Raw genomic sequence first — 57,671 nt, 5'->3', positions numbered from 1 at the left:
TTACGGTTAAACGAAGTGATGATAGAGTTTTTGCGTTTAGGATCATCGGTGTGACGAGCCCACTGCCCGATGCACGGACCACAGGCATTCGCCAATACCACGCCACCAATTTCAGAGAAAGTACCTAAGATACCATCGCGCTCTGCGGTGTAACGCACTACCTCAGATCCTGGGGTAATGGTGTATTCTGCGTTTACCACCAAACCTTTTTCAACGGCTTGTTTAGCCAAAGAAGCCGCACGGGTTAAGTCTTCGTAAGAAGAGTTGGTACAAGACCCGATCAAACCTACTTCCAGTTTAGCTGGCCAGTTGTGCTCACGCACAGCCGCTGCAAACTGAGAGATTGGCCAGGCCGCATCTGGCGTAAACGGTCCGTTCACGTGTGGCTCCAACTCGCTCAGGTTAATTTCAATCAGTTGATCGTAGAACGCTTCTGGGTTGGCGTATACCTCCTCGTCGGCACGCAGGTGCTCTGCCACCTGGCTAGCCAAGTCAGCGATTTCACCACGCTCAGTATGTCTCAGGTAATCGGCCATAGTCTCATCATAGGCGAAAACAGAGGTAGTAGCCCCAATCTCGGCACCCATGTTACAGATGGTAGATTTACCAGAGCAAGAGATGTTTGCGGCACCCTCACCAAAGTATTCTACAATGGCACCGGTACCACCTTTTACGGTCAAGATACCTGCCACTTTCAGGATAATGTCTTTTGGTGCAGCCCAACCGCTTAATCTACCGGTTAGTTTTACCCCAATGATTCTTGGGAATTTCAATTCCCAAGCCATACCGGCCATTACGTCAACGGCATCGGCACCACCCACACCAATCGCGATCATACCCAAACCACCCGCGTTAGGCGTGTGAGAGTCGGTACCGATCATCATTCCGCCCGGGAAGGCATAGTTCTCAAATACCACGGTGTGGATAATACCCGCACCTGGTTTCCAGAACCCAATACCATATTTATTGGATACAGAGGCTAGGAAATCATACACCTCTTTGTTTTCTGTATAAGCCTCGGCCAAATCCTGGTCAGCACCCACACGGGCCTGGATCAAGTGGTCGCAGTGTACTGATGAAGGTACCGCTACAGTTGGACGACCAGCTTGCATGAACTGAAGCAAAGCCATCTGAGCGGTTGCATCCTGCATGGCAACGCGGTCTGGCGCGAAGTCAACGTAGGACTTACCCCGCTCATACGCCTCCGTAGCGGAACCATTATATAAGTGGGCGTAAAGAATTTTCTCAGTTTGTGTTAAAGGCCGGCCAACTGCCGTACGTGCTGCCGCAATCCGGTCACCCAGATTCGCATACACCGCCTTGATCATGTCTACATCAAATGCCATAGATCTGCTTTGTATTTTTTAAGTTCAGTGCTACTAACGTCGCGCACAAATGTCGCAAACAGAACACTTTTACACAAGTGTTTAAAACACCCTATCTGCAAAGGTTCTTAGTTGCCTGTTGCAAATTCAAGGGTGTACCGTACTTTTACAGGATGAACAAGATTTCCCTTTCCAGATTCTCCTTTTTTGCCCTTTTCACGGCATCTCTGGGTTTTCAGGCCTGCTCCTCTTCTTCGTCAGATGAGTTAAGCAGTGGTTCCTGGCGTGGTATCATTAAGGTAAGTGGCCAGGAAATGCCGTTCAACTTCACCGTTTCTGAACAGGACGGGAAACAAGTTGCCCATCTCATTAACGGAGATGAGAAAATTTTGATCAATGAAATTTCACATCAGCAGGACAGTGTACGCCTTCAGATGCACATTTTTGATGCTGCCCTCATTGCCAAACTGGAGGGAAGCCAATTGAAAGGGCGTTGGGAACGGAAAGACCAAGCCCAGCCTTACAGCCTTCCTTTCACCGCCGAGCACGGGAAAACAACCCGTTTTTCTGAAAACCCTGCCAAACCAGCCATAGACGTGTCTGGTAAGTGGGAAGTGGCTTTCACTGAGGAAGGCGGCAAGACCTACCCGGCCATTGGGGAGTTTGTACAGAAAGGCAATGCCCTGACCGGTACCTTCTTGACAACCACCGGTGATTACCGGTACCTACAAGGCGAAGTGGACGGAGACAAACTGAAACTGTCAGCTTTTGACGGAGCACACGCGTTCCTTTTCACCGCCACAGGCAACCAAGACGGCACCTTAAAAGGTGATTTTTACGCCGGCCAATCAGGCCATGAGGCATGGGTTGCCAAACGGAACGCTGACTTCAAACTGGCTTCCGCTGATACCCTCACCTACCTGAAACCCGGTTATGACCGCCTGGACTTCAGCTTCCCTGACTTGAATGGCAAGAAAGTCTCCCTTTCCGATCCGCAGTTCAAAGGTAAGGTGGTGGTCGCTCAGATTTTCGGGTCCTGGTGCCCCAACTGCATGGACGAGACCAAGTTCCTGGCTCCCTGGTATGAGAAGAATAAAAGCCGCGGGGTTGAGGTCGTAGGCCTGGGTTACGAGGTAAGCCCTGAGTTTGACAAAGCCAAAGCACGCGTGGAGAAGATGCGCGATCGCCTGAACGTGCCTTATACTCTATTGATTGGCGGCACCAAAGACAAAGAACTGGTAGCCAAATCGCTTCCGGCCCTTAACCATGTACTCTCCTTCCCTACCACTATCTTCATTGACAAACAAGGTAAGGTACGGAAGATCCACACGGGCTTTTCCGGCCCCGGGACCGGCAAATACTATGATGAGTTTGTGCAGGAGTTCAACAAGACCATTGATGAACTATTAGCGGAGAAATAAACCACATATAGGTTTTAAAACAGAAGCGGCGCCGATTTCTAAATCGGCGCCGCTTCTGTTTTAAAGGTGTTTTGGGGAAATAGGCAAAAAACGGAAAAGCCCTACTTCTCCCGCTCAATAGTATAGCGGATGAGTTGTTCCAGCGAGTCGCGTGATGGGGAGGCCGGAAAGGTGTGCAGAATCTGGAGGGCATCGGCGTGCAAGCTATTCATGCACTGGATGGAGTACTCCAACCCACCTGATTTTTTGACGAAGTCAATAACGGCGTTGATTTTATCGGCTTTGCCGTTGTTGTTTTTGACGTTGTAGATGACCCGGCGTTTGGTGAGCCAATCGGCTTGCTGCAGGGCATAGATCAGCGGCAATGTCATCTTCTTTTCCTTGATGTCGATGCCCACCGGCTTCCCAATCTCGGCGGTGCCATAGTCAAACAAATCGTCTTTGATTTGGAAAGCCAACCCTACTTTCTCCCCAAACAGGCGGGCGCGTTCCACCGTTTCCGCATCAGCCCCTACGGAGGCCACACCTACGGCGCAGCAAGAAGCAATAAGCGACGCGGTTTTCTGCCGGATGATGTCAAAGTACACATCTTCGGTGATGTCCAGGCGGCGGGCTTTCTCCATCTGCAGCAACTCTCCTTCGCTCATTTCGCGCACGGCGTTGCTCACGATCTTCAGCAAGCCAAAATCATCGTTATTCAGGGAAAGCAGCAGTCCTTTGGAGAGCAGGTAATCGCCCACCAGCACGGCAATCTTGTTTTTCCAGAGAGCGTTGACCGAGAAAAAGCCCCGGCGGTAGTTGGAGTCGTCTACCACGTCATCGTGCACTAGGGTGGCAGTGTGTAGCAGTTCAATCAGGGCGGCACCCCGGTAAGTGGCATCGGGGATCTGTTCCTGAATGAGCTTGGCCATAAAGAAAACGAACATGGGGCGCATCTGCTTTCCCTTGCGTTTCACAATGTAGCCCATGATCTTATCCAGGAGCAAAACGTTTGATTGCATAGACTGGCGGAATTTCTTTTCGAACTCCTGCATCTCAATTGCAATCGGGGCCTGTATCTGGTTTAAGGGGCTGCTCATCTTGGACCGCAATATTACGAGGCGCTGCCCTCAGAAGCAAACGCCGGGTTTGGATTTGCCGTTATTCGGGTGTTACTTCGTCGCCTTTTTCAGATATTCTTTTCCATGATACAGCGCGCAGACTTTCTTCTCTCCTCTCCGCACGGCCGGGACTTTGCCGTTGACGCCCGATGGCTCCAGGATAGTAACCCAAAACCGGTGATAGTGTTTGTGCACGGTTTCAAGGGATTCAAAGATTGGGGGCATTTCAACCTGCTCGCCGACTACTTTGCCCGGCACGGCTTTGTATTTGTGAAGCTCAACCTTTCGCACAACGGCGTAGAACCAGACGGCGCTGATCTGACCAACATGGAAGCCTTCGGGAACAACAATTTCTGCATTGAGCTAGACGATGTGGGCACGCTGCTGGAGCACCTGAAAGACAACCCTGCCCAGATTCCTGCCGAGGAAATGAACCCCGATTTCATCTTTCTGATTGGCCACAGCCGCGGGGGCGGATTGGTGCTTTTGAAAGCCACCGAGGCCGCGCATGTTACCGGGGTGGCCACTTGGTCTGCCATCAGTGACATAGACCAACGATGGTCACCGGAGGTCATGGATCGCTGGAAAAATGACGGGGTGCAGTACATCCACAACGTCCGGACGGGGCAGCAAATGCCTTTGTACTACCAACTGGTGGAGAACTTCCATGCCAACCGGAACCGGTTGAATATTCCAAAAGCAGTGGAGAAATTGAGCATGCCCTTACTCATCCTGCACGGTGAACAAGACGAGACCTTACCAGTGCAGATGGCGCATGACCTGCATGCCTTGAACCCTTTTGCCGAGCTGTACTTGCTGCCCAATGGGGATCACTCCTTTGGAGGACGTCACCCGTATGCGCAACCAGAGCTCCCTGCCCTTGCCAAAGCCGCCGCCGATAAAACCATCACGTTCTTCCAGGAAGCCCTAAACCGCCTATAATGACTTCTTTGTACTTGTTATTGGGCAGCAACTTGGGCGACCGCGTGTTTTACCTTACAGAAGCCACCACCCGTTTAGAAGCCCTTTTCGGGAAAGCAGCGCAAAAATCAAAGTTCTATGAAACTGCGGCCTGGGGCCTCACTGATCAGCCCTCGTTTTTAAACCAGGTGTTGGTTTTCAGGACGGGGTTCTCTCCCAGAGTGGTGCTGGCTCTCACCCAACGGACAGAACAGGAACTAGGTAGAATTAGGAAGGAACGCTGGGGTGCCCGGGTCATTGACATAGACCTTCTTTTTTACGGGCAAGCGGTTATGGAAACGGCGGAACTCCACCTGCCCCACCCCCAACTTCACCTCCGCCGGTTCACGTTAACTCCCTTAGCAGAAGTTTGCCCAGACTTTATGCACCCCGTTCTTCAAAAGACAATCACTGAGTTACTGAAAGAGTGCCCAGATCAGTTAGAAGTAAAACCTATTACTTGATGTGTTAATGATGGGATGATTGGAAGTAAGGAGTTCTATTAGAAACCCCAGAAGATTAGGTAAAATCCTTAAATAGAACTTTTGGGTTTACTTTCCGGAAAACAGGAAAAAAAGGAAGAAGAGGTTTGCTTTACCAGCTAATGGCTCATTAGCAAATTACCTTCTGGTATCAAACTTCTGGTAAACGGAGTTCTGGCTCACGTATTCAGGAACCATCTCCTTCATCTTCTTGATGACCGCTACATTGTTTTGAGAGGTAAACAAATCAATGAGTACCTGAATCTCCTGGATAACTTTCTCGCTGTGCGGAGCAGGAAGGTTAGCCAGACTAATTTTAGGATGATCGGTGGCTTGAACGGATTCATTTTCGTGGAAGAGTTCTTCCTCCAGCTTCTCCCCAGGACGAAGGCCTGTATAAACTAATTGGATGTCCTTCCCCAAGGTAAGCCCAGAGAGTTTGATCATCTTTTTGGCCAAGTCTACAATCTTGATGGAATCACCCATATCAAAAATGTAGATCTCTCCTCCTTTGCCCATTGCCGCCGCCTCCAACACCAACTGGCAGGCTTCCCTGATAGACATAAAAAATCTAGAGATATCGGGGTGGGTTACTGTTACGGGGCCTCCCTCTTCAATCTGCTTCCGGAACCGGGGAATTACGGAACCCGTGCTGCCTAATACGTTCCCAAAGCGAGTGGTGATGAAGCGGGTTTGCTTGTTACCAGAATCGCGGAGATAATGGTCCATGGCCTGCACATACATCTCGCAGAGCCGTTTTGAGGCGCCCATCACACTGGTTGGGTTTACGGCTTTATCGGTGGAGAGAAGCACGAATTTCTGTACCTGGTACTTCACCGCCAAATCGGCCAGCACCTTCGTTCCTAGAATATTGGTATTAAGAGACTCAGTAGGGTTTTCCTCAATGACAGGAACGTGCTTGTACGCGGCGCAATGAAAGACAATCTCCGGCCTGAAACTCCGGAACATCGCTTCCATACGGGCTTTGTTGCAGATATCGCCTAAGACCACCTCAAAGTTCAGCTTCACGTACAGCTCGGTCAGCTCCAGTTCCAAATCATACAGGGCAGATTCTGCCTGGTCTAAGAGGATGAGTTGCTTTGGTTTAAACTTGATCAGTTGCCGCACCAGTTCGCTCCCAATGGAGCCCGCTGCCCCGGTCACCAGAATGGTGCGGTTCTGTAATTCATTATGCAGAAGGGGCGAATCGATCTCAATGGTAGGGCGTCCCAGTACATCCTCAATACGTACCTCCCTTATTTGCTTGAAACTGAGTTCCCCGTTGATCCATTTATACACGGGAGGCACCACCAACACCTGAACGCCCGCATTCAAACAAGCCTCCACTAATTGCCTTCTTCGGGCAATAGGCAGTTGCTGAACCGCTACTATAAGCAAGTCAATCTGCAGGGAGGAAAGCTGATGCGCCAAATCCTGGGCTGGGCTCTGAATCGGAACCCCGTTTATGATCAGGCTTTGCTTTTGGGCATCATCATCCAGGAAAGAAACAAAATGGTAGTAGGTGCCCATGTCCTGTTGCAGGGTCCTCAAGGTGATGGTTCCTACTTCGCCTGCGCCAAAAATGGCAACATTTACCTTATGGGTATTGGCATGGGTCCACTCATAATGCACAATCTTGGCCCATCCCCTGAACAACGACAACGCCAGAATGCAGCCTAAATAGTCAATCAGGAGAACCGAGATGGGAATGAAATTCTGGTATCCCAGAACCTTGTTGTAAACCAATTGGGCAACCACCAACAGAAAGGAACTGGTGGTTAACGAAAGGAATAGCTTACGTAGGTCATCCAAGCTGGTGTAGCGAAGAATACCCGCAAACGTTTTGCCATAGTAAAATGCCACCGCCCGTACCGCCAGTACAATGGGCAGCATCTGGGCAACGGAGAGCTCGGTGTACTTCTTTAAATCAAAGTTAAACCGCAGCAGGTAGGCTATGAAAAAAGAGAGGGCACACAAACAGATATCAATTCCAAAGACGAGCTGTTTTGGTAATTTCTGCTTGAAAATCTGCTGCATGTGCCCCATCTGATTACGTGTGCCTAAAACCGAAGAAGAAAAGGATAAGTTTAGCTTACCTGCCCTACTTCTGCGTTCTTATCAATCTTCTTAACCAACCCTTGCAATACCTTACCAGGTCCGCACTCAATGAACTGGGTAGCCCCATCAGCAATCATTTGCTGCACCGACTGGGTCCAGCGAACCGGAGCGGTCAATTGCTTGATTAGGTTCTGCTGGATCTCCTGTGGGTCTTGGTGTGGTTTAGCATCTACGTTTTGATACACTGGGCAGATTCCTTGGTTGAATTGAGTCTGCATAATAGCTTGCTCTAGTTCCGCCTCGGCAGATTTCATTAACGGAGAGTGGAAGGCCCCTCCTACCGGAAGAATCAACGCACGCTTAGCACCGGCGGCTTTCATGCGCTCGCAAGCTTCTTCTACCCCGGCAATGGTACCAGAGATTACCAACTGGCCTGGGCAGTTATAGTTAGCAGCTACGACCACATCGTTCACCTCTGCGCAGATTTGCTCTACTTTTTCATCTTCCAGGCCTAAAATGGCCGCCATGGTAGAAGGCTGCTCCTCGCAGGCCGCCTGCATAGCCAAGGCTCTTTTAGAAACCAACCGCAACGCATCTTCAAAGGCCAGTACTTTATTGGCTACCAAGGCAGAAAACTCACCCAGAGAGTGACCAGCCACCATCTCAGGGGCGAAATCCTGGGCCACCGCAGCCTGAATTACTGAATGCAGGAAAATGGCTGGCTGGGTTACTTTCGTTTCTTTCAGTTCTTCCTCGGTGCCGGAGAACATGATATCGGTGATCCGGAAACCCAGGATCTCGTTGGCTCTTTCAAAAAGGTCCTTGGCGGCTTGGTGTTGCTCATACAAGTCTTTTCCCATTCCTACAAACTGAGCACCCTGGCCCGGAAAAACATATGCTTTCATGCGTTGCGTGTTAGAGTTGTTTTTAGGTTCCTTTCGCTTAAAAGGCTTAAAAACGGATGGTTTAGATTTTTGGTAATCGCAAAGATATAAAAATGGTGCCCATTGTAAGACAACAGGCACCATTGCTAATTTTCAATTAAGAATTACGGTTTTCTACCGGACTATCTCTACCCACCCTTTATAGGTTCTCACATCTGGTGTTCTTCCATAGAACTCCACTTCCACTTGGTAGAAATAGGTGGCATCTGAAAGGGCTTTGCCGCTGTTGTCCACCCCGCGCCAGTTCAAGCCTGGATCTCCGCTACCTTCAAAAACTTTGTTACCCCAACGGTTAAACACCCGCAGCGTAGCTCTTCTGATGAAGGTTGCTCCTTGTTTAGGGGTAAAGGTATCGTTTCTACCGTCTCCGTTTGGCGTGAAGATGTTAGGCAGCGAGAAGACAATACAGTTGTCTTTGCAAACTATGTTGCTTTGCTCTCCTTCCAAACCGTTCATATCAGTGGCTGTCACTACGTAACAACCCGCGTAAGAAAGCAAGTTTTGGTGAATGAACTGGTAAACCGCTGACCCGGTATTATCCACGGTGGCAATTTTCACAAACTGACCCTCGTCGGTCTCTCGGTAGTACAGCGTGTAGAAATCAATGGCTGTGGCATCGCAGCCCGGTGGCAACCTCCAGGTAAGTGTATTGGAGAATGGAGGTCCGTTTGGCACAAAGTTCTCATCACACACCAGTGGGTCAATCTCCAGCACCGGAACACATAACCTGGTCAGACACAAAATCTGGCTGTTGTTCAGGATAGGGTCTGGCAAGAAGGGATTATCGAAAGTACCCTTGGTTTGCACATAGGCGCAATACTGCCGACCCGGCAGCAAAGGAATTTCCTTGGTGTAGGTACCCGAGGTAGCGGTTGCCTGCACGCTATCATATTTCACAAAATTCCCGTTCCCTTGTGTATCCAGGTAGATGACATGGTATAGCGCTCGCGCAGGGGTGCTGGCGTTGTTCCAAGGCACATTATAGGTCCAGGTGAGTTCCATGGTGGGTCCGTTGGCTCGTCCACTCAGTCGAACGCTGGATGCCGATGAAGAATCCACTAAAACCGTAGGGCTACCGGTGGTACCAGAATGGTAGAACTCCACCCGATACGTGTATGAGGTATCTTCTGTATTCAGGTTATTATCGGTGAATACCGTGTCATTCAGGCTAGTAAAATTGTACCCAGGTACCGGCGTAAAAGCAGCGGTGGCACTCCGGTTCTGGCCTTGCACCCGCAACAAACGGTAAGAGAAAGGCGCCGTAAGTTGGGCAACATTCGCCGGCCGGGGCTTGCTCCATTCTACCCGTATTTTACCAGTGGTGGTGCTGGTTTCCGTAACGCTTACTTTGGTGATGGAGATAGACTCCAGCGTGGCGCACACCTCGTTAGAAGCAAGGCTTTCCCCTCCGGCAGGTTCCGGGAATCCGGCGTAAATACGGTAGCAATAAGTTTTATTACGCTCCAGCCCTTGACCATTGTTATTGTCCAGGAAGGTAACTACACCGGCGCTCACCTGCCCTACTAAGGTATAACCCGCCGATGCCGGGATACCAGTGGTACAGGTATCGGGCCTGAAGTCTGAGGGTCCCTCCCTCCGGTAGATGTACATGATGGTGGCATTCGGACAGACGTAGTTATTCCAGTTAAGCCGGATACTACTGCTAGACTGTGGCACCGCCGATACCAAGACCGGCGGCGGCCCGACAATGGTGATGCGCCACGGCTGCAGGTCTACCAGGGAGATTTTACAGGTGGTGGGCCTATCCTCTGCCCTGAACACTACCTGATAAGGCTCCCTACGCACATCCTGGCAGCTGGTCTGCCAGTTGAACACATGGGTGGTATCATTAAGCTTGGGAAAAGACGCCATGTTAGAAGCGGGAGGAAGCATACTCCCGATGGCAGAGATCACCACTGGGTCCTTGTCCGGATCTCTGGCCCGTATGGTGTCACGCAGGAAGGATCCAGCCACTATACAGGTGTCCTTAGGAATAAGAAGCCGGGGCGGTTGGTTTGTATCTTCCCGCACAAAAATTTGCATATCCCTGATTACTTGTCCAATCAATCGGCCATTACGCCACTCCTCTACCGCAAACGCAATGTTGAATTCCCCAAGTACGCTGGGGGTGTTCCAAGTCAACTGGCCTGTCCGGTTATTGAAACTGAAACCCGCCGGCGGACGAGTGTCATCCACTCGGCCCAAAAAATTGTCTAATCCCCGATATCCTGGAGCAGTTCTGCCTACAGGATTACCGCAAGCATCGGTACCATTGGAGATTCGGGGCTCCAACATTCTATAAGCGACACTATCCCCGTCAGGGTCATAGGCGCCTGGGTTATGCACGAAAACCTGGTTCCGGCCAGCCACATCAATTGGAATGGTTTGCAGAATAGGAGAACGGTTTATCCCTAAGAACGGGTCAACGGTGAGGGTACTCTGTAAGAAGAAGGTTTGCTGAACAGAAGAAGAGAGGTTTACAATACCCCCATTCCGGTTCTCCCCAACAAAAGTCGCCGTAAAGGTACCAGGGCCAGAGTAAATGTGCTCAAACCGGTAAATGTTCACAAAGGTGTTGTTCTGGCTAGGGCAACCCGGAGGAGAAATCAAGGTTCTGGACTCACGGGGCACGCGCTGGCTGGTGCAATCCCCAAAGTACAAGGTGGCTTCCAGATCCTCAAAAGGGGGCGGGGCCACACTGTACGTTATCAAGGTAAAAAAGAACCTGAGCGGGTTCCGGGCGGCAGTTGTATCACTTTTGATGTAAATGTTACCTGCGCGTAAGTGGGTGGCCTGTGCCTTGGGCGAGGCAACTATGGAGAAAAGGAACAGCCCAAACAGCACAAACAGGAAGGCTCTCAATTTGGGTAAAATTAGAGGCATATGGTAGCGTTTTGCATGCAGAAACAAAGATAGAAGAATCTCTAGACTGACCATGGACGATTACAACAAATTCATTGTACCATGGTTATATATGTACAGGTTTATGGCTATAACGAAAACTTGGTTCTACTGTTGTAATTCATATAATCAAATCCTGTTTTTAGGTTTTTTTTCCAAAAACAGTTCTAAAACAGGTACTACCCGTATGAAAGGCAATCCCTAGTAGCAAATAATTTAGATTCATTTAAAATAGAAGGTACAATTGCTTGAGAAAGCCGCGGCATGTACCTTTGAAAAGATTTAACCAATCCTTTACACACCTTATTTATCAACCTTAACACAACAAAATGAGTTGGTTTTCTAAAACGTTTTCCAGTAGCATTGGCCGCAAACTCTTGGTAGCCGTCACTGGTCTGTTTCTCTGCTCTTTTTTGGTGGTGCACCTGGTGGGCAACCTGCAATTGTTCAAAGGTGATGGAGGAGCTTCCTTCAACATCTACTCCCATTTCATGGCCACAAACCCCATCATCCGGACCATGGAGATTGTGCTGGTATTAGGCTTCGTGTTTCACATCTATGAGGCATTAGTGCTTACCCGCCGCAACAAGAGTGTAAGACCTGTGCAGTATGCCTACAACAGACCTCAGGACAACAGCAACTGGTCTTCCCGCAATATGGGTTTACTGGGTACCGTTATTCTCGTTTTCCTGATCATTCACTTGTACAACTTTTTCTGGCGCGCCCGCTTTGGCGAGCCTAACATGATTCCAATTGAGGGCACTGATTATGATGACTTGTACTCAGTGGTAGTGCAATCGTTTCATATCTGGTGGTATGTGTTAATCTATGTGCTAGGACAGATCGCTTTGGGATACCACTTGTATCATGGTTTCTCCAGTTCTTTCCACACCCTGGGATTAAACCACAAGAAGTACACGCCAGCTATCCAAAAGTTTGGTACTTTCTTTTCAATTGTGGTTCCGGCTGGTTTTGCCGCCATGCCACTTTACTTTTTCATCAAAGACGTTGTTTTGAGTTAAGTAGATCATTATGATTTTAGATTCAAAGATTCCTGACGGTCCATTGGCCGAGAAATGGGAAAAGCATAAATTCAATGTAAAGCTGGTAAACCCGGCTAACAAACGTAAATACGATGTGATTGTGGTAGGAACCGGTCTAGCCGGAGCTTCTGCCGCAGCCACCCTCGCTGAGTTAGGCTACAACGTAAAGGCATTCTGCTATCAGGATAGCCCACGTCGTGCGCACTCTATCGCTGCCCAGGGTGGTATCAACGCCGCTAAAAACTACCAGAATGACGGTGACAGTGTGTACCGTCTGTTCTATGACACCATCAAAGGAGGTGACTACCGCGCCCGCGAAGCCAACGTGTACCGCCTGGCGCAGGTAAGCGTGAACATTATTGACCAGTGTGTGGCGCAAGGGGTTCCTTTCGCGCGTGAGTACGGCGGGTTGCTGGCGAACCGATCCTTCGGGGGTGCGCAGGTAAGCCGGACCTTCTATGCCCGGGGCCAAACCGGACAGCAGTTATTATTGGGTGCCTATTCTGCCCTGAACCGTCAGATTGCTTACGGTAAAGTGAAGATGTACCCACGTACCGAGATGCTGGACCTGGTGATGGTAGACGGCAAAGCCCGTGGTATCGTGACCCGTCACCTGATCACAGGTAAAATTGAATCGCACAGCGCTCATGCCGTGATTCTGGCTACTGGTGGTTACGGAAACGTGTTCTTCCTTTCCACCAATGCCATGGGTTCTAATACCACGGCTATCTGGAGAGCCCATAAAAAAGGTGCTTTGTTCGCCAATCCTTGCTTCACCCAGATTCACCCAACCTGTATCCCGGTATCGGGCGGGTACCAGTCTAAGCTGACGCTGATGTCTGAGTCCCTCCGGAACGACGGTCGTGTTTGGGTACCTAAAGCAGTAGGTGATAACCGCCCGGCAGACCAAATACCGGAAGACGAGCGTGACTACTTCTTAGAGCGTAAATACCCATCTTTCGGTAACCTGGTACCACGTGACGTGGCTTCCCGTAACGCCAAACTGGCCTGCGACGAAGGACGTGGCGTAGGAACCACCAAACTGGCCGTTTACCTTGATTTCGCGGATGCCATCAAACGCGATGGATTGAACGCCATCAGCCAAAAGTATGGTAACCTCTTCGAGATGTATGCTAAAATCACTGGTGAGAACCCGTATGAGCAACCAATGCGCATTTACCCGGCGGTGCACTACACCATGGGTGGCCTTTGGGTAGACTACAACTTGATGACTACCATCCCTGGTTTGTATGCGACTGGTGAGTGTAACTTCTCTGACCACGGTGCGAACCGCTTAGGAGCTTCGGCCCTGATGCAAGGCCTGGCCGATGGTTACTTCGTGATCCCTTACACTATTGGTGACTACCTGGCGCAAAACCCAACCACTCGTATTGAAACAAGCCACCCGGCGTTCAAAGAAGCAGAGGCGAAAGTACAGTCAGATGTGAACCGCCTTTTAAGCATCAACGGAACCAGAACGGTAGATGATTTCCACAAAGCCTTAGGTCTTCTGATGTGGGATTACTGCGGTATGGCCCGTAATGCCGAAGGTCTTCAGTATGCCAAGCAGGAAATCAGAAAACTCCGTGATGAGTTCTGGAGAGATGTGAAAATCCTGGGTGTAAACGAAGAACTGAACATCACCTTAGAGAAAGCTGGCCGTGTGGCTGACTTCTTAGAACTTGGTGAACTGATGGTGGATGATGCCTTGAACCGCAATGAGTCTTGTGGTGGTCACTTCCGTGAGGAGTACCAGACTCCGGAAAACGAGGCCCTTCGTGACGATGAGAACTACACCTACGTAGCTGCGTGGGAGTACACCGGTCCTAACCAACCGTCTGTGCTACACAAAGAGGAGCTGAAGTTCGAGAACGTGAAATTGACACAGCGTAGCTACAAATAATGGATAATTAAGGATTAGGAATAAGAATTAAGAGGCGACAACCTTTGTTCTATACATAAGAACTCCTCTTCTTCTGATTCCTAATTCAACATTCTTAATTCTTAATTAGAAAGAAATGGCTGGTAATAATCCAAACAGCAAACCAATGAACCTGACGCTGAAAGTTTGGAGACAAAAGAACTTTCAATCAGCGGGTAAGCTGGAAACATATCAAATTAAAGATATCTCCCCAGAAATGTCTTTCCTGGAGATGATGGACGTACTGAACGAGGACTTGCTCCTGAAGGGCATTGATCCGGTTGCCTTTGACCATGACTGCCGCGAAGGTATCTGCGGGATGTGCAGCTTGTACATCAACGGTCGGGCGCACGGTCCTGAGCGTGGCACTACCACGTGTCAGTTGCACATGCGCAAGTTCTCTGACGGTGACACCATCACCATTGAGCCTTGGAGAGCAGGTCCGTTCCCAGTATTGAAAGACCTTTGCACCGACCGTTCTGCCCTTGATAGAATTCAGCAGGCGGGTGGATACATTTCTGTGAACACAGGTGGTGTGCCAGATGCAAACGAAATTCCGATTCCAAAATCAATTGCCGACAAAGCATTTGATGCGGCAACCTGTATCCAGTGCGGTGCGTGTGTAGCCGCCTGTAAGAACGGTTCTGCCATGCTCTTTACTTCAGCCAAGGTATCTCAGTTGGCGTTATTGCCACAAGGTAAGGTAGAGCGTAAAACACGCGTGGAGAACATGGTAGCCCAAATGGATAAGGAAGGCTTCGGAGCTTGTACCAACATTGGTTCTTGCGCGGCTGAGTGTCCAGTAGGTATCTCTTTAGAGAACATTGCCATGCTGAACCGCGAGTACATCAACGCTTCTTTCACGTCTGAGAACGTTTAAGAGCAACTGATTCAATAAACAAAGGCGAAGCTTCGATAAAGGAGCTTCGCCTTTTCTTTTTGGCCTTGTTCCTGAAAATTGGCCTAAAATCACAGCCAGATGGTTCCTCATCTGGCGGAGAAGCGACCAAAAGCAAAAAGCAGTAACTTTAGCCCTGCATATGCTGTTATCTAAGCTAAACCTATATCTTAATGATACTAATTATATCCGGCACCAACCGGCCTAATTCCATCACCCTGAAGGTTGCCAAATTGTACCAGGAGCTCCTCTCGACGAGAGGGCAAGTTTCGGAGATACTTGATTTGCAAGACCTACCGCTTGATTTTGCCTCCCCTACCTTATACAAAAGCGAATTATACTCTCAGGAATTTATCACCCTGAGAGAGCGCGTGGCCGCGGTTCAGAAGATCGTATTCATTGTGCCGGAATACAATTGCTCATACCCAGGGGTTTTAAAAGCGTTTATTGATGGCTTGGAATACCCAGATGCATTGCGCTGGAAGAAAGGAGCATTGGTAGGCTTATCTACCGGTAGCCAGGGCGGAAACATTGCCCTCAGTCACCTCACAGATGTGTTGCATTACTGCGGATTGCATGTTCTGGCCCAGAAACCCCGGTTCCCTTATATCCATAAACACATGCAGGAAGGCCAATTTACCAACGCTTTATACCGTCAGCTTCTAGAAGAGCAGATTGAAGAATTCCTTTCCTTCTGAGGCGGAGTTTTTTCCTTTCTAAGGGGAAATGAGGTTTAGTCTGTGATTAGACAGCCTTCAACAACTAACACCGTTTGCCGAAATAAAGAAAACGAACCATAAAAAAGAAGCCCTGAAACGCAATCCGTTTCAGGGCTTCTTTTTTGAAAACAGGGCTAAAGGCCTAGTCTACATTATCGTGTAGGAAACGGTTGTCTCCTAAAAGCTCATTGTCATCATTCAGGTTGAAGCGAGAGATTTTCTGCTCAGCCGAAGGAATTACATTTTCCAATTGCACATTTCTGCGCAGGTAAGCAGGCACCTCCAGTTTTTCTTTGATAGAAGCATCTGAATAAGCATCAGCGCTCAATCTACGAAGACGCTCACGGCGCTCATCCATTCTGTTCTGCTGCGGATCTCTTATCTCCTGAACCGGCTCTGGCGTGATGATGGTTTCCTCTTCATACGAAGGAGAGATCATGCCGCTGTCAGAATCCAGGTCAAAAACGATCCGGTTGGTGTTCTCTGCTACGGGGGCTGGTTTACGCACCGGCTCATTGGCTACCAACTGGGTAGCAGAAGCTGGAGGGGTTACCGAATACGTGGCAGAAACCACAGGAGCTACTGGCTCTACAACTTCCTCAGTTAAGGCCTGAGGCGCAGTTGCTCCGGTTGGTGCTGCTGCCTCAATAGACTTTTTTGGGGCTGGCAGGCTTTCGATTTCGCGTGCAAAACCTGTAGCAATTACCGTTACCCGGATGCTGGTACCCAAAGAAGAATCAATACCATGACCGAAAATCACTTCAGAGTCATCGCCTGCTTTCTCCTGGATGTAATCCGTAATCTCGGTTAATTCATCCATTTCCAATTCAGCCTGGTCACCAGACATGATGGAAAGAAGAATTTTCTGGGCCCCGTGGATATCTGTGTTGTTAAGCAACGGAGAAGACAATGATTCTTCGGCAGCACGTAAGGCTCTGTTTTCGCCTTCTGTAATGGCAGAACCCATTACCGCGGCACCAGAATCTTTCATGACCGTTTTCACGTCTTCAAAGTCTACGTTCACCTCAGAAGTCACCGTGATGATCTCGGCAATACTTTTGGCGGCAGTAGTTAAGACGTTATCTGCTTTAGCAAACGCCGCCCTGATAGGCAGGTTCCCAAACATTTCACGTAATTTATCATTAAGGATAACCAGAACGGTGTCACAGTTCTCACTGAGTTCTTTTATCCCGTTATCGGCAGCGGTGCGTTTTTTACGCCCTTCAAAAGCGAAAGGAGCAGTTACAATACCCACTGTCAGGATGTCCATCTCCTTCGCCACTTTGGCAATCACCGGAGCGGCACCAGTACCTGTTCCACCACCCATACCCGCGGTAATGAAAACCATTTTGGTATGGGCCCCCAACAACTCTCTGATCTCTTCTTTGCTTTCTAAGGCAGCTTGCTTGCCACGCTCCGGGTTAGCCCCGGCTCCCAGACCTTCGGTAAGAGTGGTACCAATCTGGAGTTTGTTAGGCACACTGCTGCTTTTTAACGCCTGTTCATCGGTATTGCACACCACAAACTCCACGTCCTTAATGCCTTGGTTGAACATGTGGTTCACGGCATTGCTTCCTCCCCCGCCAACACCAATTACCTTGATGATGGATTTGGAGTGTGATGGCACATCAAACTTATACGATGAAAAACTCATGTTATCTCTCCTGAAATTACGCGTTAATAGTTCTGTTGCTTATCGTCAAAATCATCGATCAGCATGCTTTTGGTACGCTCCACAATTTTACTGAAGAAACCTACCCCACCTCCACTGTTGCTAGACTTCTGAACTGGTTTTACTTCATTTGTGCTCCGGACAACCGGAGTGTTAGCCATCTCTGTGTAGCGGTTCACCCGCTCATCCAGTGCCTGGTAACCTGCCAAAACTAAACCAACGGTAGTTGCAAACATGGGGCTTTTAACAGAGTCTATCTTGCTCTTTCCCAAATGCTCATTCGGATAACCGATACGGGCATCAAGGCCTGTCAAGTACTCTACTAACTGCACCAGGTTCTGCAGTTGTGCACCGCCTCCGGTAATCACAACACCTGCCGCTAATTGGTTGGCATACCCGCTTCTAACAATTTCTGAGTAAACGAGTTCAACAATTTCCTCCATTCTTGCTTCAATAATGAAAGCAAGGTTTTTCAAGGAGATTTCTTTTGGTGTCCGGTCACGCAAGCCAGGGATGGAAACGATCTCATTATCAGAGGCTTCGTCAGCAATCGCTTTCCCAAAACGCACCTTCAACTGCTCTGCCTGGTTTTGCATGACCATGCATCCCTGCTTAATATCAGAGGTGATGATATTGCCTCCGAAAGGAAGAACTGCCGTATGGCGAATAATATTGTCTTTGAAAATAGCCAGGTCTGTGGTACCACCTCCAATGTCAATCAGAGCCACACCGGCTTCGCGCTCTTCTTCGCTCAGCACAGACATGCAAGAGGCCAAGGGCTCCAGGATCAATTGGTCAATCTCCAATCCGGCACGGGTAATGCACTTGGTGATGTTATTCACCGCGTTAGACTGAGCCGTGATGATGTGGAAATTGCCCTCCAGACGCACGCCAGACATACCCACTGGGTCCATGATGCCATCTTCGTAATCCACTTTGTAGTCTTGTGGCATTACGTGAATGATCTCACTTCCGGGAGGAGTTACCAAACGGTACATGTCATTGGTAAGACGGTTCACGTCCTCAACGGTGATCTCGCTGTCTAAAGACGTGCGGGTGATGCTCCCATTGTGTTGCAAGCTCTTGATATGCTGCCCGGCAATACCCACATTCACTACCTTGATGTCAATGCCAGATTGCTCCTCTGCCTGTCTTATCGCTTTCCGGATGGCTTCAACAGTTTTGTCAATGTTGCTCACCATGCCCCGCACTACCCCCTCAGATACTGCTTTGCCCAAGCCAAGGATCTCTAGCTTCCCATACTCATTCTTTCTACCTACCAGCGCGCAAATTTTGGTTGTTCCAATGTCTAAGCCTACAACTATTTTGTCGTTCTGCGTCATGTTGTTATCTATTCACAAATAATCTGATCCTTGTATTCTACATTCAAGCGGCTGTACTTGTCCCAGCCCACCACTGGCATCACTTCCTTATAGAAGATGAAAAGCTTTTTAAACTTCTCCTGCACATGAACCGGTTTCCCAAATTCTATGCGCTGATCTCCCACTTGCGTCAGGAAGCTCACTTTGCCTTTCTGGTCAATGTCCATATGGGCTAGTTGGGCGTTCCAAAACGGGTCATTTTCAATGTACCGTAGCAGAGACAAATATGCGATGCCCACAGAGTCCTGAAAAAAAGAACTAGCCTTAGATGTCTCCACTGAAGCTGTCACAGGAATGACATGGGCTGTGTACAGGGAAGACAAAGGCAGTTGATTTCCTTCTTCGTCCAGATACACGTCCTTTTCAGTGCTTAGCAACCTGGCAATAGGCCGGTTTTGCTGTATGGAGACATTTATATTTCCCTCCAGATCACGAGAGACCTCCGCCTGCCTCACAAATTTATGCGATTTAATTCGCATTTCCAGTCGCTTGAGGTCAATCTCCTCTTTTTTCATTCCCGTGAGCGGCTGACTTCCATTTCGGGTCAGCAGCGCCATTACTTCCGATTCACTAAGAAAGTAATTGTTATACTCATTATCAATTTTAATATTAACTTTTTTACATATTTTTCCCTCCTGTCTTGCCTTAGAAAAACCTGCTAAAAAAACAAATCCCCCCATGCAAAATACCGCAAATAGAAGCGCTTTTACCTTTCTATTCCAATACATGGTCCATTTCCTCCAGTAAACTTTTTATCTCTGGCACCAAGGTGTCAATATCGCCTGCCCCTACAGTAGCCAACACATTATAATCCAAGTTTTTAGCCAATAACTTCAGAACCTCTTTTTTGGTCAAAAGAAGCCTGTCTGTTGTTAATTGGTCAAGCAGCAGAGCCGATGTTATACCGGGAATAGGCAATTCCCGGGCGGGATAAATGTCCAAGAGCCATACCTCATCCGCGAGGCTAAGGCTTCGGGCAAATCCATCTAAAAAATCGCGGGTGCGAGTAAATAAGTGCGGTTGAAAAATTACTCTCAGCCTCTGCCCCGGATACAGCGCCCTTACCGATTGAAGGAACGCCTCTATCTCTCTGGGGTGGTGAGCATAATCGTCTAAATATACTCTTTTTTCAGACGAAAATACTTTTTCAAACCTTCTTTTTACACCGGTATATCTAGAAATTCCCTCCTGTATTTTTTCAGTGGGAACCCCCAACAAAGAGACCGCCTGAGCGGCCGCTAAAGCGTTCTCCACGTTATGAAAACCGGGCACCTGCAAAGCAGTCTGAGGCAGCAGTAAGTTCCATCCCTTCGCTGAAAATTTCATGGCTCCCTCGGCAATTTCCACATCCAGGGCAGCTAACTCCTCATTTTCAAGCCCATAGCGAATTACCGTCACTGATGCATCCACCGCCTCTGCCAGACTTTGGTCAGCGGTATGGTTGAGCAACAAATAGCCATTTGGTTTTATCTGCCGCACAAACTGCCGGAAAGACTCCACCAGGGCTTCTTTCTCCCCATAGATGTCCAGGTGATCTGGGTCAGTGGAGGTAACAATGGCAATGTCGGGGTGCAAGGTCAGGAACGAACGGTCGTACTCATCGGCCTCTACCACCGCCAGTGCACGCTCTTCCTGGGCATGAGGCAACAACAAGTTTGAGCCTAGATCGGTGGAAATGCCCCCTAAAAAGGCAGACGTGGAAACCTGGGCGTGATGCAACAGATGGGCCACCATGGACGAGGTGGTAGTTTTGCCGTGCGTGCCCGCCACAGCTACCAGGTATTGGTCCTGGGTTAAAAGGCCGAGCACCTGAGAGCGCTTCATAATGGTAAAGTTTTCCTGCTCCAGGTACTGACGCTCTGTATGGTTTTTGGGAACCGCTGGGGTCAAAATCACCAGCGTTTCTGCCTTGTTTTCGCGAAAGGAAGTTGGAATCAGTTCCACCTCATCCTCAAAATGGATGGTTGCTCCCTCCTCTCCCAGTTTTTGGGTCAACGGAGTGGGGGTTTTATCATACCCTGCCACAGCAAACCCTTTGGCCAGAAACCACCGGGCCAGGGCACTCATGCCAATGCCCCCGATTCCAAGGAAATAGATATGGCGGTATTGGTGCAGGTTCATCAGATTAGTTTCAAAAGTTCTTGAACAATGGCCTCCGTCGCGTGGGGCTTTCCTAACTGAGCAATATTCTGCCGCAAGGTTTGCTGCCTGGCGGTATCTTTTGCCAGGTCAAAGGCGGTGTTCCACAGGTTCTGCGAAGCTTCAACGTCTCTCACCAATACTGCGGCATCTTTCTGCACCAGGGCCATGGCATTTTTGGTCTGATGGTCTTCGGCTACGTTAGGCGAAGGCACCAGAATGGATGGCTTTTTGGCAAGGCACAACTCAGAAATGGAAAGCGCCCCGGCGCGGGAGATTACCACATCGGCGGCGGCATACGCCAAATCCATCCGCTTGATGAAATCAGAAGCCTTGATCTGATCGGCGGGAAAGTCCCTGACCGAGGTCTCAGCAGTTGGGAAGTAGGTTTTGCCGGTTTGCCAAAGGAGGTTATACCCCGCTTGCTGAATCTTCTGCAGGGCTTGCTCGGTGCTTTGGTTTAGGGTACGCGCCCCCAAACTGCCGCCAATCACCAAGAAAGTCAACCGCTCTGGGTTGAGCCCGAAGAACTGCATGGCTTCGGTCCGCTTGCCTTCCAACTCGGTGATGTCGCGCCGTACCGGATTGCCCGTCAGCACGATTTTAGCGCTGGGGAAATACTTGTACATGCTGTCATAGGCCACACAGACTTTGTCTACCTTGTTGGCCAACAGCTTATTGGTGATGCCCGCGTGGGAATTCTGTTCCTGAATAAGAGATGGAATCCCCATTTTGGTAGCCGCGTACAGCAAAGGGCCACTGGCGTAACCGCCTACCCCCACCACTGCATCTGGCTTGAAGTCTTTTATAATTTTGTTCGATTTGCGAACGCTGGAAATCACCTTCAGCGGGAACGACAGGTTATCTACCGTCAGGCGGCGCTGCAACCCACTGATCCAGAGACCAATAATCTTATAACCCGCTTCCGGCACCCGCGTCATTTCCATGCGGCCTTTCGCGCCCACAAACAGGATCTCCGCCGTGGGGTGAAGACGTTTGATCTCGTTGGCAATAGCCACTGCCGGATAAATGTGCCCGCCCGTGCCCCCGCCGCTGATGATGAATCTATACTGTCTTTCAGGCATGAGTCAACACATTAACAGGTTTGTTCGCGGAGGGCGTGGCGGCAATCTTCGCTTCGTGCTCGCTGCGGCTCACACTCAGGATAATACCAATGGAGATACCAGTGAAGATCAGTGAGGTTCCTCCCATACTCAGCAGCGGTAAGGGCAAACCGGTAATCGGGCCAAGACCAACGGCCACGCCCATGTTCACCATGGCCTGGATCACCAGACTGAAACTGATGCCGGCGGAAAGCAATCCGCCGAAGGCTCCCAAGCTGTTGGTCACCGCCATCATGCCCCGGTATAGGAAAGCCAGGTATAGGAAGAGAATGACCGCGCCGCCCACCATGCCGTATTCCTCAATGATGATGGCGTAAATAAAGTCAGAGTACGGGTGGGGCAGCACGTTACGCTGGTCTGAGTTTCCAGGGCCTTTCCCCAGAACCCCTCCCGTAGCAATGGCTATGTAGGACTGCTCTAACTGGAAGACGGTCTGGTCTTCGTCCATGAAGTTTTCAATCCGGCTGATGGCAGTCTGCGCCCGTTGCCCCAGGGCCAAAGCGATGGTTCCGAACAAAGCTCCCACGGCAATCATGATCATGATGGACTTCATAGGAATTCGGCCGATGAACATCAGTAGAAGGCAAGTCAGGAATAAAAGCAAACCGGTAGAGATGTTACTCATGGCAATGAGCCCGCAAATCAAACCGCTCCACAAGAACAGCGGAATCAAAGTCTGCTTAGATTCAATGTTCATCTGCCGCTTGCTCAGGATACTGGCCAGATAAGAGATCAAGGCCAGTTTGGCCAAATCTGAAGGCTGAAACGTTTGGTTGATGACCGGAATGGTCAACCAACGAGAGGCCTCGTTGATGTTGGAGCCCTTCAGGTAGGTATAAATCAGCAAGGGCACGGAGAAAATCAGGGCCAGCAAGCTCAGTTTGGCATAGTAGCGGTAGTTGATTTTATGGGCCAACCACACAAACGCCAACCCGATAAAGATCAAGCTGGAATGTTTGAAGAGGTAGTACTCAGTGTTACCTCCCATTTTTTTGTACGCCAGGGTACCCGTAGCCGAGTACACCACGGCAATACTGATGAGCCCGAAAGACAAGACAATTCCCCACAAAATAGGGTCGCCTTTTAAGTTATCGCGAAGCCAGTTTTTGATAGGTGTCATGCTACAGTAGAATTAAGGGTGGCAACTGCGGCGGCAAATGCACGGCCCCGGTGTTCGTAATTGTTGAAAAGGTCAAAGCTGGCGCAAGCAGGGGAAAGCAATACCACATCACCAGCTTCCGCAAAATCTTTGGCCAATTGCACCGCTTCCTGCACATCTCTGGTCTCCACTATTTTGGAGCCAAATTGAGAGAAAGAGGTTAAAAGCTTGCTGTTATCCACGCCCAAGCACACAATAGCTTTCACTTTTTCCTGCACCAAAGGCTGCAAAGTGGAATAATCGTTGCCTTTGTCGGTGCCGCCCACCACCCACACAATAGGCTGCTGAATACCGTCCAGCGCATACCAAACGGCTTCCACGTTCGTAGCTTTGGAATCATTGATGAACCGGACGCCGTCTACCTCGCCTACTGGCTGTAAGCGGTGCTCGGCATTCTGGAACGTGCCCAAAGCTTCTTCAATCTGTTCTGGCGCAATCCCTACCAGCAATGCTGCCCCTATGGCCGCCATGGTATTGTATTGATTGTGCTGCCCTATCAAAGGCGATTTAAAAGTGTCTACTTTTGCGCTGATTTGGGCAAAAGAGGCTTGAATTGCCTGACCTTGGTATTGAATGGCTAAACCTTCTCCCTCTTTCAAGCCGAAAGGCACTTGCGTACCCGGCACCTCATGCGCAGCGCGGTATTTCCGGATTTCGGCATCGTCTTGGTTGAAGAGGAAGTACTCTGTCGAGGTCATGTTCTGCGCGATCCGGAACTTGGCGGCCGCGTAGTTCTCCATTTTGTACCCGTAGCGGTCCAAGTGGTCTGGGGTAATGTTGAGCAGAATGCCAATGTCAGCTTTAAAGCTGTACATATTATCTAATTGAAAACTGCTCAGTTCCACCACGTAGTAATCGTATCCACCCTCCAGCACTTTTCCAGCCAGGCTTTCACCCACGTTACCAGCCAAGGCCACTTTCAACCCAGCGCTTTTCAGCAAATGGTAAGTCAGCAGCGTGGTAGTGGTTTTGCCGTTGGTACCCGTGATGCAGATGAACTTTCCGGAAGCATAGCGCCCGGCAAACTCAATCTCCGAGATCACCGGAATGTTTTTTTCGGCTGCACCTTGAATCACAGGAGCCGTGTCTGGAATGCCTGGGCTTTTGATGATTTCAACGGACGCGTAGATCTGCTCCAGCGTGTGCGTTCCTTCCTCAAAAGGAATCTGCGCCTGGGTCAGTTGCATCCGGTACTTTTCTGCAATGGAACCTTTATCTGAGACGAACACGTCAAAGCCTTTGGCTTGCGCCAACAAGGCTGCTCCTACGCCGCTCTCCCCTGCTCCTAGTATGGCTATTTTTGGCATTCGTTTATTTTATTAAATCGTGTTTTGCGCCTGTTTTCTAAATATGAGCCTTAAACCAGCTTATCTTAACTTCAAGGTCACCAAGGTCAAAATGGCCAGCATGATACCCACCGTCCAGAAGCGTGACACGATCTTGGACTCATGATATCCTAGCTTTTGGTAGTGGTGGTGCAGCGGCGACATCTTAAAAATGCGTCGGCCCTCGCCGTACTTTTTCTTGGTGTATTTGAAATAGCTCACCTGCAGCATCACCGAAAGGTTCTCCACCAGGAAGATGCCGCACAGGATAGGAATTAAGAGCTCTTTTCTTAGAATCAGGGCCAAAACGGCGATAATGCCGCCAATGGAAAGGGAACCGGTATCACCCATGAACACCTGGGCCGGATAGGAGTTGTACCACAGGAATCCCACGCAGGCCCCCACAAACGCGGTACAGAAAATCACTAACTCACCCGTGTTAGGAATGTACATGATGTCAAAGTAATCGGCGAAAACGGAGTTACCCGATACCCAGGCAAACACCGCCAAGGTGGTCCCAATGATGGCCGAAGTACCCGCTGCCAGCCCATCAATGCCGTCGGTGATATTAGCGCCGTTTGACACGGCCGTAATGATGATGATTACCAGAGGCACATACAGGAAACGCGCATACGAACCCAAAACCGGACTCGCGAAGCTGAAGAATTGATGGTAATCCAACTCATTGTTTTTGGTAAATGGCACGGTGGTGATCATTTTCCGGACATCGGAGAACGTACCAGACACATCAATGGCCGAAAGCCCCTTTGAAGTCAGATATTGGCGCACTACTACATCCTCGGAGAAAAACAGGGTCAACCCCACTATTAATCCTAAACCAATCTGACCAAGAATCTTGAAACGGCCCGCTAAGCCTTCTTTGTTCTTGCGGAACACTTTGATGTAGTCGTCCAGGAACCCGATGGCGCCCAACCACACGGTGGACACCAGCATCAGGAGAATGTACACGTTGTCCAGACGGGCAAAAAGCAGAGTGGGTAATAGAATGGCCAGTATGATGATGAGGCCACCCATGGTAGGCGTGCCTCTCTTCTCCAATTGTCCCTCCAGACCCAGATCACGGATAGACTCCCCCACTTGCTTGCGATGCAGCAACCGAATGAGGCGTCCCCCAAAAATCATGGCAATCAGAAGTGAGACAAGCGCAGCCAATCCGGCCCTGAACGAGATGTAACGCATTACACCCGCCCCGTAGAAGTCAAATTGCCTGTCTAAAAAATCAAAAAGGTAATAAAGCATCCGTTTCGTATTATCAAAAGAAGAAGGTTTCCCGGTCTTCTTTGGTCATTGTCTTGTTTTTTGCGCGGTTATTTCTGCAGCAAGGCAAACGATTCCTGCAGCACTTGCTTGTCATCAAAAGGAGAGCGCACGCCCTTCACCTCTTGATAAGTTTCGTGCCCTTTACCCGCCACCAGAATGATGTCCTGGGCTTCGGCTAGCAGCACCGCGGTTTTGATGGCTTCCCGGCGGTCAATCACCGACAAGGCTTTTCTCAGATCTGTCGCTTTCACGCCCGCCTGCATCTGGTTCAAAATTTCCTGCGGATCTTCGTCACGTGGGTTATCAGAGGTCAAGATCACGCGGTCACTCATCTTGGCAGCGATATCAGCCATGACCGGACGCTTGGTAGCATCCCGGTTTCCGCCACAGCCCACAATGGTGATCACCTTCTGCTCCGGCTTCCGGATCTGCTGAATCGTTTGCAGCACGTTTTCCAGCGCATCCGGGGTATGGGCGTAATCCACAATGCCGGTGATCTGGCCGGGAGACACCACGTAGTCAAACCGGCCAGCGGCCGAGGTCAGGCTGGAGAGACTAGCCAGTACTTCCTGCTTATCTTCGCCTAGCAAAATGGCAGCACCGAACACGGCCAGCAGATTATAGGCATTGAAGGTGCCAATCAACCGGAACCACACCTCCTGTCCTTCCAACTCCAGTTGCAAACCCTGAATGGAATTATCCAGCAAACGGGCCTTGAAATCAGCTTCTTTGCGGAGGGCGTAAGTGTACTTGGTGGCTTTGGTATTCTGCAGCATCACCATAGCCCGCTTGTCGTCAGAGTTCACCAGGGCGAACGCTTTCTTATTCAGGTTGTCAAAAAACAGTTTCTTAGCCCGGATGTACTCGTCAAAGGTGCCGTGATAGTCCAGGTGGTCATGGGTGATGTTGGTGAACACGGCTCCGGTGAACTGTACACCGGTCACGCGGTGCTGCACCAGGGCATGAGAACTCACTTCCATGAAGGCGTGGGTGCAGCCGGCTTTCACCATTTGCGCGAGCAACGCTTGCAGCGTAATAGCGTCTGGAGTAGTATGCGAAGCGGGAATGACTGTCTCGTTGATCTGGTTCTGTACCGTTGAGAGTAACCCGGCATTATAGCCCAAGTCACGGTACAGCTTATGGAGCAAGGTTACGCAGGTGGTTTTACCGTTAGTGCCGGTTACCCCTACCAATTTCAGTTTCTTAGACGGGTTGCCGTAAAACTCGGCGGCCACGTAGCCCATGGCTTCTGCGGCATTTGGCACCTGCACAAAGGTCACGTGCTCTGGGGTGCTTTGCGGCAGTTCTTCGCAAAACACGGCAGAAACACCCTGCGCCACGGCAGCATCTATGAAATCATGGCCATCGCGGAGCGTACCCCGGATAGCAAAGAAGGCCACGCCTGGTCCTGCCTGGCGAGAATCCATTGTTAACGCAGAAAGCTCGGGGTTAGTAGGCCCGAGCAATTGCGGTGACAGGAGTACCTGTAGCAGGTTTTCTAGTTGCGCCATGTGTAGTTAGTGTAATGGTAATCGTTGTTCCTTTCGCCACGGGTTGCCCGGGCGGAATGCTTTGGCTCTCTACCCGCCCTAAACCAATAGCCCGTACTTTGATGCCGTGGTTTCCGAGCAGGTACAAGGCATCTTTTAGAGTCATGTCGGTGACATCGGGCACCTGGCCCATTTTCACCGGTACCGGTTTCAAGGCGACAGAATGTTTCTGGGTATCTACCCGTACCCAATCTTCCTCGGGGCTCAGCGGGTGGGCACTCACCCCTAGTTTGTTGCAGAGAATAGTCAGTTCTTCCTGATTCCCGGCGTGGAGCACCGGAAGTTTCGGTTGCACATTGGCTGGGCGCCGCACCATAGGCGCATGAATGGCTAGGTCCTGCGCGTAGGCTTTATCAGCGAGTTCCCGGAATACCGGTGCGGCAACGTCACCACCGTACTGGGCGCCTTTCTGCGGACTGTCAATAATGACAATACAGCTGTACTTTGGTCTATCGGCCGGGAAATACCCCACAAAAGAGGTAGAATACTTTCTGGTGTATTGACCGTTTATTACTTTCCGGGCGGTACCAGTTTTACCGGCTACTTTGTAGTCTTTGCTTTTCAGGTTTTTGGCTGTTCCGTTTTCTACTACGCCTTCCATCATCTGCCGCAACTGCATCAGCGTCTGGTCAGAGCAGATCTTCGGATTCAGAACCTTGGTTTCAAAAGACTCCAAGATATGATCGGCGCGCTTGATGCTTTTCACAATCATAGGCTGCACTTTCACCCCGTTGTTGGCGACGGCATTGTAAAACGCCAGCGTCTGCAAAGGAGAGATTTTCAGCTCATACCCAATAGCCATGGTAGAAAGCGAAGGGCGGCTCCAGCTACGGTCTTTTGGTGACTTGATGTAGGGAATTGCCTCGCCGTTCATCTGGAAGCCCAATGGCTGGTGCAATCCAAATTTGTGCAGGTAATCCACATATTTCTGCGGATTGCTCTCAAAGGTCTGCTGAATCAACTTGGCTACCCCGATATTGGACGATTTCTCGAAAACCTGCTGTAAACTGATTCTCCCGTTCCCGTGGGTATCAGTTTTCACGGCCCCGCCAATGCGCTCGGAGCCGTTGCCGGTATCCACGGTATCATTCAGGCTCATGCCAGTTTCCTCGAGCAATGCCATCATGGAAGCCAACTTGAAGGTAGACCCTGGTTCCGTGCGGCCTTGGTTACCCACCGCGTAATTGTAATCCTCAGCGTACACACCTTCGCTTTGGCGCCCCAGGTTGGCAATGGCTTTGATGTGCCCGGTACCTACTTCCATCAGAATCACGCACCCGTGGGCAGCGTCATTCAGGGTCAAGGCGCGGTATAAGGCGCTTTCGGCTACGTCTTGCAAGTTAATGTCAATGGTGGTCTGGATGTCAAAGCCAGGCATCGGCTTCACCTCAGTTCCATCGTTGATAGGCTTGTTACCGCCAGCCATGCGTTCATACAACGCCTCCCCGTCTTTTCCGGCCAGGTGACGGTTAAACGAGAACTCCAATCCAGCTCCGTTGCGGTCTTCGTTGATGAACCCAATGGTCCGTTTCGCCAAAGAACCGAAAGGCAGGAAACGGCGGTCCAGTTTCTCGAAGATTACCCCTCCTTTGTTTTTTCCAGCCCTAAAGATCGGCCACTTGGCCATCATTTTCTTGTCCTGATAATTAATCAGACGGCCGTTCAGGCGCACGTATTTACGACCGGCGCTGCGGGCATTCTTGATCTTTTGTTTGTAATAAGAGGGAGAGCGGTCTCCGTAGAAGCGGGACAGCTGAATAGCCAGTGAGTCAATGCCCTTAGAGAATACATCGCTAGGGGAAATGGTTGGATCAAAGGCTACCCGGTAAAACGGCAAAGAGGTTGCCATAATGCGGTCATCATTGGAGTAGATGTTGCCGCGGGTGGCGTACACCGGTTGGTAATGGAACCGCTTCTCATTGGCAATCTCGCGCCAACGGTCCCCATCCTTGAACTGGATGTACCCAACTTTGTAAATAATCGCGAACGCGAAAAGACAGATAGCCAAAAAGGCCAGCCGCACTCGCGTGACGATGGACCTCTTAATATTCATCTTTCTTCAGAACTACTTGAATAGGTGGGGTAGAACTTTCCATCAAGCCTAAGGGCTCCACGTTGCGGGCCACCTCAGACTGCTTGCTCGCCTCCATGTACTCTGATTTGAGCGTGGTATAATCGGCGCGAAGGTCTTCCGTTTCGGCTTTGGTTTTATCAATCCGGCGGAGGGTGCGATCAGCGTAGTGGGTGTTGCCAATGTAAAACAAGGTTACCGCCATCAGGAACAACACCTTGGGCAAGTACCTTACGGGCAGGCCTTCGGCGAAGAACCAATCTACCTTGGTGTAACGGTCTAACAGTTCAAACAAACTGGTGCCCTTCTGGCGCGGGGGGCGGGCCGGACGTGGCTTCTCTGCCTTAGGCACTTCCCGCAGGGTGTTTGCCTTAGGCCGATTCACTTGTGGACGTACGGTGTTGACTGCCATAATTAAATCGTAAAACGTGTTGCTTTCCCTTCCTTCTTCCTATTTCTTTGACGATTCAGGTGTCTCTCTTTTCACCGCCACCCGTAGCTTGGCGCTTCGGGAACGGTTATTTTCCTGCAATTCCTGCGCTCCCGGCACAATGGGCTTGCGGGTAACAGAATCTAATGGTTTGATCTCATTCCCGAAGAAATCTTTCTCCACCTCCCCGAAGAACTTGCCCTTGGCGATGTAGTTCTTGACCAAGCGGTCTTCAAGGGAATGGTAGGAAATCACCGACAGTCTTCCGCCGGGCTTCAGCACCTCCACGGCTTGCTCCAGCATTTCCTCCAAGGCCTTAAGTTCATCGTTCACTTCTATGCGAAGTGCCTGAAAAACCTGCGCCAGGTACTTGTTCTCCTTCCCTCTAGGCGTGATGCCGGAGATGGCCTTTTTGAAATCGGCGATGGTTTCAATGGGCTGCACGTTCCTGGCCGAGACCAGTTCACGGGCTAAGGTTTTGGCGTTCTTCACCTCACCGTAAAGCCCGAAAATTTTATGCAGTTGCTCTTCTTCATAGGTATTCACCACCTCCCGCGCTGTTAAAGGACTTTCTTTGTCCATGCGCATGTCAAGAGGGCCGTCAAAACGGGTGGAGAAGCCGCGCTCGGCGGTATTGAACTGATGGGAAGAAACGCCTAAGTCAGCCAAAATACCGTCTACCTGCCGTACCCCGTAAAGGCGCAGGTATTTCTTAAGGTAACGGAAGTTGGCTTTGACAAACGTGAAGGTATCAGAGATCAGTCTTTCGGCTTGTTTTTCGGCATCGGTGTCCTGGTCAAAGGAGTAGAGTTGCCCACCCTGCATCTTCTCCAGGATTTGCGCCGAGTGGCCGCCACCGCCAAAGGTGACGTCTACGTAAATGCCGCCGGGTTTAATGGCCAACGCATCTACCGATTCCTGCAACAAAACGGGCTGGTGGTACTGCATAGGCGTTTATTCAGTTGGGGGTAAGCTCGGTTGGTCACCGAGGAACTTCTGCGCCAATTGCGAGAAGTTCTGCTGGTCTTTAATTAAAAATGCGTCGTACTTGTCTGGGTTCCAGATTTCCACCCGGTTCCCTAGGCCTACCACAATGGCGTCTTTCTCAATCTCGGCGTACCGTACCATGGTGCGCGGCAAGATGAAACGCCCGGCGGTATCCAGTTCAATCTCGGTATTCCCCCGGAAGAAATTCCGTTGGAAATGCCGGTACTCTTCGTTGAACTCGTTCAGCCCCGCCACCTTGTCATAGATCGTTTTCCACTCGGTTTTGGGGTACAACACCAAGCATGGCTCAAACCCGCGGGTCAACACCACCTGGTTTCCGCACTCGTCGGGCAGGTTGGATTTGATTTTAGCAGGCAGCACCAATCTTCCCTTCGGGTCTAGCTTACATTCGTATTCGCCGGAGAGGAAGTTCATGGCAGTTGTGGCAGTGACGACAGTCTTTGGTACAAAACAAAAGTACTAAAGGGGGAGGCAAAGTCAACCACGGTCTCCCACTTTTTCCCACTTTGTGGATAAATCATGGTTATCCACCCCACTTATGCACATTATCCACATTTTTCCCCGCCACTTTGGGATAAGTTATGGATAACGTTTTCAATATATTTGCTAAATAACACGTGAACACTTATGTAACGCATTGATTAATAAATACTTACTCCTTTTTCACCCCTCCAGTGACTTGCAAACAGTACTTGTGAAAGGAAGGTGGAGGAAAGTGGAGCAAAATTCCATATCTTTGCAGTATGAGAAGGAAACTCAGACCAATTGTGCTCTTAATGCTGGCTTTTAGCCTCCTGACAGGTTCTGTTGGGGTGGCGGCTACACAGCGTTTTTGTGCAATGTTGGGCATGGCTCCTTCACAAAATGCGGCTCAGAAAATGGAGGAGATGGGCTGCTGCGCCACCAAGAAGAAATCGGCTTGCCCCGAAGGCACCACTCAGGTAGACAAGACCCCTTGTTGCTCCGTTTCCACCACTCACCACAAGCTGGACATTCCTTCCACGCTGAAATTCAGCAAGGTGGAATTTGTGTCCCTTCTGCCGGCGGTAACTTCAGTTTTTCTTCTCCCGCCAGTAGCCACTGCTACCGTGGAAGGTTCCTGGCCGTATTATTCTGACACCTCCCCGCCCCTTTCGGGCCGAGACCTGCTGCATCGTCTGCACATCCTGAACATTTAGGGTTTACATCTCTTCGCTTAGCCGAAGCCGGTTTTGCTGTGCTTCTGCCCCAGAACAGATGTTATACTTAAATGAAACCAACTAATGTTATTTTCAAAACGTCAGGCTGTATTCGCCTTGACTTTTCTAGGGCTCCTGCTCCCCTTCCTGGGAACAGCCCAATCGCTTGCTGGCCGTGTGATAGATGCGGCTAACTCTACCCCGCTTATTGGTGCCTCCGTTATTTGGTTAGGTACCGACAAAGCCACCAGTACTGATACCAACGGCCATTTCACGCTTGCTGCGGCCCCTAATGGAGAAACCGCGGTGCTTATCTCCTACATTGGTTACAAACCTGATACCGTGCAAGTGCAAGGTCGCCCTCATATAGTAGTGCAACTGCGGTCCATTACGTCTATTCAGGAAGTAACCATTACCGGAAAACAAGACCGCTATTCGGCCCTGACCCCGACTAACTCTCAGGTCATCACCGCCAAAGACTTGACTAAGTCTGCTTGCTGTAACCTAGCGGAGAGCTTTGAAACGAACGCTTCGGTGGAGGTTTCTACCTCAGATGCAGTATCAGGAGCCAAGCAGATCCAGATGCTGGGCTTAGATGGCGCCTACACCTTAATGACTACGGATAACGTGCCCGCCCTGCGTGGCTTGGCAACGCCTTACCGCCTGAACTACTTGTCTGGTACCTATATTGACGCGATTGACATCATCAAAGGCACCGGTTCGGTTTTGAATGGCTATGAGTCCATCTCGGGCCAGGTGAATGTGCGGCTGAAAGACCCGGAGAAATCGGATAGGCTATTTGTGAACCTATATGGCAACAGTTTGGCCAAGTGGGATGCTAATGTGAATACCTCTTTCACCCTCACGCCCAAACTGAGCACCGTGCTCATGCTCCACACCGATCAGCTCAGCAACCGCGTAGACAACAACAATGATGGCTTTCTGGACCTTCCGTTGGGCAAGCACTACAACGTGTTTAACAAATGGAAGTATAATACCGGCAAGCAGTGGGTAGCTGAGATTGGCATCCAGGCATTGCACGAAACCAGAACTGGGGGTCAGGTGGGATACCGCTCTGGCATGCCGCAGGTAGAAGGAAACTTCTACGGCATCGAGTCGGAGACGGACCGGTTCAGTGGCTTTTCCAAGACATCGTACACGTTCAAGAACAAGCCGTACCAAAGCATCGGGTTGATTTTATCTGGTGCCCGGCACGACTTTGACTCCCATTACGGCGCAAGGACCTACAAAGGGTTTCAAAACAGCGGTTTGGCGAACCTGATTTTCCAGTCGGCGTTTGGGAACACGGCCCACACCTATAAAACCGGATTGAGCTACCAGTACGAAGACTTCCAGGAGAATCTTGCTGGGCAGCGCCTAAAGCGTCAGGAGCGGGTACCTGGAGCGTTTTTCGAGTACATTTACCAAAACAGCACCAATCTGACCTTGGTAGGTGGCGTGCGGGCCGACCATCATAACCTGTACGGCTGGGTGTACACGCCGCGCTTCAACGTGAAATACGACTTCAACCCGAACTCTATTCTGCGTTTAGCGGCCGGCAAAGGCTTTAGGGTAGCCAACCCAATTGCTGAAAACGTGGCCTCGCTCATCAGCAACCGGGCGTTCTTTTTCCAGAACAACCTTCAACCGGAGAAAGCCTGGAACCTGGGCGGAAGTTTTACCCAGTACTTTGAGGTGGGTGAGCGCAAAGGCGCCTTCATTACTGATTACTACTACACCACTTTCCAGAACCAGATTGTGCCGGACATGTACAGCAACCCGTACCAGGTGGCGTTTACCAACCTGAACGGAAGGTCGTTCTCCAAGAGCTTCCAGGCCGAACTTCAGTATGAACTCACGTCTATGCTGGATGTGAAGGCGGCGTACAAATACTTTGACGTGCGCACCACCTATAACGGCGAGTTGTTGCAGCGGCCGTTCATCCCCAACCACCGGGCCTTCCTGAACCTGGGCTTCGCGACTCCTTTTGACAAATGGCGTGCTGATTTGACAGCTCAGTGGTTCGGGAACCGATTGGTTCCGGTCATGGAGCATGACATGAACCACCACGAGGGCCCCATCAAGACGAGAACTGTTCACCCGTACGCGGTGTTTAATGGTCAGATCACCCGGGCTTTTAAGCGGTGGGAAGTGTACCTTGGCGGCGAGAACCTGCTGGATTACAAACAAAAGAACCCCATTATCTCTGCTGACCGTCCGTTCAGTCAGGATTTTGACGCCAGCATGGTGTGGGCTCCGGTGATTGGCCGCGTGATTTACGCGGGTATGCGCTTTACGTTGAAATAGGGAATTACTTAGTTTGTTTGTCTAAAAGGATAGGCTTTCATTTTTGGCCTGATTTTGGCAAAACAACTGGTAATGGCTAAAACAGAAATTTGCTTTTAACTCATATCTTTAACTCTTAACTATCCACCATGAAAACCCTTAAAATCTGGCTGTTTTCTTTAGTACTTACCGGTTTGGCAACTGTTGGCTTCGCGCAAGGCGGTAAGAAAGGCGAAGAAGTGAAAATCAAAACCTCGGCGGTGTGCGGCATGTGCAAGGCCACGCTAGAGAAAGGCTTGGCCTATGAGAAAGGCGTGAACAAAGCCACGCTGGACGTAGACTCCAAAATCTTGACCGTGTCTTACAACGGCGAGAAAACGTCACTGGACAAGATCAAGAAAGCAGTAAACGAGTTAGGCTATGACGCCGATAACTCTCCGGCTACTCCCCGCGCCTACGACCGCCTGGATGCCTGCTGCAAAAAAGACGCAGTGCACTAAGAGCCTATATATTTCTGTAAAACAGGAAAGCCTGCCCATGTGAGCAGGCTTTTCTGTTTTATAGCCTTTGCTTTTTAGCTTGTTTTCCGAAAACCAGCCCTAACCCGAAGATGAGCAGGTTGATTCTCCTTCCTTTTCTAAAGCCGGGTTCTTTTCCATCTCTCTGAAAAACACCTTACCTTTAGCCACCACCAGCTTGAGGCTGGCACACCATACGCCATAATCCAACAACCACATGAAACCGGCGAAATACCTTCTTTCCCTCGCGTTATCTGTCACCTGCTCGCTTGCCTTTGCGCAACACCAACTGCCCATGCCCCGCAACATCGCGGCAGCCTACCAGAAAGGTACCCGCAGCCTGGACGGCTCGCCTGGTAAAAGCTACTGGCAAAACACCGCTGATTATACCATCAAGATTGATTTTGACCCTTTTTCCAGAAAACTGGCTGGAACCGTAGACATTGACTACACCAACAACAGCCCTGACACCCTGAAGCAGATCGTCTTTAAGCTGTACCCCAACTATTACCAGAAAGGAGCCCCGCGTGCCAACACCATTGCTCCCGAAGATGTAAGCGAAGGCGTGAAGATTGAGCGCTTCAGCGTGAACCAGGAAGTGCAGGACGTGCGGAAACTCCGTATTGATGCCACCAACATGACTCTCCGCGTCAAACCTATTCCGCCCAAGCAAAAGGCAAAGTTCTCCATAGCGTACAACTACATTTTGAACGCCGGCTCGCACATGCGCACCGGGCAGGTAGACTCGTTGGGCGCGGCGTTTGTGGCCTACTTCTTCCCCCGCATTGCTGTATATGACGATGTGGACGGCTGGAACCGCATTCCGTACCTTGGCCCGGCCGAGTTTTACAATGATTTCTGCTCTTTCAACACCGAGATCACCGTCCCAAAGAACTTTGTGGTGTGGGCCACCGGTGATTTGAAAAACGCCTCTGAAGTACTCTCCAGGAAACACGCCAAGCGCCTAGAAGACGCCGAGAAGAAGGACGCCATTATTGCCATCATAGACAAAAACGACCTGAAGCGCCAGGATATCACCGCCCAAAATGCTCGCAATACATGGAAGTTCTCGGCTGAGAACGTGGTGGATTTTGCCTTCGCCACTTCAGACCATTACCTATGGAACTCCTCCAGTTTGGTAGTGGACCCGAAAACCAAACGCCGCACCCGGGTAGATGTGGCCTATAACCCCGAGCACCACGATTTTGAGGAGGTGATTCACTTCTCACGCAAAACCGTGGAAGCCATGAGCAACACCTTCCCCAAATGGCCTTTCCCCTACTCCCACGAGACTGTGTTTGACGGGTTGGACCAGATGGAATATCCCATGATGGTGAACGACAACCCGGTGCAAACCCGCGAAGACGCCATCACCCTCACCGACCACGAGATCTTTCACACCATGTTCCCGTTCTACATGGGCACCAACGAGACAAAGTACGGCTGGATGGACGAAGGCTGGGCCACCATAGGTGAATGGATTATTTCATCCATTATTGAGCCTAAACTGGTAGATGACTACGGGGTGACACCCTATGCCCAAATGGCCGCCACGGAGGCTGATATGCCCATCATGACCTTAACCACTCAGCAGAATGGTGCGCCTTTCTTCCTAAACTCTTATCCTAAGCCGGCGCTGGGCTACCTGTATGTGAAACAGATGCTAGGTGACGAACTGTTCACCAAAGCCTTGCACCACTACATTGCGCAATGGAACGGCAAACACCCGCTACCTTGGGACTTCTTTAATGCCATGAATACGGGCGCAGGCCGCAACCTCAACTGGTTCTGGAAACGCTGGTTCTTTGACGAAGGATACCCAGACCTAACCATCGCAAACGTGCAGCAACAAGCCGGGCAGTACCAGGTCACCGTACAGGCCAAAGGCACCAAACCTGTTCCAGTGGAACTGGTAGTCACTTATGCGGATAACAGCACTTCCAAAATCACGCGCAACGTGTCTGTCTGGGAAACCGGAAACACTACCGTTCAAGTAGATTTTAAACCTACAAAAGCCGTGAAGAAGCTGGAACTGAAAGGCACTTATGTACCTGATTCTAAACCCAGTGACAATGTGTATCTGGTGAAGTGATCCATAGATGCTAGAAAAGAAGAAGGCTGGAAAAGAGGATTGATGTTCTCTTTTCCAGCCTTCTTCTTTTAAATGTTAGTTCCCTAAACTAAGCCTTAATCCATTACTGACCTTTCACCAATCTATCTTTCTCTTGATAGAGTTTCCACCAAGGCAGGTAGGGTTTGTCATGGTGCTCGTAGTGGTAGCCAAAGAAATAGCAACTAATAAAAGCCCAAAGGTGATTGCGTGACTGGGTAGAGGATTTATGCTTATTGTCGTGGTCGTGTTCTCCACGGTGCGGCAAGTACGTCCCGAAGTAGAATAGCTGAAAAGTGGCGAGCACAGACGGGACCATCCAGAACAGAATTACGTTTTCAATAGGAAACCAGAGTTGCAATAGGTGGTAGGTTCCGGCCATCAGCAACACCTGTACAACCGTAATGTACTGACTGGCAAAGCTGAGGAACCATAGGAAGAAATTGCCCCCATAGTAATCGGGGTCCTGGTCAGTGGCTACGTGCCGGTGGTGCAGGTGGTGTTTAGGGTACAGGCGGCCGTAGTAGTTGTAGGCAAACAGGCCAGCAGAGAGAGTACCAATAATGGTATTCAGCTTTTTGTTGCCGGGGGCCACCACCCCGTGCATGGCATCATGAGCCGTGATGAACAGCCCCGTATAGAGGTGCATCATCACCAGCACCGCCAGATAGGTCAAAGGCGAACGGAAAGAGACTTGCCAATGCAGCAAAAACCACAGTGCGGTGCCCCACGCCAGCAGGATGGTACACGCGATCAGTATTCCGGCATGTTTCTGGAAAATCAGCTTCAAAACAGGTAAAGGCTTAATACATCAAGTAAGAAGGTAACAGTAGCTCTTCTAGAAAGGTGCAGTTAGTGGTACCTTAAACCAACTCCCCGGGGTAAAGCTAACTGATTTAGAACCATTTTGGGAGAAACAGGCTAAAATCTGGGACTGCCCTGCTGGTCAGGCTGCATTCTACAAACTTACCAACACATCCCGAACTTCTTCCATCAGCCACATAGGCGTGGAAGTGGCCCCGCACACCCCAATGGTATCGCCGGGTTCAAACCATTCGGGGTTCAGTTCTTCTACCTTGGAGACAAAGAAGGTATTGGGGTTAGTGTCTTTGCAGACCTGATATAATACCCGCCCGTTAGATGATTTAGTACCAGACACAAAAATCACCTTATCGTATTGCTGGGCAAAGCGGCGCAACTCCTTGTCACGGTTAGATACCTGTCGACAGATGGTGTCATTCGCGTCCACCGAATAGCCCCGGGTCTCCAATTCGTTCTTGATACGGTAAAAATTGTCGGTGCTTTTGGTGGTTTGACTGTAAAGGGTGATGTTCTGGGGCAACTCATGCCGAAGCAGTTCGTCCAGGTTCTCAAACACCACGGCTTCGTTGTTGGTCTGGCCCAGCAAACCTAGAACTTCGGCGTGGCCGTGCTTCCCGTAGATAAAAATGCGGTCCTTTTTGTCAAAGGAGGTCTTAATCCGGTTCTGAAGTTTCAAGACCACCGGACAGGAAGCATCAATGAGGGTAAGGTTGTTTTGCAAAGCCATCTGGTAGGTAGAAGGTGGCTCGCCATGAGCTCTGATGAGTACGCTTTCATTGCGCAAATCACGGAGGGTATCGTAATTGATGATCCGGAGGCCTTTCTGCTGCAGACGCTCCACTTCTACATCATTGTGCACGATGTCACCCAGGCAGTAGAGGTAACCCTGTTCTTCCAGAAGATCCTCGGCCATTTGAATGGCATAGATCACCCCAAAGCAAAAGCCTGAATTTGAATCAATATGTACCTGTAGCTGACGCATATACCCTAAACAAACTCTAATACCAGATTGTTTGCACGCACTCCTGCTTTTTCCTATAAAATGAGAGTAGTATTCGTCTAAAATCCTCTAAAGGAGGTGGTAGAGCTAAGTACAAAAGCTATGTGGATAGTCGCTAGTTAGCCACCTCATGCAAGACTCTCCTTTTCTAAAGAATACTAGTTTTATGCCGCTTATAAAGAACGAAGATGGTTTAACTCTCTATGAAATATGGGAAACCAATTATCACGAAAACCAAATGAATACTTAAGACTCCAAAGAATCCCCACCATCACAACCCCCTCAGGCAAATTCCTATTTTGCTTGAAATTGGCTGATTCTCACTAATTTAGGAGGCCTTTATTACCCATACGTATTTAAACCCAAGTAGATATAGGCTGGAGTAAATATTGAATCCTGATTACAAGTGATGCTGCTTTTTACGGTAGGCAAAAACAGGTCTTTTTAATGAAAAGGCACAGAAAACCTACAGCAAATTACAGATCCAATTTGGCTACTTGCTGCTGTTCCTGGTCGGTCAGGAGGTCTTTGCGCAAAAGGAAATCGCGCATGATTTTCACGGTCTCTGAAGAAATACCGGAGCGCGGATGCCGCAAAATGGCCGCCATAAAGACTCTTTTATCGTCTTCCAGGTGGCTGCTCATGTTCAGGTACCGGGGAATGTAGTTCTCAATGGAAAAACGCAGAAACCGCACCTCGGGGTCTTGCTTATCCAAGGCGACCGCCTCTTCAAATATTTGGGAGGATTGGCGCAAGTACTTAAGCTTGGCATAGGGACTCCAGACATGTTTGGCCATGATGGCGTGCGATACGGCTTTGTACCCTAGTTTCAGCGGATCTTTCCCCTGGTATTTATCCATCAGGGAAATAAACTTCTCGGCAATCTCCTCGCTTTTGGTGGCCGTCTGGTAATAGTTTAACAGAGTGGCATGTGAATACGGGTCAGCTTTCTGCGGAAGCATGACCAGAAAAGAGCAAAGGTAAATAAGAGAAGCGAGTAGCTGCATTAGATTGTGTTAAACTGGTATCTAATATACGAACCAAGCAGCAAGGCGAACTTCGTATTATCAGGCACTCTTACGCGTTTTTCAAGAATTTGGGCAGCAGGAAGCTGTTTAATTTTTTTAAAAAGCTTCAAATAATAGATATATGCCAGGTAAACGCCTAATTGCGCTCCTTTGGGCAGCCCTAAAATGCCCTGATAGGCTTTGTCAAAGTCTTGCTGAATATCCTGTTCTATTTCCTCTTTGTCTTTGTTACAAAACGACCGAAAATCCACCTCCGGGAAATACACGCGACCCCGGTCCTGGTAATCACTGCGGATGTCTCTGAGGAAATTTACTTTCTGGAACGCTGCCCCCAAGGCACAGGCGCCTTCTTTCAAGCGGTCAAACAGGGCCTCGTCTCCTTCGCAGAAAACACGGAGGCACATAAGCCCTACCACCTCAGCCGAGCCATAGATATATTCATCGTAAAGGTCGCAGTTGTATTTCTGGTCCAGCAAGTCCATCTCCATGCTATGGAGAAAAGCATCGATAAACTCCTGGTCTATGCGGTACCGGTTCACCACCATCTGGAAGGCGTGCAGCACTGGATTCAGGCTGATTTTCTCTTCCAGAGCTTGGTATGTCTCCTGCTTAAACCGTTCTAACAACCCGGCCCGGTCATGGGTGTGGAAGGTATCCACAATCTCATCGGCGAACCGCACAAACCCGTAGATGGCATAGATGGGATCATGAAACCGCGGATGAAGTGTTTTGATCCCCAGCGTGAAAGAAGTACTGTAGCGCTGCGTAATGAGCTTGCTGCACTCCAACGTAGTATTGTCAAATAGAGTCTTGTGCGCTGGGATCATAGTCATAGCGTTAGGGTTGTTTCTTTTAAGGCAAATTCCTTCATGACCTCAGCGGCTACTACCTGCCCCGAGATCAGGGAAGGCGGCACTCCTGGCCCAGGAACGGTCAACTGCCCGGTATAAAACAGATTGCGTACTTTCTTGCTTTTGAGGCTGGGCTTCAACACCGCCGTTTGCAGCAGCGTATTAGCCAACCCGTAGGCATTGCCTTTGAACGCATGGTAATCCTTTATAAAGTCTTTGTGCGCGTAACTGCGCTTATATATCACATGACTCCGGATTTCCTGCCCTGTTATCTGCTCTAACCTATCCAGCACCATGTGGTAATACCGCTCCCGCACCTCCTCTGTGTCTTGCAGGTCTGGCGCCACTGGGATAAGCAGAAACAGGTTCTCCTTGCCTTGGGGTGCCACCGTAGGATCTGTCTTAGAAGGAACCGACACGTAAAACAGCGGTTTCTTAGGCCAGGCAGGTTGGGTGTAGATCTCATGGGCGTGCGGCCCAAAGTCCTCGTCAAAAAACAGATTGTGGTGCCGCAGGTTCTGTAGCTTTTTATCTACGCCCAAAAAGAAAATAAGCGAAGAAGGCGCCATGACCCGGGTATCCCAGTACTTGTCAGTATAACTACGAGATTCCTCGGGAAGCAGTTTAGTTTCCAGGTGGTGGTAATCTGAGCCTCCTATGACTACATCGGACTCGTACTGCCCCTTAGAAGTAAAAACCTTGGTGATGTTGCCGTTCTGCAGCTCCAGCTTTTCCACCTCCTCGCCCAGCCTGATCTCCACTCCCTGTTCTTTCGCCAAGGCAACCATGCCTTCCACAATTTTGTGCATACCGCCCATGGGGTACCAGGTCCCCAAAGACATATCGGCATAGTTCATAAGGCTGTACAGGGCGGGGGTATTTTGGGGCAAAGCACCCAAGAACAGGATGGGGAACTCCATTAACTGGACTAACCTGGGATGCTTGAAGTATTTACGCACGTGCTTGTGCATGGACTGGAAAACATCCAGCCGCAGCACATCCACCAAAAGCTTTACATCTAAAAACTCAGAGAAAGACCGGCTGGGCTTATACACTAGGTTGTTGATGCCTACCTCGTACTTGTAAGCCGCCTGCTTTAGAAAGGCACGGAGTCTCTCGGCTGAGCCGGGCTCCAAAGACTCAAACAAAGCCTCCAACTCAGGCATGCCCGCCGGAAGCTCCATCGCATCCCCTTTCCCGTACAGTACCTGGTAAGAAGGGTCCAGGCGTTCCAGATGGTAGTAGTCTGCGGTGGTTTTGCCGAACTTCTTGAAAAACTGCTCAAAAACATCGGGCATCCAATACCAGCTGGGCCCCATGTCAAAGGTAAATCCCTCAGCCTGAAAGACCCGGGCACGCCCTCCGGCAACTTCGTTTTTCTCCAGCAAGGTCACCTCATACCCGGCCTGCGCCATACTTGCGGCCGCAGCCAAGCCGGCAAAGCCGGCCCCAATGACAATTACTTTCTTACGGGGGAGATCACGCATGTTACTAATCTAAAAGGCAATAGGAAGGCCTTATGGGTACTTATACTGGAAAAGTTGAAATATTGCTGTAACAAGATACATTCTTTTTTAGGCAAAATCTACTTCAGCCTCCTATCATGAGAAAGCTGGGGCGAAAAACCGGGAACTCTCCTCGCCTCAGTCGGCGTAGGCGTACCCTTTCAGCTCTTGCTTTAACTCTTTGCGGGCCAAGTGAATTCGGTTCTTTACCGTCCCGATGGGGAGTTTCAGTTGATCAGCTATCTCCAGGTATTTGTAGCCCACATAGTACATCATGAAAGGCGTGCGCAATTCTTCGGGCAGGTTGTCAATGGCGGCATAGATGTCATTGAGGGCAAACTCACCCGAGGCCCCATTCACGGAGATCATGCGGTCATCGGCGGGATGGGTTTGGATATAGTCTGTGGTGTCAACGGAGCTGGAGCGTTTAGTTACCTTGTTGTAATGGTTGATGAAGGTGTTGCGCATAATGGTATACAGCCAGGCTTTCAGGTTGGTGCCGGCTTTAAACCTATCTCTATTCACAAAGGCCTTCAGGAGGGTTTCCTGCACTAGATCCTTCGCATCATCACTATCACGGGTCAGGTTATACGCAGCTGGACGGAGGGTGGGCGCCATGCGCTCTACAACGGAAGTAAATTCTAGTGCTGTCATTTTGTTTAATCTTTTATACTCAAAACTTAAACAATAATACGCAATTAAAAATCTTTAGTCCAGGTCTTGTTTAAGTTTTTTAAATTAATTTTTAACAAAATCAAATTCCCTAGGATGGCGAGGTTGTTAGAATCAGGTTTTTTCTGCTTAAAGATGGACTAATGGCCTTAACCAAAGCCATTTAACCAAGTAGGCAGATGGAAGCTTTGCATCCTGGATGCAATACATACTAGAAAGGCAGTTGTACTGGATTTTGACTCCTTGAAAAAAATCGAAAAAAGTTGAAGCAGCAGGAAATAATAAGAAGGTACGTTCTCCTTGGTTTCATCACAACGAGCGAGTAAACGCAAGGGGCACTGCCCCGGTCAGTAAAGCCGGCGGTCCAGATAAGTAAAACCCACGAGGTTGAAAAAGACAAGATCCGGTACCTGCCTATTCTTATTAAATAGACCAGAAACGGACCCAAGAGGCAATAAGAACCTTTAAGAAGGGGCTTACCAATCTTTAGGAAAAATGATAGAGAAGTAAAAAGAAGGTGCCGACAGGCAGATCATCAGGCATGCACCGTTTTAACAAGGGATAACCATTCTTCAAAAGCTTCCATCGTCGCAAAATACTTGACCTGCTTGGGTAGGCTGTGTTGCAGAGGTTGTAAAATGTAACCACTCAGTAATAGCTGCACCTCTGGTAATTGCTCCAGCAGGTGCTTCAGATAAGCCTCCACGTCTTCCCGGGTGGGCGAAGTGGTAAAAGCCGAGCAGATATAATCTGGTTTATATTGCTTAGAGGCAGTAATAAGGTCTTCTAACGGTAGATGCTGCCCCAGGTACAACGTCCTGAACCCCATGGCCCGGAACTGGAAATGGCTATACAGAAGCGATAACTCATGCAACTCACCCTCCGGTAGGTAAAGTAGCACCTTGGGAGCATCAGCAGCCCGCGTCAGGCGCTGCCCGTCAATGGCCACCAGCATTTTCTGCCGGATCAGTTGACTGATAAAGTGCTCATGGGCAGGCGTGATATTGCCGGTTTGCCACAACAACCCAATTTTAGAGAGGAAAGGATACACGATTTGCTGCACCGAGGCCGGAAATCCCAATTGCAAAACTGCCCGGCTCAAGACCCGCTCAAACAGGCTCTCGTCCAGTTCCACCATGGCAATGATCAGTTGGCTCATGAATTGGTCCTGCCCAAGGTCAGCTTGGGTGACTTTCAGGACCTCATCGGCTACTTTGTCGGGGGGGAGTTTCGCAATTTTGGAGATCTTATACCCTTCCTGGTAAAGCACCGCTACGTTGAGCAGGTTTTTGAGGTCTGCGTCATCATAGTACCTTATGTTGGTAGAGGTACGCTTAGGGGCCAGCAGTTGGTACCGCTGCTCCCAAATACGAAGCGTGTGGGCCTTGATACCCGACAAATGCTCTAACTCTTTAATAGAGTAATGCGCCACAGGAGAGAGTTTAGAAACGAAACGTAAAGTTAACGCTTCCGGGCAATACGAAAGAACTTAGGGTGTACCCAAAGCATGCCAAACGACTCTGAGCCGTCTCTGCCTTTGGTTTTGTGATGGACTTTGTGCGCTATGTCCAAGGCTCTGAGGTAGGTGTTTCTTGTTTTGCCAAACAGCTTGAGCCGTCTATGGATAAACAAATCATGCACCAGGAAGTAGGCCGCGCCATACAGCGAAATGCCTACGCCAACCCAGAACCGGTAGTCCAGCGTCTCTGTCCCGTAAATGAAACACAAGGCAGCAATTACCCCATAAAAGGCAAACGAAACGTCGTTCAACTCAAAGGGGTGGTTGTGCCTGGTGTGGTGTGACTTGTGGATGTTCCACAAAAAGCCGTGCAACACATACTTGTGCACCGCCCACGCCACCAATTCCATTACAACAAAAGTTCCTAATACTATCGCCGCGTTCGTCAGCATACTCTCTCAACCAGCAGTCTGGGCAATTGTTTTAAAATATGGTTAACTAAACTCAACTACTTTTAGGGTAATATCAGAAAAGAATACGCTAAATGTAAACAACTGATCAAACTTAACCGCTTTTTCCTTCCTGTACCTCTTAAATCCGCTGCTACAATTAACAAGAAAAGCGTTACCAGATCATGGATTGCTTGTCCAGAAAGGCCTGAATCCCCAGTTGGCAATCATCGGTGGCACGGGCCAGGGCGTTTCGTTCCGCGGCGTACTCCAAAGCATCTCGCAAGGGAAGTTCCTGCACCCGGGCAATCATCTCTTTGGTGACCTCCATGGATTGGCTTGAGTTCTGCACGCACAAACGCTCGGCTAAGTTCTGCACGAACTGGTCTAATTGGTCTTCGGGTACTACGTCATTCAGCAGCCCGAAAGCTTTGGCTTTCTCGGCGGAGATCAGGTCACCGGTTAACAGCAATTCTTTGGAGCGAGCCTCCCCTATCTTGCGCAACAGGAACACTTTCACAATGGCGGGCAGAAACCCGATCTTCACCTCGGTGTACCCAAATTTGGCAGATGGCACGGTATAAGCAAAGTCACAGACGGTCACCAGCCCGCAGCCGCCGGCAATGGCAGGTCCGTTTACCTGCGCAATCACTACTTTCTTTAAAGTATAGATCAGGTAGAAAAGCTGCATGAGGTGGGTAGAGTCCTCTAGGTTCTCAGTATAGGTGTTGTCCTTTAACTGCCGCAGGTATTCCAGATCAGCCCCGGCGCAAAAAACAGAACCTGCCGCTTTTAGAATAACGATCTTACATTCATCATCATTCTCGGCGGCATCAAAGGCATGTTTCAACTCAGAGACCATCTGGTAATTGAGCGCGTTCCGCTTTTCGGGCCGGTTCAGGGTGATGGAAGCCACCCGGTCTGCGCAGTGGTAGATGATGTACTGGTAAGCAAGTGCTGCCGAGGCGGAGGTAGGCGTTTGTCTCATTTCTCTTTTTACGAGCCTCTTTCTTTAAAGATGGAAAAAAGTGACAGACCCGGCGTTCCATCTCCTTCGCTTACGATTAAAAACATTGGCCTCTAAAAACGCCTGCACTCTCTTGATGAAAAGGTAACCACAAAAAAATCCCGGCTTCTCAAGAAGCCGGGATTCTCGTATTCTCCAAAGCAGAAACCTAAAGGTTCCGCATTCCTTCCATCCAAGGAATAAGGTCTTTTATCATGGGCTCTAAACTACTGCCATGGCCACCACCCGGAATAGAAATAAACTTCAGGTTGGGTGCGTTAGCCGCTTTCATGGCATTGTAGGTCACCACGGTGTTCTCATAAGGCACCATAATGTCGGCGGTACCGTGGTACAGTCTGGTGGGGCTTTTAGGAACCCAGCTACTTAGGCTGTTTCTTTTCAAAGCTTCTTTCAAGGGCTGTTCTCCGTTACCCCGCAAGGCTGCCAGGAAGGTAGGGTTAAACAACTTGGCCGGATCTTTGGCTAGTGCGCTGTTGATGGAGCTGCTGGTACGGGTTCCGTCAATCAACTCCTGAATACGGGTAGCGTACGGCTGCTGGAAGAAGTCGGTCAGAGGACGGTTCCAGTTGTAGGTTTTGTTGTACGCCTGCAGAATAAAGGCCAGGTTAGCCGGATACTCATAAGGTTTTCCGCTTAACACCATAGCCAGCATTTGCTCCAGGTCGTATCCGCCGGCACCAGCACCAGAGGCAGTCACCGTTAACCCGTGCTCTGGGTTTTCTTCAATCTCCTTCTGGGTGGCCAGCGTCACGTAGCCGCCTTCTGAGTACCCAGCCAGAAACAGCTGATCAGTGGTTTTGAGGTTATTCTTCTTGAAGAAGGATTTTCCGGCTTTGATCATGTCTACCACGGCCGTGCCAGAATGCTTGGCGTCATAATACGGATGCAAAATCTGTTTAGAAACGCCGTAGCCAATGAAGTCAGGCACCAAGGTCAGGTAACCGGCCGCGCCAAACGGCTCAAAGCCCGTCAATGAGGTCACCTGGAAATTACTGGGCGCATATTTTTGGTCAAAGGTGGTTCCGTGGTGCGCGCTCAGGATTGGGGCCGGAGAGGTCATATTCAATGGGACTACCATCAGTCCTGAGGCCTGAATCTCCTGCCCGTTGTACTGGGTCAGGTAAATTAAGCGGTACACGTCCACATCGTATTTGATGAGAGTGGCTAACTCTGAGCGACCATTGGAAACCGCAATCTCCTTCAAGCCCGCCGCGGGAATAGTGGTTAATTTCTCAGCTGAGACCAGAAGGTCTTTTTCGGTTTGTTGCACCGGGGCTTGCTCCAGCACCTCAGATTCCTTGCAAGAGGAAAACCAAGAGGAAATAGCCAACAGCACAGATATAAATATCGTTTTCAAGTCTTTCAAGATTAAGGTTGGGAGTATAACTTACAAAGGATAAGGACCTACCTAAAGTTCCTCTAAGGGCACCGTTTGGAGTCTTATTTCGTAAAAACAGAGGCAAAACCAATTTTGTTTATACGACAACCCCGCTTATCTGAAATTGTCTTTTTCCGTATAAACACCTGTAACTTCAAAAGAAAAAACCATGCCTAAAAAATCGTTTCAGGAAATAATTAATAGTCCGGGCATGCCGGTGCTGGTAGACTTTTACGCTGATTGGTGCGGACCCTGCAAAACCATGGCTCCAATCCTGCAGCAAGTGGCGCGGCAGTATGAAGGTAAATTGAAGGTGATTAAGATTGATGTGGACAAAAACCCCGCCGTAGCCCAACAGTACCGGGTGCAGGGGATTCCCACGCTCTTGTTGTTCCACCAGGGAAAGCAGCTTTGGCGACAGGCCGGAGTAGTACCCGCCCATCAGCTAAGCCAGGTGGTGCAGCAGCATTTAAAGTAGGCAATTGGGGTGTTTCAAGTCCTTCTTCCAAAAATCAGGCTTGAAACACCTCTGTTATTTAAAACTAAACCAAGATATGCGTGGTACTCCCAACACCTTCAATTCAGGTGGGGCTTTACTTGAAACTTACTCTACCAACGGCAAGGTCAGGTGGAAAGTGGTTTGCACGTGGGGGATGGAGGTAGCATGCAGCACACCACCATGCTGCCGTACAATCTGGCGGGAAAGGCTCAACCCGATGCCGGAACCTTCTGGTTTTGTGGTGTAGAACGGGATGAAGATCTGTTCCTGAGATTCGGCCTCAATACCCGGTCCATTATCAATGACCTCTATCCTGACCATGTGCGGCTGTTTGTGATCCAGTGCGGCACGCAAGGTTACCGTGGGGAAGTCTACCACCTCTGAGGCTTCCATGGCGTTTTTAAGAAGATTGAGCAGCACTTGCTCCATTTGCTCGGTATCGGCATGCAGCCAAAGCTGTTCCTCGGGCAATTGCACATGGTACTGGATGTTCCGGCTTTTCATCTGCGGTTCTACCAATCTACTCACGTGCCCGCAGAGCGCCTGCAGCGACAACTCCTCTAAATGTGGAGGAGGCACCCGCGTCAACCGGCGGTAATTCTCCACGAAGTTCTGCATGCCACGCGTCCGTTTTTCAATGGTGCGCAGTCCCAGTTGCAGGTCTTCCATGGTGTCTTCCTCTAGGTACCCGGCCTCGGTTACAGGTGCCAGTTCAGACCTCACCAGATCACTAATAGAAGACGTAAGCGAAATGATGGGGGTCACCGAGTTCATGATCTCGTGGGTGAGCACACTGATCAGTTTCTTCCAGGATTCCAGCTCCTGCGCTTCCATCTCTGAGCGGATGTTCTGGAAAGACATGATTCTTATTTCCTGGTTCTGCAACCGCAGTTCCGTGACGTGCACTGTCAGAAGCACTTCCTCGGTGAGTTGGCGTAACCTGATCAGGCGAGCTTCAGTGCGGGTTTCAGTGAAGGCCACCTCGGCCAGGGCGGGGTAAATGCGCTCAATGGAATGGATGTTCTGCAGGAAAGGCAAGTCTAACAGCCGGTGAGCCGCCTTGTTCATGAGCTGCACGTGCCCCTCTGCATCAAAGGTAATCAGGCCGATGCGCAGGTGCTCCACCACGCCCTGCAAGTATTGGTGGTGTACTTCTTTCTCGGCTTTGATCCGCCCGAAGGCGCCTGTAATGTCATTGAACATGCGGTGCAACTCGCGGTACTGAGGCGGGGCGCCTTCCACCGCAAAGCGTTGGGTGAAATCTGAGTGCCGGATGGCCAACAGGAATTTGATCAAATCGCGGTTGGTGCGCTGCACGAATTCAGTGAGTTCCAGCACCTGCCCCACTGCCAACACCAGCAGACAGAACAAGGAGATGTACCACGCGTGCACAGACCCTACATACACTGCAGACAGCAAGGTAAGCGCCAGCAGCACAACCCGCACCACCACGCGCACCGTGAAATAGTTGTAGTTATAGACCATGCTTTTCTATGCGACGGTACAAAGCGGTGCGGGTGATGCCTAACTCCTTAGACGCGTGCGTAATGTTGCCGTTGTGCTTCATGAGAGCCTGCTGCACCAGGGTTTTCTCCACGTTACCCAAAGTAGCCTCCGTTTCAAGGGCTACCGAGGTGTGCGCCGAAGGCTCTGCCAGGTAAAAGTCAGAGGGGTGCAGATGCCCGGGTTCGCTCATGATCACGGCCCTTTCCACGGTATGCTCCAGTTCCCGGATATTGCCGGGCCAGGAGTAGCCCAGCAGTTTCTGCAACACTTGTTTTTCCAGGCGCAGGTTGGGTTTCTGGTACTTTTTGGCAAAAGTGGCCAGGAAATGCTCGGCCAAAGGTTGAATATCTTCTTTTCGCTCGCGCAGGGGCGGCAGTTTAATCTCTACGGTATTGATGCGGTACAACAAATCCTGCCGGAAACGGCCTAGTTTTACCATCTCATACAAAGGCATGTTGGTGGCGCTCACCAGCCGGATGTTCACCGCCCGTGGTTTGTTAGAGCCCACCGGGGTTACCATGCGGCTTTGCAAGGCTGTGAGCAGTTTGGCCTGCAAGGGCAACCCCAGGTTCCCGATCTCATCCAGGAAAAGCGTTCCGCCGGAGGCTACTTCAAAACGACCCGCCCGGTCTTCCTTAGCATCGGTGAAAGAGCCTTTCACGTGCCCAAACAGTTCGCTTTCAAACAAGGTTTCGGTGACGGCCCCCAGGTCTACGGGGATGAATACTTCCTTAGCACGGTGCGAGAGACGGTGCAGCAAGCGGGCTGCTACTTCCTTGCCGGTCCCGTTTTCGCCTAAAATGAGCACATTGGCATCAGTAGCGGCAACTTTCTCCAGGGTCTGGTACACCCGCTGCATGGCCGGTGAGGAACCCACCAACTCTACTCCAGGCTGGCTCAGGGCCTGGCTCAGGTGCTGCTGTTTCGTGCGCAGGTGCTGCACCTCTGAGGTAGACTGCCGCAGTTTGCACGCCGAAATCATAGTAGCCAGCAGTTTCTCATTATGCCAGGGCTTCACCACAAAATCAGTGGCGCCTAGCTTCAGGGCCTGCACGGCTAAGTCTATATCACCGTAGGCGGTCATCATCACCACTACCGCCTGTGGGTCTTCTTCTAGAATTCGCTGGAGCAAATCAAGTCCCTCTCGGCTAGAGGTGGCCCCGGCGGTGTAGTTCATGTCCAGTAGAATGACATCAAAGGGTTCTTTCTGGAGCAGTTCTGGAAGTCGTTGCGGGTTTATCTCGGTGCGCACCAGCGAGAAGTGCTGTTTCAGGAAGATGCGTCCGGCGGTGAGGATGTCTTCCTGATCATCCACAATCAAGATGCGGCAGGGTATTTTGCTCATGGCAAGGGATAATCAAAGGTGAAAGCTAGCTTTTTACAAGTAAAATGCCACTCTGGTCAGGTTAGATGATTTCTAAAGCTTATCTTCTGTTTTACAGGCATTTGCAAATACCAGAAAGCTGCTTCTCGCGGAGGGGGTGTACGCTTACAGACGAATAAATGTACGAAACCGTGCACTTTCAGGCAAGCCTTGCAGCAACAACCAACACAAACCCTTCATTTACTGCACCTTACCTACTTTGGCATTGCATTTGGACAATCAGAAAAGGTACCGAGTTCCTGCACAAAAAACCTTAAATTACTGTTTATAAAGGCTTTTCAGGAAATCGGCTTTAAAACGAACCCAAACTAAACCTATAGGCTCCAAAAACCAGAACTATGCTGAAAACTGTCAACCTCCTGAAGAAATACACCACCGATGAAGTGGAGACCACCGCCCTCAACGGCATCTCTTTTGAAATCAAGCCCGGCGAGTTTGTGGCCATGATGGGACCTTCAGGCTGCGGAAAATCCACGTTGCTCAACATCATTGGCTTGCTGGACAACCCCAACAGCGGCGAGTTCTGGTTTATGGGAAAAGAAGTCTCTAAAAGCACCGAGCGCCAGAGGGCGAACCTACGCAAAGAGCACATCGGGTTTGTGTTCCAAAGCTTTAACCTGATTGATGAGCTCACGGTGGAGGAAAACATTGAACTGCCTCTGATCTACCAGAAACTTTCCACCACCGAGATTAAAGAACGGGTAAACGAGGCCATGGAGCAGATGCAGATTGCACACCGCCGCAACCACTTTCCGCAGCAGCTCTCGGGTGGTCAGCAGCAGCGGGTGGCCATCGCCAGGGCCGTGGTTGGCAAACCAGACCTGCTCCTCGCGGATGAGCCTACCGGTAACCTGGACTCGGCTCACGGACGCGAGGTCATGGAACTGCTCAGCTCCCTGAACGAGGCAGGCACCACGGTGGTGATGGTCACCCACTCCCCTTCCGATGCCGATTACGCCCACCGCATCATCCGCCTTCTGGACGGCCAGATTGTGACCGAAAGCATGACTGAGCGGCACGCGGCTAGAGTTCTGAGTCCGGAGTTCTGAGTCTAGAGTGAATCCGCCAGCGAGGGAGGCCTTCCGTTTAGGGCTCCTTTTTAGAAACTCAAGCATAAAATGACTTCAAGCTTTTCCTGACTCAGAACTCAAGATTCAGAACACCTATTCCGACCCGTGCTTTCCCCTACTCAAGACTCAGAACTCTCTTATTATGTTCAAGAACTATCTTAAAATAGCTTGGCGCAACATCACCCGCCAGAAGATCTACTCCAGCATCAACATAGCGGGGCTTACCATTGGTATCACGGCCTGCATCCTGATTTCGCTGTACGTGATGGACGAGCTCAGCTATGACCGCTACCACGCCAACGCTGACCGCATTTACCGCGTGACCCGTGATTTCAAGGCGCAGGACGGCAGCGTGAGTTTGGCGCTGGGGCACGTGGCTCCGCCTTTCGGGCCTTTGATTCAGCAAGACTTCCCCGATATTGAGCAAGTGGCGCGCGTGCTACAGACCGAGGTGCTGGTGGAGGACAAGCAACAACAGAAAGCGTTTAACGAGGAACGGGTGTACTTTGCTGAGCCCGCCTTGCTGGACATTTTCACCATTCCAGTCGTTAAAGGTGACGGCAAGAAAGCCCTGGCTGAGCCGTACACCATGCTCCTGAGCGATGCCATGGCCCAGAAGTATTATCCAGGGGCTGACCCGGTGGGCAAAGTGCTGCAGGTGTACAACCAATTCCCAGTGAAAGTGGCGGGCGTGTATGAATCCTTTCCGGCCAACTCCCACTTTCATCCTGATTTCCTGTTGTCTTTTAAAACCTTAGCCGATACCGCCATCTATGGGGCAGAACAACTGGCTACTAACTTCGGGAACAACTCCTTTGGCACGTACCTGTTGCTGCCTAAGAACTACCCCGCCGATAAGCTACAGGCTCAGTTCCCGGCTTTCCTGAACAGGCACCTGGGCGGCACGAACCATGCCCGCGACCGCAAACCCTCTGAGTTCACCACCTTGTACCTGCAGAAAGTCACGGACATCCACCTACGCTCCCACCTGGACTCAGAGGAAGAACCCAACGGTGACATCACCACCGTCATGATTTTAGGGGCGGTGGCCTTGTTCATTCTGCTCATTGCCTGCATCAACTACATTAATCTCTGTACCGCCCGTTCTACCAGCCGGGCCAAGGAAATAGGCATCAGGAAAGTGGTAGGCGCGCATCAGCAGACCTTGGTAGGCCAGTTTTTGATGGAGTCTATTCTGGTGGCCACCTTGTCTACCCTGCTGGCGTTGGGTTTGGCCGAGGTGCTGCTGCCCTGGCTCAACAATTTCACCGGCAAAACACTGGACCTGAACCTGTTTGAGCGGCCTTACTTGCTGGGGCTGATATTTCTGTTGCCTTTGCTCATTGGCGGTTTGGCCGGTTTATACCCTGCGCTGTACCTCTCCAAATTCCGGCCGGTGCTGGTTTTGAAAGGTTCTCTGAGCAGCGGGGCCCGCAATCCGTTCCTGCGCAAAACGCTGGTGGTAGCGCAGTTTTCCATCTCTATTGTGCTCATCATTGCTACCGGCGTTATTTCTCAGCAGCTGACGTACATGCAAACCAAGTCGCTGGGCTTTGACAAAGAGCGCCTGGTGGTGCTGGATTATAACAATGACCTGGCAGATACCTACGACGCTTTCAAGAATGAACTGCTAGCTTCTTCCAATATCCAGAAAGTGGGGCGTTCCCTGCTGGTGCCGTCTGACCGGCTGCTCAACTCCATGGGGGCGGCCGTGCAGAAAGGTGATTCCATGGAACAGACCAGTTTGCCCATTCGCTTCATCAACGTAGACCATGACCTGTTCCAGACCTACGGCGTGTCTCTGGCGGCGGGTCGAAATTTCCTGAAAGACCATCCTACTGATACCGCCTCCTACATCATCAATGAATCCTCGGCCCGCATGATTGGCTGGAAGAGTCCGCAGGAAGCCGTGGGGCAGCCCTTCAGTTACGGTGGTAAAAAAGGCCGCATCATAGGCGTGGTGAAAGACTTCCATTTTGAGTCTATGCACGAGGCCATTTCGCCCATGGTGTACCTCTTGCCCTCGTCGCAGGAAAACTACAGCAACATTAGTGTGAAGTTCACCGGAGATCCACAGGAAGCACTGGCGCACCTGCAGGCCACCTGGAAGAAGTTTATGCCCAGCACCCCGTTTGAGTACCAGTTCATGGATGACCTCTTTGGCAAGCTCTACGAGGCCGAGGTGCTGAAACAGCAGATCTTCACCATTTTCGCCGCCATCGCCATCTTCATTGCCTGCCTGGGGCTGTTTGGCTTGGCTTCCTACACCGCCGAGCAACGCACGAAAGAAATCGGTATCCGGAAGGTGTTGGGCTCATCGGTCAAAGAGATCATTCTGCTGCTGTCCAAAGACTTTGCCTGGCTCGTGATTATTGCCATTGTGCTGGCTTCGCCGATTGCCTGGTACGGCATGAACAAGTGGCTGGAGGACTTCGCCTACCGCGTGCCGTTGAACTGGAGCACCTTTATTTTCACAGGCCTCATTGCCATGACCATTGCCATGCTCACCGTTAGCTTCCATGCCGCTAAGGCCGCCTTCCTCAACCCAGTAAAAGCCTTACGCACCGAATAACTTACCATCGTTTGAAGGCTGTTTTTTAGAAAATAGCCTTCAAACGATGATCTCAGAAGTGAACTCCCAAACCCATAACAAGGCCATTCCATAATTCCATGATCAAAAATTACCTTAAAATAGCTTGGCGGAATCTGCTGCGGCAGAAAGCGTACTCGGCCATCAACATCATCGGGCTGGCCACGGGCATATCGGCGTGCCTGCTCATCTTTCTGTTTGTGCAGCACGAGTTGAGCTACGAGGACCATTTCTCCAAAGCTGACCGAACCTACCGCGTGGTAAATGACCTGATTGTGGATGGGGAGATTGAGAAAGCGTCTCTGACCACCGGCGGCCTGGCCCCAGCCCTGAAAGCCGATTACCCCGAGGTAGAAGCCGCCGTGAGGTTAGTGAACGCCGACAAGCAAGCTGTGAGCGTCAACGATGACAAGGTATTCTACCTCAAGAACTCCTACTTTGTAGACAGCACCTTCTTTAAGGTCTTTGATTACGAATTGCAATCCGGAGACCGGGCCACTGCGCTGGCTGCTCCTTTTTCCATCGTGCTTACCCATGCCTCTGCGGAGAAGCTTTTTGGCAGTGCCGCCGCGGCCCAAGGGCAACTGGTCAAGATCCAGGGCGGGTCGTTCAAGGTAACGGGTGTGCTGGTACCTTCAGGTCCTTCGCATCTCACCCCTGATTTCTACGCCTCCATGAGTTCTTTGGGCAATGACTTCATGCAGGAGATGGAGCAGGAATGGGGCAACACCAATACCTACACGTATGTGGTGCTGCACAACGCCGGGCAAAAAGATGCTTTGCAAGCGAAAATGGGCGAGTTTTTCCAAAGAAGGGTGAAACCAGCCTACGCGCAGATGCAGAGTACCGGCAGCGTGGAATACGTAATTCAACCCCTCTCAGACGTGCACCTCACCAATGACTGGTTATATGAATTGTCGCCTTCGGGAAACAAATCCTACATCTACATTTTCTCGGTGGTAGCCATATTCGTGCTTTTGATTGCCTCCATCAATTACATGAACCTGGCTACTGCCCGCTCGGCGAAACGCGCGAAGGAAGTGGGCTTGCGCAAGGTAGTGGGTGCGCACCGGTCGCAATTGATTGGCCAGCTCCTGGGTGAGTCGCTTGTGATTACTTTGCTGGCGGTGTTGTTTGCGCTGGCTTTGGTGGAGTTGCTGTTACCTACTTTCAACGGCCTCACCGACAAAGACATCTCTTCTACCTATCTGCTCAACCCGATCTTCGGCCTGATCCTGCTGGGCATCATCCTGCTGATTGGCTTGGCGGCGGGCAGTTACCCGGCGTTCTTCCTTTCGGGCTTTAAACCGGTAGACGTGCTCAAATCAGACAAAGCGCCCCGGGGCAGTGGCGCTACGTTGCGCAAAGGCCTGGTGATTCTGCAGTTCACCATCTCGCTGGTTTTGATCATTGGCACCGTGGTGGTGTACAGCCAGATGGACTTCCTGAAGAAAGCCGATTTGGGCTTTAACAAAGAGCAGGTGGCCGTGATTGACATCCCCAGCGGAGACACCACGCTCACCAGCAAGCTGCCGCTCATCAAAAACGAAATGCTGGCCAACCCTCACGTGACGCAGGTCTCGGCCTCGGCCCAAATCCCGGGTCAGGGGGCGGGCGTGCTTATTTTCATGGTGGAGCGCAACAACGCCATGGTGCAGAAAACCATGAACATGATGACCGTAGATTATGACTTTCTGGATTTGATGGGCATCGAGCTGAAAGCCGGACGTAACTTCTCCCAGGACATGGCCTCTGACGAACGTTTTGGGTTCATTTTGAACGAAGCCGCCGCCAACCTACTGGGCTGGCAGGAGGCGGTGGGCAAGCGCATCGGGTTTACTGACACCACCAGCGGAAAAGTGATTGGCGTGGTCAAAGATTTCAACTACACCTCCCTGCACGACAAGATTGCGCCGGTGGTGCTGCGCGTGCGCCCCAGAACCTCGGGCTACTTGCTGGCGCGCCTCTCCGGAAACAACTTTGACGAGGCCTTGTCCCATATCAAAACCACCTGGGCCCGCTTTGACCCCAACCGACCCATTGACCTCACCTTTCTGGACCAGAGCTTCAACGAGCAATATCAAGCCGAGGAACGGATGCTGAAAATCTTTGGCTACTTCTCTATCCTGACAATAATCATCGCCTGCATGGGTTTGTTTGGGCTGACGTCGTTCATGGCCGAGCAGCGCACAAAGGAAATCGGGATCAGGAAGGTACTGGGCTCCTCGGTGCTGGGCATTGTGATGCTGCTGACCAAAGACTTTGCGGTGCTGGTGGTGGTTTCCATCTTACTCGCCTCTCCGCTAGCTTGGTACGGCATGCAAAAGTGGCTGCAGGAATTTGCGTACCGGGTACCGTTGAGTCCGTGGCTGTTTGTAGGGGCGGGCTTGGTGGCCTTGGCCATTGCCGTGGCTACGGTGAGTGTGCAGGCCGCCAAAGCAGCCTTGCTCAACCCCATCAAAGCCTTAAGAAGCGAATAACCTTTTTGGGCCTGTTTTAGAAATGCAGGCTTAAAAAGGCAAGTATAGATTTGGCTCCTTTGCTGGGGTAGCTTATTTTTCAAGCGAATGCTCAAGAATTACCTAAAGATTGCCTGGCGCAACTTGCAACGCCAGAAAGCTTACACGGCTATCAACATCATCGGGCTGGCTACCGGCATCTCGGCGTGCCTGCTCATTTTCCTGTACGTAGGCCATGAACTGACCTATGACCAGGGCTTCCAGAATGCCGATCACATTTACCGGGTGGTGAGCCGCGTCAACTTTCATGGCACCGATGACAACTTTTCCCTTTCGCCCAAGCCTCTGGCTGATCACATCAGAAGAGAGATACCGGAAGTGAAAAAGGTAGCCCGTCTGGCGGCTTCCGGGAAACAGACCATCTGGAAAGAGCAGCAGTCTTTTGTAGAAGAACACCTGTTCTTCGCCGACAGCACTTTCTTTCAGGTGGTTCCCTTTACCTTTCTGGCAGGTGATCCGGTCACGGCGTTGAAGGCTCCTAAAACCATTGTCATCTCTGATGAACTGGCTCAAAAATACTTCGGAGGGGTTCAGCAAGCGTTTGGAAAGCCCCTGCAATTCAGCAAAAATCAGTATTTGGTCACGGGCGTGTTCAAAGCCGAAAAGCACACGCACTTGGAGGCGAATGCCTTCTTTTCCATGGTCACCCGTGAGGAGACCGAACGGGCGGGCTTGGATTCTGCTACCGCTACCGCAAGGGAAAACGAGTGGATTTTATTTGGCTATTACACGTATTTCACGCTTCACCACCCTGCCGCTTTGCCCACTTTTGAGCGGAAGTTAGACGAATTGGTCCTCCGGTGGGCCGTGCCTTGGATGAAGGAAAACCAGATTTCCGCTAGCATGAACCTGAGCGTGCAGCCCATCACCCAGATCCACCTCAGCAATGACTTTCAAACCGAGATCA

The 57,671-nt window shown here is 50.4% G+C and carries 46 protein-coding genes (2 of these 46 cut by a window edge); 16 read left to right on the top strand and 30 right to left on the bottom strand.

Annotation, left to right across the window (positions count from 1 at the left end; genetic code table 11):
• Window positions 1–1,346: the 5' portion of an aconitate hydratase gene (locus ACW9SV_RS17375; RefSeq protein ID WP_479558035.1), read on the bottom strand. It extends 934 nt beyond the left edge of the window; only the first 1,346 of its 2,280 coding nucleotides appear in the window; its start codon is at window positions 1,344–1,346; its stop codon lies off the left edge, out of view.
• 152 nt (window positions 1,347–1,498) lie between these two features.
• Here ACW9SV_RS17375 and ACW9SV_RS17370 point away from each other — a divergent pair, with 152 nt between their 5' ends.
• Window positions 1,499–2,746: a peroxiredoxin family protein gene (locus tag ACW9SV_RS17370; protein WP_479558034.1), complete on the top strand. Its 1,248-nt coding sequence runs from the start codon at window positions 1,499–1,501 to the stop codon at window positions 2,744–2,746.
• Window positions 2,747–2,847: 101 nt separating this feature from the next.
• Here the strand turns inward: ACW9SV_RS17370 and ACW9SV_RS17365 are convergent, their stop codons facing one another.
• A complete protein-coding gene (locus tag ACW9SV_RS17365; protein ID WP_479558033.1) occupies window positions 2,848–3,825 on the bottom strand; it encodes a polyprenyl synthetase family protein in 978 nt (325 codons plus the stop codon).
• Between the two features lie 105 nt (window positions 3,826–3,930).
• Between ACW9SV_RS17365 and ACW9SV_RS17360 the strand changes: the two genes are divergently transcribed.
• Together ACW9SV_RS17360 and folK are read left to right on the top strand one after the other, a co-directional pair.
• On the top strand, window positions 3,931–4,788 hold the full coding sequence (locus tag ACW9SV_RS17360; protein ID WP_479558032.1) for an alpha/beta hydrolase family protein: 858 nt from the start codon (window positions 3,931–3,933) through the stop codon (window positions 4,786–4,788).
• Window positions 4,788–5,270, top strand: a complete 483-nt coding sequence (gene folK, locus ACW9SV_RS17355; protein ID WP_479558031.1) for a 2-amino-4-hydroxy-6-hydroxymethyldihydropteridine diphosphokinase — start codon at window positions 4,788–4,790, stop codon at window positions 5,268–5,270. Before ACW9SV_RS17360 ends, folK begins: the two co-directional genes overlap by 1 nt.
• 156 nt (window positions 5,271–5,426) lie before the next feature.
• Here the strand turns inward: folK and ACW9SV_RS17350 are convergent, their stop codons facing one another.
• From ACW9SV_RS17350 to ACW9SV_RS17340, 3 genes are all read right to left on the bottom strand, one after another.
• Window positions 5,427–7,325 (bottom strand): polysaccharide biosynthesis protein, encoded by a 1,899-nt coding sequence (locus ACW9SV_RS17350; protein ID WP_479558030.1) that lies wholly within the window; start codon window positions 7,323–7,325, stop codon window positions 5,427–5,429.
• A gap of 50 nt (window positions 7,326–7,375) precedes the next feature.
• On the bottom strand, window positions 7,376–8,251 hold the full coding sequence (gene fabD / locus ACW9SV_RS17345) for an ACP S-malonyltransferase (RefSeq protein WP_479558029.1): 876 nt from the start codon (window positions 8,249–8,251) through the stop codon (window positions 7,376–7,378).
• 153 nt (window positions 8,252–8,404) lie between these two features.
• Window positions 8,405–11,173: a T9SS type B sorting domain-containing protein gene (locus ACW9SV_RS17340; RefSeq protein WP_479558028.1), complete on the bottom strand. Its 2,769-nt coding sequence runs from the start codon at window positions 11,171–11,173 to the stop codon at window positions 8,405–8,407.
• A gap of 347 nt (window positions 11,174–11,520) precedes the next feature.
• On the opposite strand from ACW9SV_RS17340, the gene ACW9SV_RS17335 reads away from it, so the two are divergent.
• The 4 genes from ACW9SV_RS17335 (at window position 11,521) to ACW9SV_RS17320 (ending at window position 15,751) form a co-directional block, all read left to right on the top strand.
• Window positions 11,521–12,213, top strand: a complete 693-nt coding sequence (locus ACW9SV_RS17335) for a succinate dehydrogenase cytochrome b subunit (RefSeq protein ID WP_479558027.1) — start codon at window positions 11,521–11,523, stop codon at window positions 12,211–12,213.
• A gap of 10 nt (window positions 12,214–12,223) precedes the next feature.
• Entirely contained in the window at window positions 12,224–14,137 is a 1,914-nt protein-coding gene (locus ACW9SV_RS17330; RefSeq protein ID WP_479558026.1) for a fumarate reductase/succinate dehydrogenase flavoprotein subunit, read from the top strand.
• 145 nt (window positions 14,138–14,282) lie between these two features.
• The gene (locus ACW9SV_RS17325) at window positions 14,283–15,035 is read left to right on the top strand and encodes a succinate dehydrogenase/fumarate reductase iron-sulfur subunit (protein ID WP_062542169.1); all 753 of its coding nucleotides are present in this window, start codon (window positions 14,283–14,285) and stop codon (window positions 15,033–15,035) included.
• A 191-nt stretch (window positions 15,036–15,226) separates the two neighbouring features.
• Window positions 15,227–15,751, top strand: a complete 525-nt coding sequence (locus ACW9SV_RS17320) for an NADPH-dependent FMN reductase (protein ID WP_479558025.1) — start codon at window positions 15,227–15,229, stop codon at window positions 15,749–15,751.
• 163 nt (window positions 15,752–15,914) lie between these two features.
• Here ACW9SV_RS17320 and ftsZ read toward each other — a convergent pair whose 3' ends face one another.
• The 13 genes from ftsZ to mraZ all read right to left on the bottom strand — a co-directional run bounded on the left by ftsZ (window position 15,915) and on the right by mraZ (window position 31,327).
• Complete coding sequence (gene ftsZ, locus ACW9SV_RS17315; protein WP_479558024.1) at window positions 15,915–17,426, bottom strand: cell division protein FtsZ; 1,512 nt, start codon at window positions 17,424–17,426, stop codon at window positions 15,915–15,917.
• Window positions 17,427–17,449: 23 nt separating this feature from the next.
• The gene (ftsA, locus tag ACW9SV_RS17310; RefSeq protein WP_479558023.1) at window positions 17,450–18,787 is read right to left on the bottom strand and encodes a cell division protein FtsA; all 1,338 of its coding nucleotides are present in this window, start codon (window positions 18,785–18,787) and stop codon (window positions 17,450–17,452) included.
• A gap of 8 nt (window positions 18,788–18,795) precedes the next feature.
• The gene (locus tag ACW9SV_RS17305; RefSeq protein WP_479558022.1) at window positions 18,796–19,383 is read right to left on the bottom strand and encodes a cell division protein FtsQ/DivIB; all 588 of its coding nucleotides are present in this window, start codon (window positions 19,381–19,383) and stop codon (window positions 18,796–18,798) included.
• 157 nt (window positions 19,384–19,540) lie between these two features.
• Entirely contained in the window at window positions 19,541–20,947 is a 1,407-nt protein-coding gene (murC, locus tag ACW9SV_RS17300) for a UDP-N-acetylmuramate--L-alanine ligase (protein ID WP_479558021.1), read from the bottom strand.
• A complete protein-coding gene (gene murG / locus ACW9SV_RS17295) occupies window positions 20,947–22,050 on the bottom strand; it encodes an undecaprenyldiphospho-muramoylpentapeptide beta-N-acetylglucosaminyltransferase (RefSeq protein WP_479558020.1) in 1,104 nt (367 codons plus the stop codon). The genes murC and murG overlap by 1 nt, the downstream gene beginning before the upstream one ends.
• Complete coding sequence (locus ACW9SV_RS17290) at window positions 22,043–23,209, bottom strand: FtsW/RodA/SpoVE family cell cycle protein (protein ID WP_479558019.1); 1,167 nt, start codon at window positions 23,207–23,209, stop codon at window positions 22,043–22,045. The genes murG and ACW9SV_RS17290 overlap by 8 nt, the downstream gene beginning before the upstream one ends.
• Window positions 23,206–24,555 (bottom strand): UDP-N-acetylmuramoyl-L-alanine--D-glutamate ligase, encoded by a 1,350-nt coding sequence (gene murD / locus ACW9SV_RS17285; RefSeq protein WP_479558018.1) that lies wholly within the window; start codon window positions 24,553–24,555, stop codon window positions 23,206–23,208. The genes ACW9SV_RS17290 and murD overlap by 4 nt, the downstream gene beginning before the upstream one ends.
• A 60-nt stretch (window positions 24,556–24,615) precedes the next feature.
• Window positions 24,616–25,833, bottom strand: coding sequence for a phospho-N-acetylmuramoyl-pentapeptide-transferase (mraY, locus tag ACW9SV_RS17280; RefSeq protein ID WP_479558017.1), 1,218 nt, complete (start codon window positions 25,831–25,833; stop codon window positions 24,616–24,618).
• 68 nt (window positions 25,834–25,901) lie between these two features.
• Entirely contained in the window at window positions 25,902–27,365 is a 1,464-nt protein-coding gene (locus tag ACW9SV_RS17275) for a UDP-N-acetylmuramoyl-L-alanyl-D-glutamate--2,6-diaminopimelate ligase (RefSeq protein ID WP_479558016.1), read from the bottom strand.
• Window positions 27,304–29,457: a penicillin-binding protein gene (locus ACW9SV_RS17270; RefSeq protein ID WP_479558015.1), complete on the bottom strand. Its 2,154-nt coding sequence runs from the start codon at window positions 29,455–29,457 to the stop codon at window positions 27,304–27,306. Before ACW9SV_RS17270 ends, ACW9SV_RS17275 begins: the two co-directional genes overlap by 62 nt.
• Window positions 29,447–29,887 carry an FtsL-like putative cell division protein gene (locus tag ACW9SV_RS17265; protein ID WP_479558014.1) on the bottom strand — a complete coding sequence of 147 codons (441 nt, stop codon included), beginning with the start codon at window positions 29,885–29,887 and terminating at the stop codon, window positions 29,447–29,449. Before ACW9SV_RS17265 ends, ACW9SV_RS17270 begins: the two co-directional genes overlap by 11 nt.
• A gap of 39 nt (window positions 29,888–29,926) precedes the next feature.
• Window positions 29,927–30,853 (bottom strand): 16S rRNA (cytosine(1402)-N(4))-methyltransferase RsmH, encoded by a 927-nt coding sequence (gene rsmH / locus ACW9SV_RS17260; protein ID WP_479558013.1) that lies wholly within the window; start codon window positions 30,851–30,853, stop codon window positions 29,927–29,929.
• 6 nt (window positions 30,854–30,859) lie between these two features.
• Window positions 30,860–31,327, bottom strand: coding sequence for a division/cell wall cluster transcriptional repressor MraZ (mraZ, locus tag ACW9SV_RS17255; protein WP_479558012.1), 468 nt, complete (start codon window positions 31,325–31,327; stop codon window positions 30,860–30,862).
• Window positions 31,328–31,656: 329 nt separating this feature from the next.
• Between mraZ and ACW9SV_RS17250 the strand changes: the two genes are divergently transcribed.
• The 4 genes from ACW9SV_RS17250 (at window position 31,657) to ACW9SV_RS17235 (ending at window position 36,987) form a co-directional block, all read left to right on the top strand.
• On the top strand, window positions 31,657–32,091 hold the full coding sequence (locus tag ACW9SV_RS17250; protein WP_479558011.1) for a hypothetical protein: 435 nt from the start codon (window positions 31,657–31,659) through the stop codon (window positions 32,089–32,091).
• Window positions 32,092–32,175: 84 nt separating this feature from the next.
• Window positions 32,176–34,398, top strand: coding sequence for a TonB-dependent receptor (locus tag ACW9SV_RS17245; RefSeq protein ID WP_479558010.1), 2,223 nt, complete (start codon window positions 32,176–32,178; stop codon window positions 34,396–34,398).
• 128 nt (window positions 34,399–34,526) lie between these two features.
• Window positions 34,527–34,877 (top strand): heavy-metal-associated domain-containing protein, encoded by a 351-nt coding sequence (locus tag ACW9SV_RS17240; RefSeq protein WP_479558009.1) that lies wholly within the window; start codon window positions 34,527–34,529, stop codon window positions 34,875–34,877.
• A 235-nt stretch (window positions 34,878–35,112) separates the two neighbouring features.
• Complete coding sequence (locus ACW9SV_RS17235) at window positions 35,113–36,987, top strand: M1 family metallopeptidase (RefSeq protein WP_479558008.1); 1,875 nt, start codon at window positions 35,113–35,115, stop codon at window positions 36,985–36,987.
• Window positions 36,988–37,090: 103 nt separating this feature from the next.
• On the opposite strand, the gene ACW9SV_RS17230 is transcribed toward ACW9SV_RS17235, so the two are convergent.
• The 10 genes from ACW9SV_RS17230 to ACW9SV_RS17185 all read right to left on the bottom strand — a co-directional run bounded on the left by ACW9SV_RS17230 (window position 37,091) and on the right by ACW9SV_RS17185 (window position 47,175).
• The gene (locus ACW9SV_RS17230) at window positions 37,091–37,795 is read right to left on the bottom strand and encodes a fatty acid desaturase (RefSeq protein WP_479558007.1); all 705 of its coding nucleotides are present in this window, start codon (window positions 37,793–37,795) and stop codon (window positions 37,091–37,093) included.
• Between the two features lie 168 nt (window positions 37,796–37,963).
• The gene (locus ACW9SV_RS17225) at window positions 37,964–38,809 is read right to left on the bottom strand and encodes a 4-hydroxy-3-methylbut-2-enyl diphosphate reductase (RefSeq protein WP_479558006.1); all 846 of its coding nucleotides are present in this window, start codon (window positions 38,807–38,809) and stop codon (window positions 37,964–37,966) included.
• A gap of 494 nt (window positions 38,810–39,303) precedes the next feature.
• Window positions 39,304–39,834: a hypothetical protein gene (locus ACW9SV_RS17220; RefSeq protein ID WP_479558005.1), complete on the bottom strand. Its 531-nt coding sequence runs from the start codon at window positions 39,832–39,834 to the stop codon at window positions 39,304–39,306.
• A complete protein-coding gene (locus ACW9SV_RS17215) occupies window positions 39,834–40,688 on the bottom strand; it encodes a phytoene/squalene synthase family protein (protein WP_479558004.1) in 855 nt (284 codons plus the stop codon). The genes ACW9SV_RS17220 and ACW9SV_RS17215 overlap by 1 nt, the downstream gene beginning before the upstream one ends.
• A complete protein-coding gene (locus tag ACW9SV_RS17210; protein ID WP_479558003.1) occupies window positions 40,685–42,193 on the bottom strand; it encodes a phytoene desaturase family protein in 1,509 nt (502 codons plus the stop codon). Before ACW9SV_RS17210 ends, ACW9SV_RS17215 begins: the two co-directional genes overlap by 4 nt.
• A gap of 156 nt (window positions 42,194–42,349) precedes the next feature.
• Window positions 42,350–42,865: an RNA polymerase sigma factor gene (locus tag ACW9SV_RS17205; protein WP_479558002.1), complete on the bottom strand. Its 516-nt coding sequence runs from the start codon at window positions 42,863–42,865 to the stop codon at window positions 42,350–42,352.
• A gap of 553 nt (window positions 42,866–43,418) precedes the next feature.
• Window positions 43,419–44,315: a MerR family transcriptional regulator gene (locus ACW9SV_RS17200; protein ID WP_479558001.1), complete on the bottom strand. Its 897-nt coding sequence runs from the start codon at window positions 44,313–44,315 to the stop codon at window positions 43,419–43,421.
• A 29-nt stretch (window positions 44,316–44,344) separates the two neighbouring features.
• Entirely contained in the window at window positions 44,345–44,794 is a 450-nt protein-coding gene (locus ACW9SV_RS17195; protein WP_479558000.1) for a sterol desaturase family protein, read from the bottom strand.
• Window positions 44,795–44,966: 172 nt separating this feature from the next.
• On the bottom strand, window positions 44,967–45,779 hold the full coding sequence (locus tag ACW9SV_RS17190; RefSeq protein WP_479557999.1) for an enoyl-CoA hydratase/isomerase family protein: 813 nt from the start codon (window positions 45,777–45,779) through the stop codon (window positions 44,967–44,969).
• A gap of 187 nt (window positions 45,780–45,966) precedes the next feature.
• Complete coding sequence (locus tag ACW9SV_RS17185) at window positions 45,967–47,175, bottom strand: alpha/beta fold hydrolase (protein WP_479557998.1); 1,209 nt, start codon at window positions 47,173–47,175, stop codon at window positions 45,967–45,969.
• 190 nt (window positions 47,176–47,365) lie between these two features.
• On the opposite strand from ACW9SV_RS17185, the gene trxA reads away from it, so the two are divergent.
• Complete coding sequence (gene trxA, locus ACW9SV_RS17180) at window positions 47,366–47,674, top strand: thioredoxin (RefSeq protein ID WP_479557997.1); 309 nt, start codon at window positions 47,366–47,368, stop codon at window positions 47,672–47,674.
• 126 nt (window positions 47,675–47,800) lie between these two features.
• Here trxA and ACW9SV_RS17175 read toward each other — a convergent pair whose 3' ends face one another.
• Entirely contained in the window at window positions 47,801–49,180 is a 1,380-nt protein-coding gene (locus ACW9SV_RS17175; protein ID WP_479557996.1) for a sensor histidine kinase, read from the bottom strand.
• Window positions 49,170–50,546 (bottom strand): sigma-54-dependent transcriptional regulator, encoded by a 1,377-nt coding sequence (locus ACW9SV_RS17170; protein ID WP_479557995.1) that lies wholly within the window; start codon window positions 50,544–50,546, stop codon window positions 49,170–49,172. Before ACW9SV_RS17170 ends, ACW9SV_RS17175 begins: the two co-directional genes overlap by 11 nt.
• Before the next feature lie 377 nt (window positions 50,547–50,923).
• Here ACW9SV_RS17170 and ACW9SV_RS17165 point away from each other — a divergent pair, with 377 nt between their 5' ends.
• The 4 genes from ACW9SV_RS17165 to ACW9SV_RS17150 form a co-directional block, all read left to right on the top strand.
• Entirely contained in the window at window positions 50,924–51,634 is a 711-nt protein-coding gene (locus ACW9SV_RS17165) for an ABC transporter ATP-binding protein (RefSeq protein ID WP_479557994.1), read from the top strand.
• A 163-nt stretch (window positions 51,635–51,797) separates the two neighbouring features.
• The gene (locus ACW9SV_RS17160) at window positions 51,798–54,227 is read left to right on the top strand and encodes an ABC transporter permease (RefSeq protein WP_479557993.1); all 2,430 of its coding nucleotides are present in this window, start codon (window positions 51,798–51,800) and stop codon (window positions 54,225–54,227) included.
• A gap of 98 nt (window positions 54,228–54,325) precedes the next feature.
• Window positions 54,326–56,725 carry an ABC transporter permease gene (locus ACW9SV_RS17155; protein ID WP_479557992.1) on the top strand — a complete coding sequence of 800 codons (2,400 nt, stop codon included), beginning with the start codon at window positions 54,326–54,328 and terminating at the stop codon, window positions 56,723–56,725.
• A gap of 87 nt (window positions 56,726–56,812) precedes the next feature.
• On the top strand, window positions 56,813–57,671 hold the beginning of the coding sequence (locus ACW9SV_RS17150) for an ABC transporter permease (RefSeq protein WP_479557991.1). It continues 1,562 nt past the right edge of the window; only the first 859 of its 2,421 coding nucleotides appear in the window; its start codon is at window positions 56,813–56,815; the stop codon falls past the right edge of the window.

It is taken from the genome of Rufibacter sp. JT20002 (genome assembly GCF_056491185.1).
Note: the sequence above shows the minus strand (reverse complement) of the source record. Positions and strands in the feature narration are given on the sequence as shown.

Coding starts and splice junctions, on each gene's coding strand:
- ACW9SV_RS17370 (WP_479558034.1), top strand. CDS start 1,499: ATGAACAAGATTTCCCTTTCCAGATTCTCCTTTTTTGCCCTTTTCACG.
- ACW9SV_RS17365 (WP_479558033.1), bottom strand. CDS start 3,825: ATGAGCAGCCCCTTAAACCAGATACAGGCCCCGATTGCAATTGAGATG.
- ACW9SV_RS17360 (WP_479558032.1), top strand. CDS start 3,931: ATGATACAGCGCGCAGACTTTCTTCTCTCCTCTCCGCACGGCCGGGAC.
- folK (WP_479558031.1), top strand. CDS start 4,788: ATGACTTCTTTGTACTTGTTATTGGGCAGCAACTTGGGCGACCGCGTG.
- ACW9SV_RS17350 (WP_479558030.1), bottom strand. CDS start 7,325: ATGCAGCAGATTTTCAAGCAGAAATTACCAAAACAGCTCGTCTTTGGA.
- fabD (WP_479558029.1), bottom strand. CDS start 8,251: ATGAAAGCATATGTTTTTCCGGGCCAGGGTGCTCAGTTTGTAGGAATG.
- ACW9SV_RS17340 (WP_479558028.1), bottom strand. CDS start 11,173: ATGCCTCTAATTTTACCCAAATTGAGAGCCTTCCTGTTTGTGCTGTTT.
- ACW9SV_RS17335 (WP_479558027.1), top strand. CDS start 11,521: ATGAGTTGGTTTTCTAAAACGTTTTCCAGTAGCATTGGCCGCAAACTC.
- ACW9SV_RS17330 (WP_479558026.1), top strand. CDS start 12,224: ATGATTTTAGATTCAAAGATTCCTGACGGTCCATTGGCCGAGAAATGG.
- ACW9SV_RS17325 (WP_062542169.1), top strand. CDS start 14,283: ATGAACCTGACGCTGAAAGTTTGGAGACAAAAGAACTTTCAATCAGCG.
- ACW9SV_RS17320 (WP_479558025.1), top strand. CDS start 15,227: ATGATACTAATTATATCCGGCACCAACCGGCCTAATTCCATCACCCTG.
- ftsZ (WP_479558024.1), bottom strand. CDS start 17,426: ATGAGTTTTTCATCGTATAAGTTTGATGTGCCATCACACTCCAAATCC.
- ftsA (WP_479558023.1), bottom strand. CDS start 18,787: ATGACGCAGAACGACAAAATAGTTGTAGGCTTAGACATTGGAACAACC.
- ACW9SV_RS17305 (WP_479558022.1), bottom strand. CDS start 19,383: ATGGCGCTGCTGACCCGAAATGGAAGTCAGCCGCTCACGGGAATGAAA.
- murC (WP_479558021.1), bottom strand. CDS start 20,947: ATGAACCTGCACCAATACCGCCATATCTATTTCCTTGGAATCGGGGGC.
- murG (WP_479558020.1), bottom strand. CDS start 22,050: ATGCCTGAAAGACAGTATAGATTCATCATCAGCGGCGGGGGCACGGGC.
- ACW9SV_RS17290 (WP_479558019.1), bottom strand. CDS start 23,209: ATGACACCTATCAAAAACTGGCTTCGCGATAACTTAAAAGGCGACCCT.
- murD (WP_479558018.1), bottom strand. CDS start 24,555: ATGCCAAAAATAGCCATACTAGGAGCAGGGGAGAGCGGCGTAGGAGCA.
- mraY (WP_479558017.1), bottom strand. CDS start 25,833: ATGCTTTATTACCTTTTTGATTTTTTAGACAGGCAATTTGACTTCTAC.
- ACW9SV_RS17275 (WP_479558016.1), bottom strand. CDS start 27,365: ATGGCGCAACTAGAAAACCTGCTACAGGTACTCCTGTCACCGCAATTG.
- ACW9SV_RS17270 (WP_479558015.1), bottom strand. CDS start 29,457: ATGAATATTAAGAGGTCCATCGTCACGCGAGTGCGGCTGGCCTTTTTG.
- ACW9SV_RS17265 (WP_479558014.1), bottom strand. CDS start 29,887: ATGGCAGTCAACACCGTACGTCCACAAGTGAATCGGCCTAAGGCAAAC.
- rsmH (WP_479558013.1), bottom strand. CDS start 30,853: ATGCAGTACCACCAGCCCGTTTTGTTGCAGGAATCGGTAGATGCGTTG.
- mraZ (WP_479558012.1), bottom strand. CDS start 31,327: ATGAACTTCCTCTCCGGCGAATACGAATGTAAGCTAGACCCGAAGGGA.
- ACW9SV_RS17250 (WP_479558011.1), top strand. CDS start 31,657: ATGAGAAGGAAACTCAGACCAATTGTGCTCTTAATGCTGGCTTTTAGC.
- ACW9SV_RS17245 (WP_479558010.1), top strand. CDS start 32,176: ATGTTATTTTCAAAACGTCAGGCTGTATTCGCCTTGACTTTTCTAGGG.
- ACW9SV_RS17240 (WP_479558009.1), top strand. CDS start 34,527: ATGAAAACCCTTAAAATCTGGCTGTTTTCTTTAGTACTTACCGGTTTG.
- ACW9SV_RS17235 (WP_479558008.1), top strand. CDS start 35,113: ATGAAACCGGCGAAATACCTTCTTTCCCTCGCGTTATCTGTCACCTGC.
- ACW9SV_RS17225 (WP_479558006.1), bottom strand. CDS start 38,809: ATGCGTCAGCTACAGGTACATATTGATTCAAATTCAGGCTTTTGCTTT.
- ACW9SV_RS17220 (WP_479558005.1), bottom strand. CDS start 39,834: ATGCAGCTACTCGCTTCTCTTATTTACCTTTGCTCTTTTCTGGTCATG.
- ACW9SV_RS17215 (WP_479558004.1), bottom strand. CDS start 40,688: ATGACTATGATCCCAGCGCACAAGACTCTATTTGACAATACTACGTTG.
- ACW9SV_RS17210 (WP_479558003.1), bottom strand. CDS start 42,193: ATGCGTGATCTCCCCCGTAAGAAAGTAATTGTCATTGGGGCCGGCTTT.
- ACW9SV_RS17205 (WP_479558002.1), bottom strand. CDS start 42,865: ATGACAGCACTAGAATTTACTTCCGTTGTAGAGCGCATGGCGCCCACC.
- ACW9SV_RS17195 (WP_479558000.1), bottom strand. CDS start 44,794: ATGCTGACGAACGCGGCGATAGTATTAGGAACTTTTGTTGTAATGGAA.
- ACW9SV_RS17190 (WP_479557999.1), bottom strand. CDS start 45,779: ATGAGACAAACGCCTACCTCCGCCTCGGCAGCACTTGCTTACCAGTAC.
- trxA (WP_479557997.1), top strand. CDS start 47,366: ATGCCTAAAAAATCGTTTCAGGAAATAATTAATAGTCCGGGCATGCCG.
- ACW9SV_RS17175 (WP_479557996.1), bottom strand. CDS start 49,180: ATGGTCTATAACTACAACTATTTCACGGTGCGCGTGGTGGTGCGGGTT.
- ACW9SV_RS17170 (WP_479557995.1), bottom strand. CDS start 50,546: ATGAGCAAAATACCCTGCCGCATCTTGATTGTGGATGATCAGGAAGAC.
- ACW9SV_RS17165 (WP_479557994.1), top strand. CDS start 50,924: ATGCTGAAAACTGTCAACCTCCTGAAGAAATACACCACCGATGAAGTG.
- ACW9SV_RS17160 (WP_479557993.1), top strand. CDS start 51,798: ATGTTCAAGAACTATCTTAAAATAGCTTGGCGCAACATCACCCGCCAG.
- ACW9SV_RS17155 (WP_479557992.1), top strand. CDS start 54,326: ATGATCAAAAATTACCTTAAAATAGCTTGGCGGAATCTGCTGCGGCAG.